General features: G+C 57.1%; 40 protein-coding genes. 14 read left to right on the plus strand and 26 right to left on the minus strand.

What is annotated here, in order from left to right; all coding sequences use genetic code 11:
• Window positions 1-408 precede the first annotated feature (408 nt).
• The gene (locus AC2TAD_RS20885; protein WP_480870223.1) at window positions 409-2,595 is read right to left on the minus strand and encodes a transglycosylase domain-containing protein; all 2,187 of its coding nucleotides are present in this window, start codon (window positions 2,593-2,595) and stop codon (window positions 409-411) included.
• Window positions 2,596-2,853: 258 nt separating this feature from the next.
• Here AC2TAD_RS20885 and AC2TAD_RS20890 point away from each other — a divergent pair, with 258 nt between their 5' ends.
• Both AC2TAD_RS20890 and AC2TAD_RS20895 read left to right on the plus strand, forming a co-directional pair.
• Entirely contained in the window at window positions 2,854-3,192 is a 339-nt protein-coding gene (locus tag AC2TAD_RS20890) for a P-II family nitrogen regulator (RefSeq protein WP_058273036.1), read from the plus strand.
• A gap of 32 nt (window positions 3,193-3,224) precedes the next feature.
• On the plus strand, window positions 3,225-4,529 hold the full coding sequence (locus AC2TAD_RS20895) for an ammonium transporter (RefSeq protein ID WP_170353832.1): 1,305 nt from the start codon (window positions 3,225-3,227) through the stop codon (window positions 4,527-4,529).
• A 119-nt stretch (window positions 4,530-4,648) separates the two neighbouring features.
• On the opposite strand, the gene AC2TAD_RS20900 is transcribed toward AC2TAD_RS20895, so the two are convergent.
• The 3 genes from AC2TAD_RS20900 to AC2TAD_RS20910 form a co-directional block, all read right to left on the minus strand.
• Entirely contained in the window at window positions 4,649-5,833 is a 1,185-nt protein-coding gene (locus tag AC2TAD_RS20900) for an amino acid aminotransferase (protein ID WP_480870227.1), read from the minus strand.
• Window positions 5,833-6,687, minus strand: coding sequence for a 3-mercaptopyruvate sulfurtransferase (sseA, locus tag AC2TAD_RS20905; protein WP_480870230.1), 855 nt, complete (start codon window positions 6,685-6,687; stop codon window positions 5,833-5,835). The genes AC2TAD_RS20900 and sseA overlap by 1 nt, the downstream gene beginning before the upstream one ends.
• 82 nt (window positions 6,688-6,769) lie before the next feature.
• Window positions 6,770-7,315: a helix-turn-helix domain-containing protein gene (locus tag AC2TAD_RS20910; RefSeq protein WP_170353838.1), complete on the minus strand. Its 546-nt coding sequence runs from the start codon at window positions 7,313-7,315 to the stop codon at window positions 6,770-6,772.
• Between the two features lie 108 nt (window positions 7,316-7,423).
• Between AC2TAD_RS20910 and ilvD the strand changes: the two genes are divergently transcribed.
• Window positions 7,424-9,256 carry a dihydroxy-acid dehydratase gene (ilvD, locus tag AC2TAD_RS20915; protein ID WP_480870234.1) on the plus strand — a complete coding sequence of 611 codons (1,833 nt, stop codon included), beginning with the start codon at window positions 7,424-7,426 and terminating at the stop codon, window positions 9,254-9,256.
• Window positions 9,257-9,467: 211 nt separating this feature from the next.
• Here ilvD and AC2TAD_RS20920 read toward each other — a convergent pair whose 3' ends face one another.
• Genes AC2TAD_RS20920 through AC2TAD_RS20930 form a run of 3 tightly spaced genes read right to left on the minus strand, consistent with a single transcriptional unit; the run spans window position 9,468 to window position 11,493 of the window.
• Window positions 9,468-9,650: a DUF6525 family protein gene (locus AC2TAD_RS20920; RefSeq protein ID WP_480870236.1), complete on the minus strand. Its 183-nt coding sequence runs from the start codon at window positions 9,648-9,650 to the stop codon at window positions 9,468-9,470.
• Window positions 9,647-10,282 (minus strand): DUF1826 domain-containing protein, encoded by a 636-nt coding sequence (locus AC2TAD_RS20925; RefSeq protein WP_480870239.1) that lies wholly within the window; start codon window positions 10,280-10,282, stop codon window positions 9,647-9,649. Before AC2TAD_RS20925 ends, AC2TAD_RS20920 begins: the two co-directional genes overlap by 4 nt.
• A complete protein-coding gene (locus tag AC2TAD_RS20930) occupies window positions 10,279-11,493 on the minus strand; it encodes a GTP-binding protein (protein ID WP_480870242.1) in 1,215 nt (404 codons plus the stop codon). The genes AC2TAD_RS20925 and AC2TAD_RS20930 overlap by 4 nt, the downstream gene beginning before the upstream one ends.
• A 104-nt stretch (window positions 11,494-11,597) precedes the next feature.
• Between AC2TAD_RS20930 and AC2TAD_RS20935 the strand changes: the two genes are divergently transcribed.
• The 4 genes from AC2TAD_RS20935 (at window position 11,598) to AC2TAD_RS20950 (ending at window position 16,952) form a co-directional block, all read left to right on the plus strand.
• The gene (locus AC2TAD_RS20935) at window positions 11,598-12,002 is read left to right on the plus strand and encodes an RrF2 family transcriptional regulator (RefSeq protein ID WP_170353847.1); all 405 of its coding nucleotides are present in this window, start codon (window positions 11,598-11,600) and stop codon (window positions 12,000-12,002) included.
• Window positions 12,003-12,509: 507 nt separating this feature from the next.
• Window positions 12,510-13,607: an efflux RND transporter periplasmic adaptor subunit gene (locus AC2TAD_RS20940; RefSeq protein ID WP_480870245.1), complete on the plus strand. Its 1,098-nt coding sequence runs from the start codon at window positions 12,510-12,512 to the stop codon at window positions 13,605-13,607.
• A complete protein-coding gene (locus AC2TAD_RS20945) occupies window positions 13,607-16,699 on the plus strand; it encodes an efflux RND transporter permease subunit (RefSeq protein WP_480870247.1) in 3,093 nt (1,030 codons plus the stop codon). Before AC2TAD_RS20940 ends, AC2TAD_RS20945 begins: the two co-directional genes overlap by 1 nt.
• An 82-nt stretch (window positions 16,700-16,781) precedes the next feature.
• Entirely contained in the window at window positions 16,782-16,952 is a 171-nt protein-coding gene (locus AC2TAD_RS20950) for a hypothetical protein (RefSeq protein WP_170353852.1), read from the plus strand.
• Between the two features lie 531 nt (window positions 16,953-17,483).
• Here AC2TAD_RS20950 and AC2TAD_RS20955 read toward each other — a convergent pair.
• The gene (locus tag AC2TAD_RS20955; protein ID WP_480870249.1) at window positions 17,484-18,302 is read right to left on the minus strand and encodes a sulfotransferase family protein; all 819 of its coding nucleotides are present in this window, start codon (window positions 18,300-18,302) and stop codon (window positions 17,484-17,486) included.
• A gap of 130 nt (window positions 18,303-18,432) precedes the next feature.
• Here AC2TAD_RS20955 and AC2TAD_RS20960 point away from each other — a divergent pair, with 130 nt between their 5' ends.
• Complete coding sequence (locus AC2TAD_RS20960) at window positions 18,433-20,010, plus strand: DUF5928 domain-containing protein (RefSeq protein WP_480870251.1); 1,578 nt, start codon at window positions 18,433-18,435, stop codon at window positions 20,008-20,010.
• 36 nt (window positions 20,011-20,046) lie between these two features.
• On the opposite strand, the gene amaB is transcribed toward AC2TAD_RS20960, so the two are convergent.
• The 10 genes from amaB to AC2TAD_RS21010 form a co-directional block, all read right to left on the minus strand.
• On the minus strand, window positions 20,047-21,543 hold the full coding sequence (gene amaB / locus AC2TAD_RS20965) for an L-piperidine-6-carboxylate dehydrogenase (protein WP_480870303.1): 1,497 nt from the start codon (window positions 21,541-21,543) through the stop codon (window positions 20,047-20,049).
• A gap of 18 nt (window positions 21,544-21,561) precedes the next feature.
• The gene (locus tag AC2TAD_RS20970; protein ID WP_480870254.1) at window positions 21,562-22,668 is read right to left on the minus strand and encodes a saccharopine dehydrogenase family protein; all 1,107 of its coding nucleotides are present in this window, start codon (window positions 22,666-22,668) and stop codon (window positions 21,562-21,564) included.
• A gap of 113 nt (window positions 22,669-22,781) precedes the next feature.
• Window positions 22,782-23,957 carry a 2-aminoethylphosphonate--pyruvate transaminase gene (locus AC2TAD_RS20975; RefSeq protein WP_480870257.1) on the minus strand — a complete coding sequence of 392 codons (1,176 nt, stop codon included), beginning with the start codon at window positions 23,955-23,957 and terminating at the stop codon, window positions 22,782-22,784.
• A 196-nt stretch (window positions 23,958-24,153) separates the two neighbouring features.
• Window positions 24,154-25,863, minus strand: a complete 1,710-nt coding sequence (locus tag AC2TAD_RS20980; RefSeq protein WP_480870260.1) for an ABC transporter ATP-binding protein — start codon at window positions 25,861-25,863, stop codon at window positions 24,154-24,156.
• Between the two features lie 4 nt (window positions 25,864-25,867).
• Complete coding sequence (locus tag AC2TAD_RS20985) at window positions 25,868-26,818, minus strand: ABC transporter permease (protein ID WP_170353864.1); 951 nt, start codon at window positions 26,816-26,818, stop codon at window positions 25,868-25,870.
• Window positions 26,815-27,792 carry an ABC transporter permease gene (locus AC2TAD_RS20990; protein ID WP_170353866.1) on the minus strand — a complete coding sequence of 326 codons (978 nt, stop codon included), beginning with the start codon at window positions 27,790-27,792 and terminating at the stop codon, window positions 26,815-26,817. Before AC2TAD_RS20990 ends, AC2TAD_RS20985 begins: the two co-directional genes overlap by 4 nt.
• A gap of 48 nt (window positions 27,793-27,840) precedes the next feature.
• Entirely contained in the window at window positions 27,841-28,788 is a 948-nt protein-coding gene (locus AC2TAD_RS20995) for a glutathione S-transferase family protein (protein ID WP_480870265.1), read from the minus strand.
• 4 nt (window positions 28,789-28,792) lie between these two features.
• A complete protein-coding gene (locus AC2TAD_RS21000; RefSeq protein WP_480870268.1) occupies window positions 28,793-30,358 on the minus strand; it encodes an ABC transporter substrate-binding protein in 1,566 nt (521 codons plus the stop codon).
• Window positions 30,359-30,485: 127 nt separating this feature from the next.
• A complete protein-coding gene (locus tag AC2TAD_RS21005) occupies window positions 30,486-32,066 on the minus strand; it encodes an ABC transporter substrate-binding protein (RefSeq protein ID WP_480870271.1) in 1,581 nt (526 codons plus the stop codon).
• Between the two features lie 173 nt (window positions 32,067-32,239).
• Window positions 32,240-33,217, minus strand: coding sequence for an alpha/beta hydrolase (locus AC2TAD_RS21010; protein ID WP_480870274.1), 978 nt, complete (start codon window positions 33,215-33,217; stop codon window positions 32,240-32,242).
• A 187-nt stretch (window positions 33,218-33,404) separates the two neighbouring features.
• Between AC2TAD_RS21010 and AC2TAD_RS21015 the strand changes: the two genes are divergently transcribed.
• The 5 genes from AC2TAD_RS21015 to AC2TAD_RS21035 are packed head-to-tail and all read left to right on the plus strand — an operon-like array spanning window position 33,405 to window position 37,563.
• Complete coding sequence (locus AC2TAD_RS21015) at window positions 33,405-34,349, plus strand: alpha/beta fold hydrolase (RefSeq protein ID WP_480870305.1); 945 nt, start codon at window positions 33,405-33,407, stop codon at window positions 34,347-34,349.
• Entirely contained in the window at window positions 34,346-35,833 is a 1,488-nt protein-coding gene (locus AC2TAD_RS21020; RefSeq protein ID WP_480870277.1) for an FAD-binding protein, read from the plus strand. The genes AC2TAD_RS21015 and AC2TAD_RS21020 overlap by 4 nt, the downstream gene beginning before the upstream one ends.
• Window positions 35,830-36,240: a DUF4383 domain-containing protein gene (locus AC2TAD_RS21025; protein WP_170755307.1), complete on the plus strand. Its 411-nt coding sequence runs from the start codon at window positions 35,830-35,832 to the stop codon at window positions 36,238-36,240. The genes AC2TAD_RS21020 and AC2TAD_RS21025 overlap by 4 nt, the downstream gene beginning before the upstream one ends.
• Complete coding sequence (locus AC2TAD_RS21030; protein ID WP_480870280.1) at window positions 36,237-37,283, plus strand: hypothetical protein; 1,047 nt, start codon at window positions 36,237-36,239, stop codon at window positions 37,281-37,283. The genes AC2TAD_RS21025 and AC2TAD_RS21030 overlap by 4 nt, the downstream gene beginning before the upstream one ends.
• Window positions 37,273-37,563 (plus strand): hypothetical protein, encoded by a 291-nt coding sequence (locus AC2TAD_RS21035; protein ID WP_480870282.1) that lies wholly within the window; start codon window positions 37,273-37,275, stop codon window positions 37,561-37,563. The genes AC2TAD_RS21030 and AC2TAD_RS21035 overlap by 11 nt, the downstream gene beginning before the upstream one ends.
• Window positions 37,564-37,566: 3 nt before the next feature.
• On the opposite strand, the gene AC2TAD_RS21040 is transcribed toward AC2TAD_RS21035, so the two are convergent.
• From AC2TAD_RS21040 to AC2TAD_RS21060, 5 genes are read right to left on the minus strand one after another with little or no spacing between them, the layout of a single operon-like run.
• The gene (locus AC2TAD_RS21040; RefSeq protein ID WP_480870285.1) at window positions 37,567-38,853 is read right to left on the minus strand and encodes an amidohydrolase family protein; all 1,287 of its coding nucleotides are present in this window, start codon (window positions 38,851-38,853) and stop codon (window positions 37,567-37,569) included.
• A 2-nt stretch (window positions 38,854-38,855) separates the two neighbouring features.
• Window positions 38,856-39,797 carry an ABC transporter permease gene (locus AC2TAD_RS21045; RefSeq protein ID WP_170755424.1) on the minus strand — a complete coding sequence of 314 codons (942 nt, stop codon included), beginning with the start codon at window positions 39,795-39,797 and terminating at the stop codon, window positions 38,856-38,858.
• Entirely contained in the window at window positions 39,797-40,867 is a 1,071-nt protein-coding gene (locus tag AC2TAD_RS21050) for an ABC transporter permease (protein WP_480870308.1), read from the minus strand. The genes AC2TAD_RS21045 and AC2TAD_RS21050 overlap by 1 nt, the downstream gene beginning before the upstream one ends.
• A complete protein-coding gene (locus AC2TAD_RS21055; RefSeq protein WP_480870288.1) occupies window positions 40,867-42,384 on the minus strand; it encodes an ABC transporter ATP-binding protein in 1,518 nt (505 codons plus the stop codon). The genes AC2TAD_RS21050 and AC2TAD_RS21055 overlap by 1 nt, the downstream gene beginning before the upstream one ends.
• 40 nt (window positions 42,385-42,424) lie before the next feature.
• Window positions 42,425-43,414, minus strand: a complete 990-nt coding sequence (locus AC2TAD_RS21060) for a BMP family protein (RefSeq protein WP_170353890.1) — start codon at window positions 43,412-43,414, stop codon at window positions 42,425-42,427.
• Between the two features lie 346 nt (window positions 43,415-43,760).
• On the opposite strand from AC2TAD_RS21060, the gene AC2TAD_RS21065 reads away from it, so the two are divergent.
• Window positions 43,761-45,194 (plus strand): mannose-1-phosphate guanylyltransferase/mannose-6-phosphate isomerase, encoded by a 1,434-nt coding sequence (locus AC2TAD_RS21065; RefSeq protein WP_480870291.1) that lies wholly within the window; start codon window positions 43,761-43,763, stop codon window positions 45,192-45,194.
• A gap of 299 nt (window positions 45,195-45,493) precedes the next feature.
• Here AC2TAD_RS21065 and AC2TAD_RS21070 read toward each other — a convergent pair whose 3' ends face one another.
• The 3 genes from AC2TAD_RS21070 to AC2TAD_RS21080 are packed head-to-tail and all read right to left on the minus strand — an operon-like array spanning window position 45,494 to window position 48,425.
• Window positions 45,494-46,132, minus strand: coding sequence for a TadE/TadG family type IV pilus assembly protein (locus tag AC2TAD_RS21070; RefSeq protein ID WP_480870294.1), 639 nt, complete (start codon window positions 46,130-46,132; stop codon window positions 45,494-45,496).
• A gap of 1 nt (window position 46,133) precedes the next feature.
• A complete protein-coding gene (locus tag AC2TAD_RS21075; RefSeq protein WP_480870297.1) occupies window positions 46,134-46,745 on the minus strand; it encodes a TadE/TadG family type IV pilus assembly protein in 612 nt (203 codons plus the stop codon).
• A 21-nt stretch (window positions 46,746-46,766) separates the two neighbouring features.
• Window positions 46,767-48,425 (minus strand): TadE/TadG family type IV pilus assembly protein, encoded by a 1,659-nt coding sequence (locus AC2TAD_RS21080; protein ID WP_480870300.1) that lies wholly within the window; start codon window positions 48,423-48,425, stop codon window positions 46,767-46,769.
• Window positions 48,426-49,451: the final 1,026 nt, after the last annotated feature.

Raw genomic sequence — 49,451 nt, forward strand, 5'->3', positions numbered from 1 at the left:
ATCTGCGGATGTTTACGAAATCAAGAGCAACAAAGTATCGAACAAAGACTAATCGTTCTCCCGCAGCACCTTTTGTTATTCATCCGATCTTCGAACACTCGAATACACTTAGCAGTTCCACCGCTTTTTGTCGGATGTCAGGAACGGCGTCGCTAGATTGGTGTTAGACGGGTCATGTGTGGCTTCGTGCATAATCCCCCTCTAAGCGAATTTCGGACACGCAGCCGTTCAGGCAAAGGACCGGATCTAAAACCAGCTAAAGAGCGGAATTAACATTGATTTTGGGTGAGCTGGATGGCGTTAAAATTTCGGATTTAACCTTGAAACAGAAATGGGAGGTCACTTTGACCTCCCATCAACATTTTACCACAAGGCCTTGCCCGGTGCGCCGCCTTTTTCTTTGGCCGGTCAATTCCCGAAAATGTTGTTCAACAGGTTATTGATGGCCCGATCCAAACCGGTTTGCTTTTTACGACGCTGTTGCTGTGGCTGAGCGGTCCTGACGGGCGGGTCCGGTGCCAACATCGGCAGCGGTGTGGGCGTCATCCCCTCGGTCACGCGGACCATTGTTTCTTTCCATATCTCGGCGGGCAGACCACCTCCGGTAACGCCGGACAGTGGCGTGTTGTCATCATACCCCATCCATACACCAGCCACGTAGTCCGCCGTGAAGCCGACAAACCACGCATCCCGAGCGGCCTGCGTTGTACCTGTTTTGCCTGCCACCTGCCAGCCCGGCAGTTTCGCGCGCCCGCCGGTCCCTTCGGACACCACACGCTCCATCATCCAGGTCAGCTGCTTGGCCGCCTTATCGTTGATCACACGTTCGCCGATACCAGTTGTCGTCACCATGACAGGCGTTTCATCGCCCAATAGCTTCAGTTCAGTCAGGCCATAAGGCTCGACCGACGAACCGCCGTTCAGGATACCCGCATAAGCGCCGGTCATCTCGATCAGCGTGCTCTCGGACGCGCCCAGCGCCAGAGCTGGCCCCTCGGCCAGGTCGTTTGCGATGCCAAAACCGCTGGCAACAGTGCGTACGTTATCAAGCCCCGATATCTCGGCCACCTTCACCGCCGGGATATTCAGCGAGTTCATCAGCGCGTCTGCCAATGTCACCCGGCCATAGAACTTGTTGGTATAGTTCTTGGGACACCATGGTCCCGAACCGGGAATATCGATGCAGTAGGGTTCGTCCATCACCGTATCCAGCGGCGAATAGCCCAGCTCAAGCGCAGTCGCATAGACGAAAGGTTTGAAAGATGATCCGGTCTGGCGCAGTGCTTGTGTGGCGCGATTGAACGCACCCGAGACTCGGGTCTTGCGCCCGCCGACCATCGCGCGCACCGCACCATCCGCCGACATCACGACAATCGCGGCCTGAGCCTTGGATCCTTCACGCACCTTTTCCTGAAAGATATATTGCAACGCTTCTTCCGCCGACTTCTGCAGCCGCTGATCCAGAGTCGTGCGGATCACCACATCCTCAGTGGTGTTTCGGGTAAAGAACTCGGGTCCGCTGGCCATGACCCAATCGGCGAAATACCCGCCTGCGCGCGCAGCCGCGGCCTCGGACAGTTGTGCCGGCCGTGCGCGCGCCTCGCTGGCCTGCGCGGTGGACAGGTATCCCTGATCCTCCATCAACCCAACGACAAGCCGCGCCCGGTCCTGCGATCGTTGCAGGTTGTTGGTCGGCGCATAGCGGGTGGGGGCGACCAGCAAGCCCGCCAGCATCGCCGCCTCGGACGGTGAAACCTCGGCCGCTGAAATACCGAAATAACGCTGGCTGGCGGCTTCGAACCCGCGGGCGCCAGCGCCAAGGAAAGCACGGTTGAGGTAGATCGTCAAAATCTCGTCCTTGGAGTATTTCACCTCCATCGCCATCGCATAGACGGCCTCATTTGCCTTGCGCCAGAGCGAACCCTGTCGGCAATCGGACTCGTATGCGGCCTCTGACTCCCACTCGGCGGGATCATACGGCACACCCAGACACAGCAACTTGGCCGTCTGCTGCGTGATGGTCGAGCCCCCATGGCCCGACAACGGCCCCCGTCCTTCGCTAAGGTTGATACGCACGGCACTTGCCACACCACGGGGGCTGACACCGAAATGACGGTAGAACCGTTTATCCTCGGTCGCGATGACCGCGTGTTTCAGATGCGGTGAAACCGTATCTGCTGTGATCACACCGCCGAATTGGTCGCCGCGCCATGCAAAGACCTTACCCTCGCGGTCCAGCATCGTCACGGAACCCCGCGCGCGTCCGTCCAACAGCGAATCGACATCAGGCAGTGAGGTGTAGACAACACCGATCGCCAACGCGAGCAACAGCGCGCACACGGCCCCCACGCGCCAGGTCACGCCCCAGACCATACGCCAGAGCCAACGGATCAGGCGGCGGAAAAATCCGCCCCCTTTGCCACCTGATTTGTTACGTGTTTTCTTACGGGTGGACTTTCGGGTGGTGGTCTTGCGTGCGACAGCCTTCTTGCCCGCAGGTTTCGCGGTGCGCTTGGTCGCCTTGGGTTTACGACCCCTGGACGGGTATCTTTTGTCCGCAACCAAAGGGGATTTGCGACGCCTGGAATCTGTCATTTCCGAACTCTGCCCGGTTATCGTTTTGAGCCACCATACCTTGCCCGACCAATGAAGTTGAGGTCTGAATTTCAGGTAAATCGCTTCCTTATTGTGCACAATTTTTAGGCGTTGTCCTCATTCTGTGCAAAAATTGTGCACCTCGCCGCAAATTTCCCCAGCGTTTGGCTGCTCTCGGCGTTCCTAAACGCGGCCAGTCAGGCTTTTTTGCTGCGAGTGCAAACAAGCCGGACAGACCGGGAAGCAGAGGGGATCAACGTGAAACTGATCATTGCGACAATCAAGCCGTTCAAGCTGGAGGAGGTGCGCGAGGCACTGACCGAGGCCGGTGTGCGCGGCATGATGGTGACCGAAATCAAGGGCTTCGGCTCGCAGTCCGGTCACACCGAGATTTACCGCGGCGCCGAATACGCCGTGAACTTCGTACCTAAGATCAAGCTGGAAATCGTGGTGCCCGCCACGATGGCCGACCAGATCGTCGAAACCATCACCAAAACCGCCAAGACCGGCAAGATCGGCGACGGCAAGATTTTCGTCCTTGATGTCGAGCAGGCCCTGCGCGTGCGGACCGGGGAAACGAACGAAGAGGCGCTGTAAGGCGCCCCCATCCGTAAAAGGACAGATATCAGATGAAACTAAACCGAATTCTCACCACAGCCGCTGTGCTGGTCGCCTTTCCTGCGGCTGCCTTCGCTAATGACCCGCCTTCGTCGATGGAGGACGTGGGCTATATCTTCACCACTCTGCTGTTCCTGATGGCCGGTTTCCTGGTCTTCTTCATGGCGGCTGGCTTTGCCATGTTGGAAGGTGGCCTTGTGCGCTCCAAGAACGTGGCGATGCAGATGACCAAGAATATCGCGCTGTTTTCGATTGCGGCGATCATGTATTGGCTGGTTGGCTTCAACACGATGTATCCCGGCGACTTTAACGGCTTCTTCTCCCTTGGTGGTCAGACCGTTCTTGATCCGGTTGGCATTGCGTCTGCGGATGCGGCGCTGGATTATGCGTCGATCGGATCGGACTTCTTCTTCCAGCTGGTCTTCGTTGCCGCAACGGCCTCGATCGTGTCAGGTGCAGTAGCCGAGCGTATCAAGCTGTGGCCCTTCCTGATCTTCGTCGTTGTTCTGACCGGCATCCTGTACCCGATCTCTGGTTCGTGGCAGTGGGGCGGCGGCTGGCTGTCTGAAGCTGGCTTCTCGGACTTCGCTGGTTCGACCGTTGTACACTCGGTCGGCGGCTGGGCCGCTCTGGCAGGCGTGATCGTTCTGGGCCCGCGTATCGGCAAGTACAAAGACGGTAAAGTCCACCCGATGCCCGGTTCGAACCTGGCACTGGCAACCCTGGGTACGTTCATCCTGTGGCTGGGTTGGTTCGGCTTCAACGGCGGCTCGCAGCTGGCAATGGGAACCGTGGGTGACGTTTCCGACGTGTCGCGCATCTTTGCCAACACCAACATGGCCGCTGCATCCGGTGCCGTAGCGGCGCTGATCCTGACGCAACTGCTGTACAAAAAGCCTGACCTGACCATGGTGCTCAACGGCGCGCTGGCCGGTCTGGTCTCGATCACGGCTGAACCTCTGGCCCCGACTCTGTTCGGTGCACTTTGGATCGGTGCCGTGGGCGGTGTCATTGTAGTCTTCGCGGTTCCGATGCTGGACAAGTTCAAGCTGGACGACGTTGTCGGTGCGATCCCGGTTCACCTGTTCGCCGGTATCTGGGGCACCATCGCCGTGATCTTCTATGGTGAAGCCTCGTTGGGCACTCAGCTGCTGGGCATCGCAGCTTACGGTGTGTTCACCTTTGTCGGCGCGCTGATCCTGTGGGTCATCCTGAAGACCACCCTTGGCATCCGTGTCAGTGAAGAAGACGAGATCAACGGTCTCGACATGGCCGAGCTGGGCATGGAAGCCTACCCGGAATTCTCGAAGGGTTAATATCCCTGAGATACCCAAACCAAAGCCGGGCGTTCGCGCCCGGCTTTTTCTTTGGATCATACAGGCATGAAAAAAAGCCGCGCCCTAAGGCGCGGCTTTGATGTATTATTCAGATAGGCTTAAACGCCGACGTCGACAATCGCCTTGGCCAGAATCGGCACCGTGTTGGCGTTCAGACCAGCGATATTCAAACGGCTGTCTCCCACCATATAGATCCCGTGATCGTTGCGCAGTTGCTCGACCAATTCAGGTGCTGCGCCCAGACGCGAGAACATGCCGCGGTGCTGGGCGATAAAACCAAAGCGGTCTGATCCGGTCAGGCGTTGCAGCTCATCGGCCAGTTGCTGACGCAGGCCCAGCATGGACAGGCGGACCTCTTCCAGCTCGGCCGCCCAGTCGGCGCGCAGGGCATCGTCATTCAGGATCGTGGTCACAACCCGCGCGCCGTGGTCGGGCGGGAAGGAATAGTTCTGACGGTTCAGGAAGGCCAGCGTCGACTGGTTCAGCGACGTTTGCGCTGCGTCATCACTGATCGCCATCAGCAAGCCAGTCCGTTCGCGATAAACGCCGAAGTTCTTCGAGCAGGACGCCGCGATCAGGCAACGCTTGACGGATGAGGCTACCAGACGGGTTGCCTGCGCGTCTTCCTCAAGCCCGTCACCAAAGCCCTGATAGGCAATGTCGACCATCGCCACGAGGCCCAGCTCGTTGATAACGTTCACAACCTCTTGCCACTGGACCATGTTCAGGTTGGCCCCGGTCGGGTTGTGGCAGCAGCCATGCAGCAGCACGACGTCGCCTGCTTTGGCGGTTTTCAGATCGGCAATCATACCGTCGAAATCAACGCCACGGGTCTCACCGTCGAAGTACCGATAGGGAACGGTCTCCATCCCCAGATAGTTCAGGATCGACAGATGGTTCGGCCATGTTGGGTTCGACACAAAGACGCGGGCCGAGGGGTTGGCCATGCGGATCATCTCGAACGCCTGACGACAGGCACCGGTGCCGCCGGGGGTCGCCACGGCGGCGATGTTGCCACGCGGCACGGCATCGCCGAGGATCAGGTTAATCATCGCATCGGCATAGGCCGGATCACCAGCCAGACCCGTGTAAGCCTTGCTCTCCTGTTCCTCCAGAATGCGCTTTTCGGCGGCCTTGACGGCGCGCATCACCGGGGTCACGCCTTCGGCATTCTTGTAGACGCCCACACCCAAGTCGATCTTTTGATCGCGCGGGTCTTCGCGGTACATCTGCATCAGCGCCAGGATTTTATCGGCGGGCTGCGGTTTGAGGTTCTCGAACATCAGTTCTCTCCGGTTGCGACGGGCAGGGTCGGGAAGGCACCCCATTCAGCCCAGGAGCCGTCATAAAGCGAATGGTCTTTCTTGCCCAAGCGTTCCAGCGCCAGGCTAAGGATCGCGGCGGTCACGCCCGACCCGCAAGTGGTGATCGCGGGTTTTGTCAGATCAACGCCTGCGGCCTCGAACACGGCGCGGCAATCCTCGGGCGATTTCATAGTGCCTTTTTTGTTCAATAATTCGCCAAAAGGTACGTTGTGCGAACCCGGGATGTGGCCCGAGCGCAGCCCCTCGCGCGGTTCGGGCGCAGTGCCTGCAAAGCGCGCAGCCGCGCGTGCGTCGATGATTTCGTGGTCATTCAGCTTGGCAGCGGCCGAGACCTGCGTCACGTCCCGCACCAGATGGTTCTGCACGCGCACAGTCATGTGGCGGTCACGGATCACGGGGGGCAGGTCTTCGATCTCGCGGCCCTCGGCCTGCCATTTGGGAAAGCCACCGTCCAGCACGGCCACGTTCTCTTGCCCCATCAGACGGAACAGCCACCAGACCCGTGCCGCCGACATCAGCCCGGCACCGTCATAGACCACGACCTGATGCCCGTCGCCGACACCCATCGCCCGCATCCGCGACATGAACTTTTCAACCGGGGGCGCCATATGCGGCAGGTCCGAGCGGCGGTCGGAGATTTCATCAATATCAAAGAACCGGGCACCGGGGATATGGGCCGCGTCATATTCGGCCTTGGCATCGCGGTTCTGCGCAGGCAGATACCATGACCCATCCAGAACCCGCAGGTCCGGGTCTTTCATATGGGCCGCAAGCCATTCGGTAGAAACGAGGGTTTTCGGATCGTCCTGCATCAAAGCCTCCCCTAAGCGAGCTTGGGTTTTCCCTATACGCGCAGGGGTGCAGGTTCAAGGCTGGATGGGAGCAGCGGACCGCTTAACCGGCCTGACCATAGTGGTGCATGTTCAGAAACGCGGCACCCTGCGGTCCAGCGCGATAGCCATGGGGCAGATCGGCGGCAAAGCGCAGCCCTTGCCCGGATTGCAAAGGCACCCATTCGCCATCGCGCAGAATCTCTAGCGATCCGTTCAGCACGAACACCTCTTCGGTAACGCCCGCGGCGTGGGCGGCGGATTCGTGGCTCTGATTTGGGGCCAGATCGACATGAAAGGTCTCGGCACCCAGAACAGGATCATAGGGAAAGACGATCTTGACCTCGATGCTGCCGGGGAAAGTCACGGTTCGAAAGAGGCTTTCATCCGTAGGGTCACGCAACACCGACGATCCTATCAGCGCGCTGAGCGGCAACTGAAACCCTTTGGCGATCTTCCAAAGGGTCGCAATGGTCGGGCTGGATTCGCCGCGCTCGATCTGGCCCAGCATGGCTTTGCTGACGCCTGTCATCTCGGCCACCTTGGACAGGCTCAGCCCAGAGGCTGCGCGCACATCCCGTAGTTTCAGCGTAATGTCGTCCTGTGCCATGTCGTTCGTCTTTCGAATCCTCTTGTGCGTTATAGCGCACATGTGGTACGTGCGCTATAACGTACGAACCCCAAGACATGCAACCCGAGGCAATAGGGACACAGCGTCATGCCACTATACCGATCCAGAACCTCTACTCATGGCCGCAACATGGCCGGCGCCCGCGGCCTGTGGCGCGCAACCGGCATGGGGGATGACGATTTCGGCAAGCCAATCATCGCCATCGTCAACTCGTTCACGCAATTTGTGCCCGGTCACGTCCACCTGAAAGACCTTGGCCAGATGGTCGCGCGCGAGGTTGAAAAGGCCGGTGGCGTCGCCAAAGAGTTCAACACGATCGCAGTGGATGATGGCATCGCCATGGGCCATGACGGGATGCTGTATTCGCTGCCCTCGCGCGAGGTAATCGCGGATTCGGTAGAATACATGGTCAATGCACATTGCGCCGACGCGATGGTCTGTATCTCGAACTGTGACAAGATCACGCCAGGTATGCTGATGGCCGCCATGCGCCTGAACATCCCTGCGATCTTTGTTTCGGGCGGGCCGATGGAGGCGGGCAAGATCGACATCGCCGATCTGGACGCCAAGAAAATCGACCTTGTGGATGCAATGGTTGCTGCCGCCGACGACCGGTTCACCGACGAGCAGGTCCAGCATATCGAGGAAAATGCCTGCCCCACCTGCGGGTCGTGCTCGGGCATGTTCACAGCGAACTCGATGAACTGTCTGGCCGAGGCGCTGGGTCTGGCACTGCCGGGCAACGGGTCCACGCTGGCCACCCACTCGGATCGCAAAGAGCTGTTCCTTGAAGCCGGTCGCCGCATCGTCGAGATCACCAAGCGCCACTATGATCTCGACGAAAAAGGCTTCCTGCCCCGCGAAATCGCCACGTTTGATGCGTTCGAAAACGCCATGTCGCTGGACATCGCCATGGGTGGCTCGACCAACACCGTGCTGCACCTGCTGGCCATCGCGCATGAGGGCGGCGTGGATTTCGACATGTCCGACATGGATCGGCTCAGCCGGAAAGTGCCGTGTCTGTGCAAAGTCGCACCCAATACCGAGAATGTGCATATGGAAGACGTTCACCGCGCCGGTGGCATCTTCTCGATCCTCGGCGAGCTCAGCCGCGCCGGTCTACTGCACGAAGGTTGCAGCACTGTACATTCCGGCACCATGGGCGAAGCGATTGCCAACTGGGACATCAAGGTGGCCAACAACCCCAAGGCGCAAGACCTGTTCAAAGCGGCCCCCGGTGGAGTGCGCACAACGCAGGCATTCAGCCAGTCCAACCGGTACAAAGAACTGGACACCGACCGCGAAGGTGGCGTGATCCGGTCCAAGGAGCACGCGTTCAGTCAGGATGGCGGTCTGGCCGTTCTGTTCGGCAATATCGCGCGCGACGGCTGTATTGTGAAAACCGCCGGTGTGGACCCGGCCAGCCTGACGTTCACCGGCTCGGCCTATGTCTGCGAAAGCCAAGATCAGGCGGTGAACGACATCCTGACCGGCAAGGTGAAAGAGGGCGACGTGGTCGTCATCCGCTACGAAGGTCCGCGCGGTGGTCCGGGGATGCAGGAAATGCTGTACCCGACCTCATACCTGAAATCCAAAGGTCTGGGCAAAGCCTGCGCGCTGCTGACCGACGGTCGGTTCTCGGGCGGCACCTCGGGTCTGTCGATTGGCCACGTCTCGCCTGAGGCGGCCGAGGGCGGTGTTATCGGTCTGGTGCGCCAGGGTGACAAGATCGAGATCGACATCCCCAAACGCTCGATCCATCTGGCAATCTCGGACGAAGAACTGGCTACCCGCCGCGCCGAGCAGGATGAAAAGGGCTGGGAGCCCGCCGCACCGCGCAAACGCAAAGTCTCCACGGCGCTGAAAGCCTATGCCAAGCTGACCACAAGCGCGGCCAAAGGGGCTGTGCGCCAGGTTTGAGTTAGACACCGCTCAAGAAAAAAGCGGCCCACCTTTAGGGTGGGCCGTTTTTTGTTCTTTCATGCGGACAAAACCGCGCTTTCGCTGCGGCTTCACCAATGGCAATTTTTCGTAAAACTTTTCAGTTTTGCGTATTGAAATCAAAGAGTGTCGAATACCGATCTCGGGCAAGCGTTTTAGCCTCGGCCACGTTCAGCGACGCCTGCGTTTCTTATTCTGTCAGGCCCTTGGCGCACGATTTCGACCACAAACGGCGTGCAGATACGTGAGACCAGGGTAAGGCAGCTTCTGACAAACACAGTCTCAGAGGCGCTGGCAGGCCATCATAGGCTGACATGGGATCACCAGTCCGACGTTTGCGGCGGAGGCTACTTTGTTCAAGATTGCCGCTCATATTTCGTCTTCCTGATCGGCCACGGGGTCGAGAACGAGGACGAGCCGGGTTTCGCCTGTTCCCTCGATGGGCGGCGATCGATGTAGCAAACCCGAAGGTGTCTCGGCAGGCCAAAGCGTTCCGCGCAAGAGGATGGGTGAGCCGGTTTGAACCGTGAACACACGTTCCGGTTCAGTACCGTCGGTCGATATTCCGTATTGCGTTCCGGTGCCTCGATAGGTGCACACAAGCCGTGCAGTGATGGCGTCGATGTGAAACCTGCGACAGGCGTTGGTTGTTACGACGTCCAACCGCAGTCGCAGGAAACTGGCGATCATCAAGTCTGAGAACATGTCGGCCAGCCCAGCGATATCCGCCTGAAGCCAGTCGCGTTCCGCCCCGGCGGGTAAATTGGCCATGTCAAAGAGGTGCTGGACCGTTTCACCGACTGCATGCGCCGGAAGGATAACCCGAGCGCGAGGCAGAGTTTCGACGTCAACGCCATCCAACCAGGATTGCACCTCTGGCGGCGTTTGCCGACGCCAGATCGCAGCGGCACAGCCGGGCTTCAGGAACGTGCTCAAGGCCGTTGGATCATCTGCGATACCGACACCAATGGCGGCATCCTTGATGTTCTTCCGGGCAAAATTCATGCTGCATCCTCAACACGACGCCACCCCGGAAACGGATCGGGCAGGTCAAGCGACAAGGCGTCTGGTCCGCTTGCCACGACTGTCGGAACAAGGCAGCCATCCAGTTTTGCCGTCAGAGCGGTCCAGTTAATACCGGCACCGATGAAAACCAGTTCCTGCCGCCGGTCTCCCCAAGGCTTTGCCCAATGTTGTTTCATGTAGCCAGATGCCGCGACATGGTCGGGCCAGCGATCTTTGGGCACGTTCGCCCACCAGGTTCCAATGGGCTTGATGCTCGACAACGATCCAGCCAACGAAAATTCCGCCACCCATTCTGGTCGGGTTGCGATCCAGAAATGACCTTTAGCCCGGATGACGCCCGGCATGTCATCGTTCAAGGCTGCAAGAATTTTTTCAGGGATAAACGGAGCCTTTGCACGGTAAACGTAGGAGGCCACACCATATTCCTCTGTCTCAGGCACATGGTCAGCAAAACCATACAGCTCCTTTGCCCACATCGGATGTTCATGTGCCTGCTCGAAATCGAAAAGACCTGTATCGAGGATCTTTTCAGCTGCAACCTGCGATTGGTTGGTTTCGGTGATTTCCGCATCGGCATTGAGGCTTCGGATTATCTTGCGCGCCCCGTCGACCTTTTCGGGGCCTGCATCATTGACCTTGTTCAAGATGACAACATCGGCAAACTCAATCTGATCTGTCAGCAGATGCACGAGGGTGCGTACGTCCTCTTCGCCCATGGTTTCGCCGCGATCGCTCAGGAAATCGTGGCTGCCGTAGTCGTTCAGAAGGTTCACGGCATCAACCACCGTGACCATGGTATCGAGCCGAGCCACATCTGACAGGCTCTCCCCGAATTCATCTCTGAAATCGAAAGTGGCGGCGACGGGCAGTGGTTCGGATATCCCGGTGGATTCGATCAGAAGATAGTCAAAGCGCCCCTCTGTGGCGAAGCGGCACACTTCGTCAAGCAGGTCATCACGCAGGGTGCAGCAAATGCAACCGTTTGAAATCTCCACCAGCGTCTCGTCCGTTCGACTAAGCTCGGTATCGGCCCGGACCAGGTCCGCATCAATGTTCACTTCCGACATATCGTTGACGATAACCGCGACTCGTCTTCCGTCCCGATTATTGAGAACCCGGTTGAGAAGGGTTGTTCTTCCTGCACCCAGAAAGCCGGAAAGCACCGTGACCGGAAGACGTTCATCTGACATAAACCGCTCCAAAGCTGATGTGATATTTCTCGCAACTTACGCAGTTACTAGACTAATGAAACTACAAAAGTTACGTGTATGATCCGTTTGGAGAAAAACCGCACATGAAACGAAACTCTCGCCTGTCGCTTGCTCTGCATACACTCAGCCATATGGCCGGAGAGCCGGACCGCGTGCGGACGTCGTCCGACATCGCAGATCACGCGGGCACCAATCCTGTTGTGGTCCGCCGCGTGCTAGGAAGGCTGCGAGAGGCGGGTCTGCTGACCTCGGAGAAGGGTCACGCAGGCGGTTGGCGCCTGGCCCGCAAACCGCAAGAAATTTCCCTGGCCGATGTCTACCTTGCCCTTGATGAGCGTTTGGTCGCTTCTGACGAGATCAGCGAAGCCCCTGCATGTTCCGTCGAGCACGCGTTGCAAAAACGCGTATCCGGTGTCCTTGAGGAAATCGAACAGAGCCTTATCCAGAAGCTTAGCGAAACATCGATTTCCGAAGTGCGGGATGCCTGATCTGGCATAGATCCGCACAGAGCAACCGTTTGGTTAGCGTGCAGCATCGTTTGGTTTAGGCTCGGAGCAGACATTTGCCGCGCCTGGGCAGAATGACGGTTCTGCAGACAAAGCTGCCATTAGCTAATAAGTAAGCAATGGCAGCGGTTCGCAAGAAAGCGGACATTTCCGCTCCACACGTTGGTCCGGACGACCGCCTCGGCTTTGCTCATTCACAGTGTAACCTCCGCGCGTTTACCTTTTAACGCAGCTACACTAACTCGAAAAACGGCCTTCTGAGCTGCCGATAAGACAAACAGCAGTACCGAGACGACGACGTATTACGAAGTTGTCTTTTCAGTTTGACAAGAAGTGCTCGGGTTTCTCTCCGCCTCACTTTAACTAATTCGTATTTTTGACTTTGTTTGGTAAGCGCGTACAATTGTAACAGCTTTAGGCGCAAAATCCGCAAGTTAGGCCACCTTCACAGCGACGAAGTAAGGAACGCGGAAGGCACGGGAGAGGGATATGAAGAGAATTTTTGGTTGGCTATTTGCCTTCGTGTTGCTTACCGGCTGCTGGGAGAAGGAAGAAGATGCGACCCAAACACTTATTCGACCTGTCAGAGCCATCGAGATTTCCGACCTCTCCAGTTTGCATGACCGATATTTTGTCGGAACAGCCAGGGCCGCGCGCGAAGTCTCATTGGCCTTTCGCGTACCGGGCAATGTTGTTGGCGTCGATGTTCAGGTTGGCGACCTTGTAACGAAGGGTGCCATTATGGCAGCCTTGGATCCAGCCCCATACCAGGCCGAAGTAGACCGGCTTACCGCCGAACTAGCAAGCGCACAGGCAACGTTTGAGAACGCCAAGTTGCAAACAGATCGGCAACGATCGTTGGTCGAAAAGGACGTTGCAGCTCAGGCGACACTTGACCGATTTATCGCTGGCGAGACATCCGCTCAGGCGGCCATCAATTCTGTTCAAGGCGCTCTGGACAGAGCCACTCTGGATTTAACCTATACGAGTTTGGCGGCACCGTTCGATGGCCGTGTTGTCGGCAAATACATTGAAGATTTCGAAGAAGTCGCCGCTCAGACTCCGGTGCTGCGCATTTTGGATGCCGAACGCATCGAAGTGGTGATCGATATCCCCGAACGATACATCGCCCTGATCCCCCACATTGAAGACATCACCGTTACTTTTGATGCTCTGGGGGATGTGGTTCTACCGGCGGAAATCAGCGAGATTGGATCCGAGGCTTCGGCGACGACCCGAACCTTCCCTGTCACGTTGATTATGGATCAACCGGAAGACGCACTTGTTCTTCCCGGTATGGCTGGGCGCGTCCGTGGCCAGCCAAAGGAGGGGCACGAACCATTCGATGCGATCATGGTTCCTGCCAGCGCGGTTTTCGTGCCTGAAGGGGAAACATATCCGCATGTCTGGGTATTCGATGCCAGCTCAGAAACCGTAACGGCAAGGAAGGTTTCGCTTGGCACGCCCCGGTCACAAGGGGTGGCCGTTAGTGAAGGTCTGGAATTTGGTGATGTGGTCGTCACTGCCGGAGCGAACTCTTTGCGAGAAGGCCAAAAAGTTTCACGACTTTCCGAGGATACAGAGTAATGGGTCTCGCGGCGTTCTCCATCCGCAACGCTAAATTCGTTTGGTTCACGGTAGTCATGCTTACGTTGGGCGGCATTTCGGCTTTCTTTAGTCTGGGGCAGCTAGAAGACCCCGAGTTCACTATCAAAACTGCGGTTGTGACCACCCTCTATCCCGGCGCCAGCCCTGAAGAAGTTGAGCAAGAGATCACAGAACGTATCGAGCTGAAACTCCAGGAAATTAAGGAGATTGATTACATCTCGAGCGAAAGCAGGGCGGGTGTGTCGACGATTAAAGTCGAAATTCGCCCGAACTATTGGTCGGACCAGCTACCGCAAATCTGGGACACACTACGTCGGAAAGTCAGAGACGTGGAAACAGACCTGCCCCCTGGCGCGGGTCGTCCTGCCATCAACGATGATTTCGGTGATGTCTTCGGTCTACTGCTGGCGATGACGTCCGATGGGTTCTCCGCTCAGGAGCTTGATGGGTATGCCGAAGATTTCAAGCGAGAGCTCTCGTTAATCGACGGTGTCGGCCGCGTCGATCTTTGGGGCGAACGCGACAGGGTCATTTATCTGGAAACACGGGAAGAAGCCTTGGCCGCATTGGGAGTCTCGGCTCAGACAATTCTCAACACGTTACAGACCCAGAATGCGATCGTGGATGCAGGGCAGGTAAACGTCGGTGACTACCGCATGCGCATTGCGCCCAGCGGAACCTTCACAAGCCCAACTGACATAGCAGATCTAGTCGTCCGACCGAGTGGTCTGGATCAGGCTCAAAGCGGTCAACGTCGTGGGCCAGAGTTGCTAAGGCTGGGCGACATCGTTGAGGTTAAAGAAGGCTACATTGACCCACCGATAACTATGATGCGCTATAATGGCCTTTCATCTATTGGGTTGGCCATATCCTTCCAGTCTGGGGTCAACGTTGTCAGTGTTGGTGAGGCGGTAGATGCGAGAGTATCAGAACTGATCGCAAGCCTGCCGATGGGCATCGAGGTTGAACGGGTTCATTGGCAATCCGATGACGTAAACCTTGCGGTCAGCAGTTTTCTGGTGAGCCTTGCCCAAGCCGTCGCAATTGTCCTGGTCGTTTTAACTTTGGCGATGGGTGTTCGGATGGGGATCATCATCGGCAGTGGGCTGATTCTAACAATCCTTGCCACCTTCATACCCTTGGCAGCACTTGGCATAGATCTTCAGCGCATGTCCTTGGGTGCATTGATCATTGCGCTCGGCATGATGGTAGATAACTCGATCGTCGTCGCGGACGGCGCGATGGTACGGATGTCGCAAGGAATGGACCGAGCAAAGGCCGCGATTGAGGCCGCAACGCGTCCCGCCATGTCGTTGCTTGGGGCCACGTTTGTCGCGGTCATGGCTTTCTACCCGATCTTTGCATCTGTCGAGAGCGCAGGGGAGTACTGCCGAACACTCTTCTCAGTTGTCGGGATCGCGCTGCTGGTCAGTTGGTTGCTGTCGATGACGGTTACGCCACTGCAATGCGTTGCCATGCTACCGGAGCCAAAAGGTGGAGCAAGCGAGACCTTTGACACCGGTTTCTATGCGATTTACCGCCGCTTTCTAGCTGCGGCGATCCGCGTGCGTTATCTGACGATCGGGGTGGCTTTGGGTGCTTTGGTCATTGCCGGGGTTGGTTTTGGCTCTGTCACGCAGCTGTTCTTCCCGACCTCGTCGATGACCAAATACATGATCGACTATTACGCGCCCGAGGGAACTCGGATTGAAGCCGTGTCAGAAGCGATCTCACGGATCGAAGAAAAGGTTGAAATGGACGATCGTGTGACCGGCATCGCCAGCTTTATCGGAGCTGGCCCGCCCCGTTTCTACCTGCCAGTCGACCCCGAGGGAACCAACCCGTCCTACGCGCAAGTCATTGTGAATGTCGAGGATTACCGCGACATTCCCGAGATGACCAAAGAGATATCGCTTTGGATATCAGCCAACATGCCTGAGGCGACCTCTTTCACACGTCAATTCGGTGTGGGACCCAGCAACACCTGGGCATTCGAGAACCGCATCATTGGCCCATCGGATGCTGATCCTGAGACTCTGCGCGAAATTGGTGACAGAGCAGTTGCGATACTGGATCAGCATCAATGGACGAAAGTGGCGCGCACCGATTGGCGCAACCGTGTCCTGAAAACTGTCCCAGACTATGACCAGGACCGAGCACGGTGGACCGGTATCACGTATGAAGATCTTGGAAACACAACAAAACGTGCATTTGACGGGCGTTCGGTCGGCCTCTACCGCGAAGGTGACGAGTTGCTGCCAATCATCGTTCGGCCTGGTGCAGAAGATGTGGCAGCCGTCGACAACTTTGAACTGTTGCAACTTCAGTCACCGTTTTCTGTTGAGCCTGTCCCATTGGCACAGGTTGTACGCGGCGTGAATATTCAGCCGGAAGATCCAACGATCAATCGTCGCGACCGGCGCCGTGTTCTGACTGTGCAAGCCAATCCAATCGATAGCGTAACTCTGCCGAGTTATCGCGCCGCAGTTCTTGCCGAATTCGAAGCTTTGGAGGCTGACTTGCCACCGGGCTACAGCATGGAATGGGGTGGAGAGCACGAGGACACAGTGTCCGCGCAAGCGTCTTTGATTCCGGGTATGATCCCCGCGTTTTCGATCATGGCACTGATTGTCGTTGGGCTATTTAACTCATACCGCAGACCGTTGGTCATTTTCCTGACTGTACCTTTTGTGCTGATAGGTATTGTTCCGAGCCTACTTCTGACAAATACACCGTTTGGGTTCGTTGCATTGCTCGGGGGCATGAGCCTGGCGGGCATGATGATCAAAAACGCAATCGTTCTGATCGATCAGATCAACGATAACTTGGCCGAAGGTCAGCCGGGCTATGACGCCGTTTTGAATGCCGGGGCCTCAAGACTTCGCCCCGTCGTACTGGCCGCCGCCACTACCGTTTTGGGTGTGATACCGCTACTCCCAGACGTGTTTTGGGTCGGTCTTGCTGTCACGATCATGGGCGGTTTGACGGTGGGTACGATGCTCACAATGATTCTGGTCCCGGTCTTGTTCGCCACGCTGAGCGGCATTCGACAGTCACCGAAAGCGGTTTGACGTCACCTTTTTTAACGGTCTTTGGATCGTTTTTTGTGGAGCATGTAGTTGTTGAGTTTAGACAACTCATTCGGGGGTAAAGATGGACAATACGGTACTCTACTTTCTAGTCGGCATCTTCGTGGTTGGCTTAGTTTCATTGGGATATTTTGCCAAAGGTAGCGGGGCACTGCTTGTGATAGTGATACTGGTTGGTGTGTTGTTGGCAATGAGCGCATATTTTGGAGGTTTCTTTGGCGAAACACCGAAGTGAGCTTGCTATGGCATTTTTGAAGACGCGTCGCTAGTTGCACGAAACGTCAGTTTATCCGAGAACGAGGCTTACTGGATTCTCTGTCTTTTTGCTGCGCCGAGAAAAAGATGGATTTCCTGTGCTAGTGGCCGATTTTCACCAGCGCCTCCTGAGAATATTGCCGCTGCGAAAGCGCCTGTCAAACTTGAGTCCAACAAACGAAACCTCGCGCATAGCAGCATAGACGCGACTAGAAGTCGGTGTGCTCTCCTCCTTGCGGTCAACAAGTCGCAATTAGAGATACCAGTTAGCAGATTTCCATAAGTTTAAGCGCAATCTGTTTGGCCTGCTGTGGTTGCTTTTCAGACCTTCACCAATGCCCGAATGGCTATCCGCACGGAGGTATTCGCCTAACTGCGAGAAGTCCGCTTTCTGCGCATTGCCTCCGCTTTTCCAATGCAAAGCGTAGATCAAAGTGGACTCAAAGCAGACGCTCATAAGCAAATCATGCCTTAGACAAATGCATCTCTGCCCGGGGGCGCCTGCGGCCCCTCAATCGCCCAGTTTGGCGTGAACCTCGTCCAGATCAATCTCGCCGATTGGCATTTTGTTCGCAGGGTTCTCGAAATCATATTTGAACAGCTCGAAATCCTGTTTGTAGATTTCATAGACCAGATGCATCGACAGATCGTCGAAGTAATCCTCGACCGGGTGGGCGCGCTTGGGGCCGTGACCTTCGGACTCGTTGAAGCGCGGGATCTGGGACAGGTCCACACTGTGCGGCGTGTCCAGATGGTTCAGAACGTCCTGCATTCCGTCATTGAACGCTTCGGTCCAGAAAATCTGGTCGTATCGCCCGCCGTTGACGATAAAGGTCGAGACATGACCTGACATAGCCGACCAGTGAATATCGGGATCCATCGGCCTGCGCCAACGGATCGTATCACGCGCAAACAGCAGAAACCGGCGGAAACTGGCGATCTGGTCGAACTCACCCTTTCCGTCATCACCGCCAACCTCGATCCCGTAATTGTAGATCAGCGTCGGTACCAGGTTCCCGCGATACCGTTTTCCGTTGCGCTGAATCCCGCATATCTTGTCAAAAAACGAACTTAGAATCCGGGTGTATGGATTGCGCACGCATGTGAACGCATAAGACGCATGCGACCTGACATTGTCCGAGATCGGCCCCTGACTGCCGTCAAAAGCCCATTTGTGCATCCCATCCTTGGCGTCATGGATGTCACCTTCAAAAAACTGACCGTGATCCGAATAGTACATGATCTGCCCGATGGTCGAGCAGGCGCATTTCGGTACCACACGGTACACCATGCTTTCACTCTCGGTCATCCATGTTCCGGGAAAACCCATCTGCAAGCCTCCTATGCGGTTTGCCGCACTCGCATTTCATTGCAAAAAACCAAAAATATTCTGTTTATTCAATCGTTCATCCTCAGTATCACGGGTGGCACCGGGCGAAAATGGGAAACAATGAACCAACATGGCGCGCATTGCCTATATCCTTCTGTGTCATAAAGATCCGGACGCAATCATAGCGCAGGCCGAACAGCTGACTGCGGCCGGTGACTGTATGTCTATACACTTTGATGCCCGCGCCGATGCGGTGGCGTTTCAACGCATACAGGATGCGCTGAAAGACAATCCGAATGTGACCTTTGCCGGCAAGCGGATCAAGTGCGGTTGGGGGGAATGGTCCCTGGTTCAAGCGACACTGTACGCCTTGCAGGCTGCGGTGCATGCGTTTCCCCGGGCCACGCATTTCTACATGCTGTCCGGCGATTGCATGGCCATCAAGACTGCGGAATACACGCACCGTTTTCTGGCCGAGCAGGACATGGATATCGTGGAATGCCACGATTTCTTCGAAAGCAATTGGATCAAAACCGGGATGAAGGAAGACCGGCTGATCTATCGCCATTTCTTCAACGAACGCACGCAAAGCTGGCCCTTCTATACCTCATACGAATTGCAGAAACGCTTTGGCCTGACCCGCGAGGTTCCGGCGGATATTCAGGTGATGATCGGCAGCCAATGGTGGTGCCTGCGCCGCCGCACGATCGAGATGATCCTGGATTTCCTGCGCAAGAGGCCGGACGTGAAACGGTTTTTCTCAACCACCTGGATTCCGGACGAGACGTTTTTTCAAACGCTTGTGCGCCATCTTGTGCCAAAAGAAGAGATCGACAACCGCACCCCCACTTTCCTGATGTTCTCGGACTACGGGATGCCCGTGACGTTTTACAACGATCACTATGACATGTTGTTGGGTCAGGATTACCTGTTCGCCCGCAAAATCAGCCCCGAGGCTCACGAGTTGAAAGAACGTTTGGGCCGACTTTATGCAACCAAGGGCGTTGATTTCCCGATCTCGAACGAAGGGCGCAACCTCTATAGCTTTCTGACAGGACGTGGCCGTGTCGGGCGTCGACATGGGCAACGCTTCTGGGAAGCCAGCAATACTCTGGGGTCCGAGCGCGAGCTGTTCGTGGTCGTTTGCAAAAAGTGGCATGTCGCCAAGCGCCTTGTCGACCAAATCGCCTCGGAAACGGATGTTCCTTGCGTCGAATACCTGTTCAACGAAGATGATACCCAATTACCCGACTTGGGCGGTATAGAAACAACATTGTTGAAACGGTCGCGCCACCGGCGTGCCGTCGTGCGGATGCTGTTTGAAAACTTTGAAAGTGATGCTCTGGTCTTGTGCGTCGATCCGGCCAACCTGGACATCATCAAGGATTTCTGCGCCGATCAAGCCAAAACCCACGTGTTAGAGATAGAATGTCAGTATTCTGACGACTACCTGATCGGTCATGCCCGACGTGTCGGATTGGCCGGGGTGGATAGTCCTGCGGACACTGTTGCGCCATTAGTTCCAACGCTGCGCAATGCCTTGGCCTATGAATCTGAATTGATCAGAAACGCCGCACTTGATGAATACACACGCTTGCGCGAGACAAATTCGCGGGCCGAGAACGAGGCTGCGGTTGCCCGGTTTCTGCGTGTATCGAAAGAAAAGGCGCAAGCGATCATGCAGCTGGATTACCTTTTCGCGGATTGATCCGGCGGCGCTGTTTTGCGCCGCCGGGCTGCTTGTTCAGATGTCGAACTTCACGCCCTGTGCCAGAGGCAATTCAGCCGAGTAATTCACCGTATTGGTCTGCCGCCGCATATAGGCTTTCCAGGCGTCCGAGCCGCTTTCGCGCCCACCGCCGGTTTCTTTTTCTCCACCAAAGGCTCCGCCGATCTCGGCCCCAGACGGACCGATATTGACGTTGGCGATACCGCAATCCGATCCGGCCGCGGTCAGAAACTGTTCCGCTTCGCGCATGTTCAGGGTGAATACGCAGGACGACAGACCTTGTGGCACGTCGTTCTGAATCTCGATGGCGTTATCGAAATCATCATAGCCCATCACATAGAGGATCGGCGCAAAGGTCTCGGTCTTTACGGTGGCCGTCTGGCCAGGCATCTCGACAATGGCGGGCTGCATATAGACGCCATCCGGCACGCCCTCGGTGACGCGCTGACCGCCGAAAACTGCGCCGCCTTCGGCCTCGGCGGCCTTCAGCGCGGCCGTCATGGCCGCGCCCGAGGCCTCATCGACCAGCGGGCCAATCAGCGTGCCCACAGTCAGCGGGTTACCGATAGGCAGACCGGCATAGGCTTTCTTCAGGCGGCCCACCAGTTCCTCGCGGATTGAGTTATGTACGATCAGGCGGCGCAGCGTGGTGCAGCGTTGACCGGCTGTTCCCACGGCTGAGAAGACAATTGCGCGCACCGCCATTTCCAGATCGGCCGAAGGGCCGACGATCATCGCATTGTTGCCTCCCAGCTCCAGAATGCACTTGCCGAACCGCTGCGCCACCACAGGCGCCACTGCGCGGCCCATGCGGGTGGAGCCGGTGGCCGAGATCACTGGAACATCCTCACTGGCCACCAGCGCCTCGCCCAGCGCAGCACCGCCGATCAGCGTTTGCAGCAGATGGTCGGGCGCATCGCCGAAACGGGCTAGCGCGCGTTCAAAGATCTTCTGGCAGGCCATCGCGGTCAGTGGTGTTTTTTCGGACGGCTTCCAGATCACCGTATCGCCGCAAACCAGCGCAATCGCCGCGTTCCAAGACCACACCGCAACCGGGAAGTTGAAGGCCGAAATCACGCCGACTGGCCCCGCCGGGTGCCATGTCTCCATCATCCGGTGGCCGGGGCGCTCGGACGCAATCGTCAGGCCGTATAGTTGCCGCGACAGACCCACGGCAAAGTCGCAGATGTCGATCATCTCCTGCACTTCGCCCAGCCCTTCGGAGGTTATCTTGCCCGCCTCCCAACTGACCAGCGCGCCCAGATCATCCTTGGCGGCGCGCAGTTCCTCGCCCAGAAGGCGGATCAACTCACCCCGGCGCGGGGCGGGTACGGTGCGCCAGGCTTTGAACGCCGTTTTGGCGTTTGCGAACACAGTCTCAATGTCGCCCGCCGGGGTTTCATGCACCTCGGCCAGCAGGCTGCCGTCGATGGGCGAGTGCACGGCCAATGAGCCGCCGGTCAGTTCTGCGGCCGTCAGGTCCAGATTGGCGAGGGTGGTTTGCGCAGTCATCACGATGTCTTTCATATCTCAGGCCGCCTTGTTTTGTTGGGTTGCATCACCAGCGCGGTACAGCTGGCCAAATTCGGTGTTTAGGAAATCGGACAGGACCACTTGTTCCTGCCGGACAAAGCCCTTGGAAGGCAGCGCACCGGTGCGCATCAGATCGACCACACCCAGAACACCGGCGGCAGTGGTGACTTGAATGGCGCTCCAAACCTGTCCGTTGATCTTGCGGGCATAGCTTTTGTTGATCAGGGATTTCTCGCGCAGTACCCCGTCGATCTGGCCTTTGGCAGTGCAATAAACCAGCACCACATCCTGATCCGTGCGCGGAAGGGCGGTCTCGAAAATATCCTTGAGCAGATCGCGCCGACGTTCCAGCCTCAGATCCTTGAGCAGCAGCTTCAGAATATCGCAATGGCCGGGATACCGGATCGAGCGATAGGACACTGCGCGCGCCTTGCCCTCCAACGTTTCGGGCAATGTGCCCAAGCCACCCGAGGTGTTGAAACACTCATACTCCACCCCATCATGGCCGATCCGCTCGTAATCCTCCAGCGGGGCGGTCTTGACCCGTGCGCCGTTCACAATCGCATCGCAAGGGTTGCAGTATTCGTTAATCAGCCCGTCGGTGGACCATGTCAGGTTGTATTTCAGCGCGTTGGTCGGGAACAGAGGCAACGCCCCTACCCGCATATGCAGGCTGTCCAGCGTATAGAACTCGGCCGCCAGCGCCGCCCCGGCGATGCCGACAAAACCCGGTGCCAGTCCACATTGCGGCATGAAGGCGGTTCTGCTGCCTTCCGCCAGATCACGCACGGCATTGGTGGCGGCCACATCCTCGGTCAGGTCAAAGTAATGCGCGCCGGCATCCTTGGCCGCCTTGGCAATCTGCGGCGTCAGAAAGAAAGGCGCGGCCGAGATCACCGCATCGAACCCATCCAACGCCTTGGTCAGGTGCACCGCATCGGTGACGTCAATCTGCCGTGTGGAAATACCTTGCCGGTTCAATCCCGACAACGCGGCCAGATCGCGGTCGGCCACGGTGACCGAGTAGTTGGATGATGATTTCAACAAGGCAGCGATCATCTGACCGATCTTGCCTGCTCCGATGACACAAATATTCCAGCTCAAAACGCGCCTCCTCTTTCGTTTTGGGAAAGTATGAAGGCACGGCTGTTCGGTCCGCAGGGGCAATCTTGACGAAATTATCGATTATTCCGTCATTTCGACGGTTTTTCCGTCATTTATCCGACTTGCGCCATCCGTGATGCGATTGCCGCTGCAGGCGGTGCGGCGCTACGCACCCCCATCTGTTTCAGCGCATGATCCGCTGCCGCCACAACAGCGCGCATGACCTCGGCATCCATGCGGCCAATGCAGCCGATGCGGAAACTGTCCACCTGGGTCAGTTTGCCGGGATAGATGATAAAGCCTTGTTCCTTCATCAGATCATAGAACCGCGTAAATTCGAAACGCGGATCGGCAGGGCAAAAGAATGTCACGATGATGGGCGACAACCACGCATCCGGCAGCAGGGTTTCAAACCCCAGCGCGCGCATCCCCGCGACCATCACATCGCGGTTCTCTGCGTAACGCGCGCCGCGCCCGGCCACGCCACCCTCGGCTGCGTGTTCGTTCAATGCTTGCAGAAAGGCGGCAACCACATGAGTCGGTGGGGTAAAGCGCCACTGGCCGGTTTTCTCCATCGCGTCCCATTGCGCGTACAGGTCGAGACTGAGCGAGGGGCAATTCCCCTTGGCCGAGGCCAGCGCCGTTTTGCGGGCCAACACAAAACCAAAACCCGGTACGCCTTCGATACATTTATTGGCCGAGGAAACCATCGCCTCGAACGTATATTCGCTGGGGGACAGCGGGATCGCACCAAAAGCCGACATACTGTCGATCAACAGCTTGCGGCCCGCCGCTTCGGCGGCCTGTGAAATCTCGTGCAGAGGGTTCAGGATACCTGAGCTGGTCTCGCAATGGATTGCAACCACATGGGTGATCGCCGGATCATCAGCCAGAATTTGTGCCACTTCGACCCCACGCGGCGGCAGATAATCGCCCTTGTCCGACACAACACAGGCCCGCCCGGCATAGTCCAGCGTCTGCGCCGCCCGTTTGCCATAAGCCCCGTTGGCCAGCACCAGCGCCTTGCCATCTTGCGGGATGAAAGAGGTCAGCATCGCCTCGACCGCGAAACTGCCCGAGCCCTGCATCGGAACACAATCATATGCCTCGTGCCCGTCGCCCAGCAGGCTCAGCAGCCGCGCGCGCAGTTCGGCTGTCATGGCGCGGAAGTCGCTATCCCAGCTACCCCAGTCGCGCAGCATCGCTTGTTTCACGGTATATGAGGTCGTCAGAGGACCTGGTGTCAGCAAGTAAGGCTCACCAAGTTGCGGGCGGGGCAAGGAAGTCATCGGGCACGGCCTTTTTGAAAAGCGGTTTGGCCCGGTCACTGTATTGAGATTTACTTCTTTAGGATATGCATCATAGCTTTTTTGTATGACATGCCCGCTGTCAGAAATCTGACATGTGATTTATTATCACGACACCTCCCCGCGGCACGACAAACCCTTCAGGGTCTGATGTACCGGGTGGGTCGGATTGTGGTGTTCATGCCTCGGGGCTCAGCCCTTCGGTGGACAGATCGTCCAGTTTGGGCATCAGCCGCAGCAGTTCGCTTGCATATTCAGTCTGCGGATTGGCAAACAGATCGTTGGTCTCTTGCAGTTCTACCACCTTGCCCTGTTTCATCACGGCAACTCGGTCGCACATCTGGCGCACGACCGGCAGGTCATGACTGATGAACAGCAGGGTCAGACCCAGATGCTCCTGCAAATCCTTCAGAATGTTCAGGATTTGGGCCTGAATAGACACGTCCAGCGCGCTGGTTGGTTCGTCACAGATCAGGAAGCGCGGCTGCGTGGCAAGCGCGCGGGCAATGGAAATCCGCTGACGCTGACCGCCCGAGAATTCATGCGGATACTTCAGCCCAGCCTCATGACCCAGCCCAACCTGATCCAGCAATTCATCCACACGGCGCTTGATGTCAGCACCGTCCATCAGCTTGTGATGGCGGATCGGCTCGGCCACGATCTCATCCACCCGCATTCGGGGGTTGAGAGAGGAATACGGGTCCTGAAAGATCATCTGGATGTTCTTGCGATAGGCATCCAGCGCGGCCTTGTTGGTCAGATCGCTGACCGTCTGCCCTTCGAAGGTGATCGTGCCGCCATCAACAGGGTAAAGCCCGGCAATCATCCGCGCGACGGTGGACTTGCCCGAACCGGATTCACCAACCACGCCAAACACCTCGCCCGCGCGGATATCAAAGCTGACATCGTCAACAGCGGTGAAATAGGTGCGGTCCCACGGCAGAAGTCCGCGCTTTTGCAGGAACTTCTTGGTCAGGTTACGGATTTCAAACACCGGCTTGCTGGTGTCATTGTCCACCTTGGGCCAGTGGCGGGCCATGTCTTCGATCGCAAAGCGGGTCTCGCGCCCGCCATAGCTGATTTGCGGAAAGCGATGCAGTTTGAGTGTTGGGCGCGGTACGGCGGCGATCAGGGACTTGGTGTATTCGTGGGTCGGCTGGCCCATGACCTGAGACGTAGGGCCGCTTTCGACCACTTTACCCGCATACATCACCGTCACTTTGTCGGTGGTGTCGGCAATCACACCCATGTCGTGGGTGATCAGGATAACGCCCACCTGACGCTCGGTCGCCAGTTCCTTGATCAGGTCCAGAATCTGCGCCTGAACGGATACATCCAGCGCCGTGGTCGGTTCATCCGCGATGATCACGTCCGGCTCGGTGCACAACGCCAAGGCGATCACCACACGCTGCCGCATCCCGCCCGAGAACTGGTGCGGGTACTGGTCCAGCCGTGTATCAGGGTCAGGGATACCTACCCGGTCAATCAGATCGCGGGCGCGTTTGTTGGCCTCACTATCCGAACCACCCAGATGCGCCTGAATGGTCTCGACCAGTTGCTCGCGCACCGTGAACAGCGGGTTCAGCGAGGTCAGCGGATCCTGAAAGATCATCGAGATCTTTTTGCCGCGCAGCCCGCGCATCGCGTCGGCGTCCAGACCGCTGATCTGATCACCGCTCAGCCGGATGGTGCCGCTGGCAATACGGCCGGGGCGATCCAGCAGGCCCATGATGGCTGCACCGATGGTGGATTTACCGGCCCCGGATTCGCCCACAAGACCGTGGATTTCGCCGGGCTCCACCGACAGGTCCACATGGTCCACGGCAGTGAACAGTTTGCGGCGGGTCGGGAATTCGACCGTAAGGTCATTGATCGTCAGAAGGCTCATAAAATCACCGCAGCTTGGGGTTCAGCGCATCGCGCAGCCAGTCGCCCAGCAGGTTCACAGACAAGGCCAACGCCAGAAGGGTGCAGGCCGGGAAGAACAGAATCCACCACTCACCCGAGAACAGGAAACCCTGCCCGATGCGGATCAGTGTGCCCAAAGACGGCTGGGTCGGCGGCGCGCCCACACCCAGAAAGCTGAGTGTCGCCTCGGCAATGATCGCCAGCGCCAGCGAGATCGTGGCAATCACCAGAACCGGGCTGAGGACATTGGGCAGGATATGGCGGAACATGATCGGGAAAGATCCGCGCCCGATCAGACGGGCGGCTTGGACGTATTCCTTGTTTTTCTCGACCAACGCCGCACCACGCACCACACGGGCGAACTGGACCCAGTCAGACAGCGCAATGGCGACGATCAGGACGTAGATCGCCATCTCATCGCGGTATTCCGGCGGGGTGACGCCTTTGGCGATACCAAAGATCAACATGGCGACCAGAATGGCCGGGAAAGTCAGCTGCACATCGGCGACCCGCATGATCAGCGTTTCAATCCAGCCGCCGAAATAAGCCGCGACCAGCCCAAGAACGATGCCGATGATCAAGGCCAACAGCACGGCAGATGCGCCCACGAACAGGGAAACGCGCATCCCGTACAGGATGGTCGAGAACACGTCGCGCCCCTGATCGTCGGTTCCCAGCAGGAAGGTCTCCTGCGTAAAGGCGTTGGGTGTTCCGGGCGGCGTAAACCCGTTCATCAGGTTCAGTGAGGACGGATCGAACGGATTATAGGGCGCGATCAGCGGCGCAAAGATCGCCGAAAGCACAAGTATGGCGACAACCAGAGTCGCGACAATAGCCACAGGTGAATGCCGAAAGGACCATGCGAAGTCGCCGTCCCAGAACTTGGCGAACCGCGACTTTTCCGGCGCTTTGGGGGTATCGAGAATATCGGTCATGTGGCCCTCGCGTCGACACGCAGGCGCGGGTCAATAGCATAATAAAGAAGATCGACAATCAGGTTGATCGTCACGAACATGACCGAAATCAGCATCAGATAGGCGGCCATGACGGGGATATCGACGAACTGGATCGCGTTGATGAACAGCAGACCGACGCCCGGCCATTGGAACACCGTCTCGGTGATGATGGCGAACGCAATGATCGAGCCTAGTTGCAAACCGGTAATGGTGATCACCGGCACCAATGTGTTCTTCAGCGCGTGACGGAAGTTGATCACCCGGTCCGACAATCCGCGGGCACGGGCAAAACGAACGTAATCGGCGCGCAACACTTCCAGCATCTCGGACCGCACAAGCCTCATGATCAGCGTCATCTGATACAAGCCCAGCGTGATCGCAGGCAGGATCAACGCCTTAAGGCCCGACGACGTCAAAAAGCCCGTAGACCAGTTCCCAATCATAACGGTTTCGCCCCTCCCGAAGCTGGGAAGAAGGTCAAGTTCGACCGAGAAGATATAGATCAGCAAAATCCCGATCAGGAAGGTCGGCAACGAAACCCCGATCAAACTGACGGTCATAATCACATTCGCCGCGATCCCTTGTCGTCGGATCGCTGTGAACACACCCAGAGCAATGCCCATCGTAATGGCCAGGAAACCTGACACAAAAGCCAGTTCCAGCGTCGCGGGTGCACGTTCTGCGATGATGGTCGAAACCGGACGACCCTGGCGGTAAGAGACGCCAAAATTGCCCTGAACGGCCCCTTGCAGGAACTTGAAATACTGGACCGGGAAGGGCTTATCCAACCCAAGCTCGCCCCTAAGCCGGTCGATATCGGCCTGGGTGCGCTCTTGCCCCAGCATGTTGTCGATCGGATCGCCGACAAATCGGAACATGGAAAAAGCGACCAGACCCACGACCAAAAGCACGATCACGGATTGGAACATCCTTCGAACGATATATGCGAACATTTAGTTTCCCCGTTGATCTGCCTCTCTACGCACGCCCTGTCCAAATGGTCAAGATGTCGCAGAGGACAAGCTGACCCGATCCTGTGGCTCAGCCCAGTTTATCTGTGGCCCCAATGGCACGATCCCCAGCGGGTTTCGCAGCTCGGAGGGTGAGAAATACCCGGCCTTGTAGTTATCGGGCTTCACTGTCCGGGCAATCTCCGGTCGAGAATACAAATCCCGCGCATAGCCCCACAGATGCGGATAGTCCACCAGACGCCGCAAATTGCAGCGGAAGGCATAGTGATAGGCCACATCGAACCGCGCCAGTGTCGCGAACAGGCGCAGGTCGGCCTCGGTCAGCTCGTCGCCGCACAGGTACCGGTTGGTAGCCAGATGGGTCTCGATCTCGTCCAGCATGGTGAAGACATCGTGGAATCCGGCCTCGTACGCCTCTTGCGTGCGGGCAAACCCGGCGCGATAGACGCCATTGTTCAGGCGCGGATAGATTTTATCGTTCCAGGCGTTGATCTGATCCAGCTTTTCTGGCGGGGCCAGATTGGGGCCATAGCCTTCTAACGTGCCCAGCATACGCACGAGATCGGCGGATTCATTCGACACCGCGCGGTTTTTGGCGCGATCCCACAACAAAGGCACGGTGATGCGCCCGGTATAAGCAGGATCAACCTTTGCATAGGCTTGATGCAACGCGGTGACACCGAACAGAGGATCGGCATAGTCACCATCGGTGTCGTACACCCAACCGTCCGGCGTGCGGCGCGGGCGGGCATAGGCGACGGTGATCAACTCCTCCAATCCCTTAACGGCGCGCGTCAGCAGGACCCGATGCGCCCAAGGGCAATTCCACGCGGCATACAGGTGGAACCGCCCCGGCCCGTACGGACCGTCGGGCAGAGCGTTGCGGATGGACGACGTCTGACGACGGTATGCGCCGTCAAGCGATGTGTCGGGGGCGGGGTCGTCCACATGGTAGACCCCGGCAATCATGACACCCATGCGGTCAGTTCACCGTAACCCAGCGCAGGATGAAGAAGTTATCCGGGCGTTGTGTCAGGTCGATATTGCTGCCGGTCCCCCAAACCAGAGGCTGCACATACATCGGCACATAGACATGATCGTCCTGATAGATGGCCGTCACCTCATCCAGCATGGCCTGACGCTTCGTCGCGTCCAGCTCGGATTGGATCATCGGCAACAGTTCATCCACCCGTTCGTTCGAGTAGCCGCCGAAATTCCAGCTGCCCAGCTTCTTTTCCTCGTTGGGCGTGGCTACCAGAAAGCGAACGGGATGTTCGGCGTCGAATGTGCCGGGGCTCCAGCCCAACATATACATGTCGTAGTTATCCTCGCGCAGCTCTGGCCAGTAGTTGCGGACGGGCATAGCATCCAGTTCCGCCGTGATCCCAATCTGCGCCAGCATGGTGACGACGGCCTGACAGACCGGTTCGTCATTCAGATAGCGGTCATTGGGGCACTTCAGCCCGAACGAGAACCCATCCCCGTAGCCCGCCTCGGCCAGAAGCGCCTTGGCACCTTCGACATCAAAGGCGGGGCGATCTGCATTGGCGGCGGAATAGCCGCTCATAGCCGGGCTTACCAGTTGCGAGGCGGCTTCGGCACTGCCGCGCATGATCGTGGCCAGAATTGCATCCACATTGATCGCCTGCGCCACCGCCTGACGGACCCGCGCATCACGGAAAGGGTTCGGTTTGCCCGCGTCATCGGTATATTTCAGCGTCTCGGCTTCATGATCGAAACCTAGCATGATTACACGCGCCTCGATCCCCTGAATGACGTCCACATCGGCGTTTTCCTTGAGGCGTGCGACGTCCTGAATGGGCACAGGATTGATCATGTCCACATCACCCGACAGCAGCGCCGCCACGGCAGTGGCTGAGTTCTGGATCGGGTTGAATTCGGCGCGGGTAATGTTGTGTTCAACCTCACCCCACCAACCGCCATGCGGCTCTAACACGGTCTTAAGCCCCGGTTCGCGGGCCGTCACCTTGAACGCGCCGGTGCCGTTGGCATTGATCGTGGCGTAGTTGCCGGTTTCCTTATCGGGCACCACGGCGTCATTCGCCTCGGTCCAGCCTTGATCCATGATCATCCAGTTGGCGATCGAAGACGGGAACAGCGGGTTCGGCGCCGAGGTCATGATATCGACCGTATAGTCATCGACTACGATCACCTCACTGACCGGCGCAAACCAGCTGCGCGTATCCGCCGACTCGCCCGAGGCCCGCTGATAGCTAAACAGCACGTCTTGCGCATCGAAGGTGCTGCCGTCGTGAAAGGTCACACCCTCACGCAGCTTGAATCGCCAGCCTTCACCCTCTCCGATCGGCTCCCAGCTTACGGCCAGCGCGGGTTCGACTGTCATGTCCTTGCCGCGGCGCACCAACCCTTCGTAGACATTGTTGAGAAAACCCAGAACCGGGGCCGAGTTGACGGCGTGCGGGTCCATGGTCTGCGGATCGGTGGTCGAGGCCCATTTGAACTCGGCCGCCTGAACGCTGGTCGCAACCAGCAGGGCCAGGCCAATGGCACTGTTTCTAAGGATCATTTTTATCTCTCCCTGTTCTCTGCGTTCAAGTTTTCTTGGTTTTTTTCGCCTGCGCAAGGAAATCTCAGGTCGAAACAAAAAACAGGGCGCGAAAACCGCGCCCTGCCTTGTTCGCAATCGAACCGATTTAGTTCATGGTGAAGTATTTGACTTTCGGCTGGTCTTCCGCATCCACTTCGATGCCCACGCCATCAGCCATACCCCAGTTCAGAACCTGGTGGTGGATCGGGATGTACAGCGCCTCGTCCTGCACCACGCGCCAGATGTCGGCGATGTCAGCGTTCCGCGCGTCCAGATCGGTGTTCGAGGCCAGCGACTTGATCTTCGCATCCAGCGCATCGTCCTGATAGCCGGTGCCGTTCCACGTGCCGATATCGTCTTCGCGACCATGGACCAGGAAGTTGAAGATGTATTCCGAGTCATATGTCGGCACACCCCAACCCAGCATGTAGAAGTCGGTCTTGCTGTCGGTGATCAGCGGGAAGTGCTGCGCCTTGGGCTTGGCGTCCAGATTCACAGTCACGCCGATCTGACCCAGCATACCAACGGCCGCCTGACAGATCGCCTCATCATTGATGTAACGGTCATTCGGGCAGTCCAGCCGCAGCGAGAATCCGTCGCCATAGCCTGCCTCGGCCATCAAGGCCTTGGCCTTTTCCAGATCGGTCGAGGATTCGCTGTCCATATCAGCGGTCCAACCGTTGACGAAGGGAGGTGCGATCATGCCCGCAGGCTGCGACTGGCCGCGCATCACGACCTGTTTGATCGCATCACGGTTGATCGCCATCGACATGGCCTGACGCACACGCACATCGGCCAGAGGGTTCTTGCCGTCCACGTTGTCCGCTTCGATGTCATCTGCGCCCTGGTTCATACCAAAGAAGATCACACGGTTCTGCGGCGCCTGCTTGACCATCAGGCCATCTGCACCGTTGACGCGCTCGATATCCTGCACGGGCATATCCTGAAGGAAGTTCACCTCTCCCGACAGCATCGCTGCCACACGCGTCGCAGCGTTTTGGATCGGAGTATAGATGATCTCGGTCACTTCCATCGGGAACTGGTCGATGCCCCAATAGTCGTCGTTGCGCACCATCACGGTTTTCACGTCAGGCTCGCGGCTTTGCAGTTTATACGGCCCCGTGCCGTTGGCATTGGTGGTGGCATAGGTAATCTCGCCACCCTCAAAATCCTGCACGTTGACGGTGTCATTGGCCTCGGCCCAGCCTTTGTCCAGAATGAACAGGTTGGTCAGGTTCGACGGCAGGATCGGGTTCGGACCATCGGTGACGATCTCGACGGTGTAATCGTCAACCGCGCGCACTTCGGTGATCGAGCCGATCAGCTCCTTCATGTCTGAGTTCGGCTGCTTGGCGCGCTCAAAGCTGAACACCACGTCTTCGGCGTTGAAATCCGCGCCGTCGTGGAATTTCACACCCTCGCGCAGCTTGAACACCCAGACATTCGGGTCATCGGCCTTGGGCCCCCATTCGGTGGCCAGTGCAGGTTCAAACGCGCCGGTTACGTCGCGGATGATCAGCGGCTCGTACATCTGGTGCCGAATGGTGTGCGACGGACCTTCGTTCTGCGAATGCGGGTCCAGCGTCAGCGCGTCACCAGCGCGCGCCCAGCGCAGGGTTTCAGCCGAAGCACCCGTGGCCATCAGCGCGGTGGCGCTGGCAGCCAACATCAAGTTTCTCAGGATCATTTTGATCTCCCCGTTTATTGTTAGCGCCGCCATTTCAGACGGCAGGCCATTTCCGTGACCTTGGTGACCCTGATCATCCAGATCATTTTCACAGTTGCAACACCAGATTGTGATCAAAACGGATAGATAGCCATGAAATTCATCCATAGACCTTATTAGGGTCTACTCATCGTCTAGGGTGAAGGCAGAATAACGGACCTGCGATATTCCTCATGGGGGAAGACACGTCCGGATTGAATACAGTCAAAGATATGCTTGAACACCTGTCCGGGCTCACCGCCCGGCGTGACCGGCCCAAAATAATTGTGACCTGTCGGGTTATCATAGCGCGTGTTGACGTCATCGCAATCGACCTGAAACACGTTGCGTGGCGTTCGGTCGATGTTTTCGGGGCCTGTGTGCCCCAACCGCCGCGAGGCCACTTTGTTCTTGAGGTTCGCCGCCTTACTGGCCCGCAGCGCCAGATCGTCTGACGCGAAATAAACCACCACATTGCGCGACGCATGACTGACCAGAACTCCCGGTTCGTCTTCGTGCACCGTTTCATTCACCACATCAGCCGCAACCATAAACGTGTTACGAAACAACAGCGGCACGCCCGAGGCCAGATCATAGCGGTCCCATTCGATCAGCGTTTGCCGCAGCACACGGTTGCCCATTGAATGCGCCAGCAGGTTGATCCGCTTTAGACACGGGGCCACGTCAGGTTCATTCTCGGCGCTGTTGCGCCATTCCAGAAACCGCTCTAACACGCGCGCAAAGGAATACCCGCTTTGGTCTGCGGATTTCTGGTCGTCCCAGTATTTCTGAACGATCCCATGCTCGTTATCGCTGGGCCAGATCAGTGGCAGCACCATCGCTTCGCCCGGATCGGCCAAATCACACAGGCGTTGCACCTCGGCTGTGGTGCGAAAGACATCGTCAGGCAGGTTGTTGAACCCATGCAGGTATAGCAGAATCTGGCGGCAATCGCTGTCACGGACCCGCCGCAACAATTCGGCACTTGTGATTTCGGTATGGTGTTCGTCTTCACCCTTTTCGCAATAGAACACCGAATTGGACGGCGCGTTGTTGTTGAGGTCAAAAGTGAACCGGCGCCCGCGTCGGGTACGAATGCTTTGGGTCGGGAATCTGTTGGTTATGAAAAGCATGCAAAAAAACTCCGATTAAAAGTAAAACTACCCTAGCAAGCTGCCGGAGATCTGTCAGCTTTTGCCAAAATCACACGCTTTGGAATAGTAAGGTTTTCCTCGGTTGCATTAAAACTTCAAGCGCCCAACTATAAATTCAATGCGTGTGTTTTTTAGATTTGTTTTTACGGGTTTGGTCCTTGTGGCGATGGTTCTGATCGGGCTGCGCCTTGTTGCAAACAACCGCGAAACCATCGCTTTTGGGCAAGAACTGCCATTGGGCGGCCAATTGATCGAGACAGCCGAAGGTGCCGTTTTTGTGCTGGAACGTGGCCCTGACACTGGCGTTCCGGTCCTGTTTGCGCACGGTACGGCTGCCTGGTCCGGCCTGTGGCTTCCTTCGCTCGATTCCGTCGGGGACGCAGGCTTTCACGCCATCGCGTTTGATATGCCCCCGTTTGGATGGTCACAACACCCTGACGACAGCGATTACAGCCGCCCCAAACAAGCCGATCGCGTGATCGCCCTGCTTGAGGCATTGGACAACCAGCCAATAGCCGTCGCACATTCCATCGGGGCAGGCCCTGTTGTCGAAGCCGTGATGAGCCGCCCTGATCTGGTGTCGGGCCTTGTTGTAGTGAACGGAGCGATAGCCCTTGGCAGGCATGATCCACCAACCGAGACCCCCATTTACCTGCAAAGCGATGCTGTGCGCCCGTTTATCGCCTCGGCCACGGTGTCGAACCCGATTTTGACCAAAGCTTTCCTGCGCAGCTTCCTGCACATCAAGTCCGCAGCGACGGATGATGTCACTGCGCTCTTGCAAGAACCCATGGCCCGCATCGGATATACTGCCGCGGTGGCAGACTGGTTACCCCAGTTGCTGGTTCCGCCCCAAAATGCGCTCAGCACCCGAGCTGAGAACTGGCAGGCGCTGCAATTGCCGGTCGGTCTGATCTGGGGCGTCGAAGATACCGTGACGCCGTTGGAACAGGCCGAAGAATTGCTGACCTTGATCCCCGATGCGCAGTACAGGGCGCTTTCGGGCGTGGGACATATCCCTCAGCTTGAAGACCCACAGGCGTTTCAGGCCGCGCTGATCGAGATATTGCAAACCTTTTCAAACGCACGACCTGACGAGGCCGATTCATGAGCACATTCACCAGAAGAGCCGCCTTGTTTGCCGCCGGAGGGGTGGCCGGTTGGGGCCTGTCGCGCTGGCTTGGTGCCGATTTGCCAAGTTATGACGGAACTCACCGCACCTTTGCGCCCCAAGACGCGAAGATCATGAACGATGCCAGCGGCCTGTCACCGACCCCGATCCACAAACATCTGGTCATGACCGAGGATGCCGGCGACGCGCTTGTGACCGCAATTCGAAATGAGTTGACGCGGGCCCAGGCAGATGGGCGACCGGTCAATGTGGGCGCGGCCCGACACTCGATGGGCGGTCAGGCCATTCCACGCAACGGCACGGCGCTGACTTTCGATAATGGCTCTGTTCAGATGGACAGTACCGCGCAGACCTATCTGGCCCATGCGGGCGCGCGGTGGTCTCAGGTGATCTCGGCGCTGGACCCTGCAGGATTTTCGCCAAAGGTCATGCAGTCAAACCATGATTTCGGCGTTGCTGCGACCTATTCAGTCAATGCACACGGATGGCCGGTGCCCTTCGGTCCTATGGGATCTACGGTGCGATCATTGCGCATGGTGTTGCCATCCGGACAGCTTGTCACCTGTTCACCCACCGAAAATGCCGATCTGTTCAACCTCGGCATGGGTGGCTACGGGCTGATCGGCATAATCGTGGACCTTGAGGTCGAGATGGTCCCGAATACCCGACTGACACCGTCTTTTGACGTGATGGAGGCGACCGCTTTTGCCGACAGCCTCAAAACGGCTGTCGAAGATCCAGCTGTCACGATGGCCTATGGTCGCCTGAATGTTGAACGCGAGACGTTCTTCGAACACGCCCTGCTGATCACCTATCGCGAAACCGGCGATCAGTCGGACCTGCCCCCTGCGGCGGGATCGGGCTGGATGTCACACGCAGCCAGCCGCCTTTATCGGGCGCAACTGGGCAGCGAGGCATTCAAGACATTCCGTTGGTGGAACGAAACCAAACTGGGCCCGGCCCTGGGCGGTGGCGAGGCGACACGGAACTCGTTGATTAACGAACCCGTCGTCACGCTGGATGACCGCAACCCGGATCGCACGGATATCCTGCACGAATACTTCGTGGGCTTCGACGCCTTTGATGATTTCCTGACTGCCTGCCGCGAAGTAATACCGGCCTCGTATCAGGAATTCCTGAATGTCACACTGCGCTATGTTGCACAGGATGATCAGGCAGTGCTGTCGTTTGCCTCGGAACCCCGGATCGCCGCTGTTATGTCTTTCAGCCAGGAAATGACGCAACGGGGCGAGGCTGACATGGCCCGCATGACTCGCGCTCTGATTGACCGGATTGTCGAGATCGGAGGGGCCTATTACCTGCCCTACCGCCCGCATGCCACGCTGAATCAACTGACAGCCGCCTATCCGCGCACAGCAGAATTCGCGCGGGTCAAACGTACGCTCGACCCGCAACTGGTGCTGCGAAACAACCTTTGGGACAGCTATCTGGGGCAAGTATGACGAACCTTCAAAAGCTATGTATCGTTTATTTCGTCGCGCTGATGATTGCGGCGTCGTTGAACTATGTGCCCGGCCTGACTGATGAAAACGGGCTGGCCTTCGGTATTTTCGCGCTGGATATCTATGACGACGCGCTACACGTGGCCTCGGCATTGTGGGCGTTGATCGCGGGGCTCATGTCGCACAAAGCGGCGCGCACGTTCCTGATCCTGTTCGGGCTGGCCTATCTGGGCGATGGCGTCTTCGGCTTTTTCACCGGTTACGGCTATCTGGACATGGGCATCTTCACCAATCCGTCGGCCGGGATGGACCTGTCGCTGGGGCGTATCTTTGCCAATCTTCCGCATCTGGCATTGGGCGGCATCGCCGCCTGGGCCGGACTGCGTGACGCAAGGAGATCATCGTGAGGTTTCTTCTGCGCTGGCTTCGGCGCCTGGTTCTGCTCATTGTTGTGGTCGTGATCGCACTGGCCGCACCCATCATCTATGTCGAAACAAGCTGCAAAGGCACCGCACAGCCGCAATCATACGCTTCGCTTCTGCCCCCGGAACATCACCGCCCGGAAACGCGGACACTGATGACCTATCCCGAATGGCATATCGTTCATGCCTATGATGACTATGCCAAGGTTATCAGCACGGGAGACCCGCATGATTACGGCTTCTGGCAGGGGATCACCGGGTTCTGGACATCGCTCTGTGCCCTGACTGAAAACGCCTCGGCCCATGGTGAGATTGATTGGCCCACCAAACAGATGGTCTACGTTATCGGCACCAGCTTTACCGCCGAATTGGCCATGAAAGCTGCCTATGAAGAAACGGTGGGCCGCCTGTTTGCCGCACTGCGCGAACCTGATCGTGCGCCACTTGACGATCTTTCTGCGCGACAAGCCTCTGCATATGCAGAATTCCTGCAGCAGGTTCCATGGTACAAATGGCCATTTGCCGAAGACGCACAAGCCCTGTTGGAACAATCCACCGGATCTTTGCGTGACAGCGAACGGGCCATTGCGCTGGGGTTGGAGTACACGGCGAAAGACGCCTATGCTGGCGTAATTGAACAAGCCGTGGCGCAGGTGGGCACCGATGAACTGACCCTGCGAATGATCCTGACAGCAGATGAGGACATCACTGGCTATACGGATGTTAAGGTCATCGCCATTCGGCCAGAAGGGACTGAAGTTGAAACCCCCCGCTACCGTACCCTGACCAATCTGCTGGCTCAGATGGCCCGCGACGGGCTGGAAGTGGTCGAGATCGCGGGCAATGACGACATAATGTTCACCGCTATTTCGGATCAACCAACCACAGCAGGTTCCGTATTCAGTACCCCTCGTCAGGGATATGGGGATTATCGACATCTGATCGTGGTAAAGGTTCCGGCTCTTCTCGAAACCCTGCGTCAGCTAGAGAGCTCGGGTCTGACGCTGGAACACATACATGACTATTAAGTCGATCCTAACCACCTTGCCCATAGTGGTGCTGGGCTGGATAGCGACGCTTGTAATCGTTGCCCTGCTGACGGACGAAGCTCCGGCCTATGTCGTGGTGCTACCGCAGGACGGGTTACTTCGGAACCTTCCTGAAGACACAGCGGTGCTGACGGCCTCGCGGTTAAGCGTCACAGTGGCCTCGGACGTTCCGGGCTTCGCCAAATCGCTCTACGCCAGCGGAGCAAGGCTGGTTCTGCCGGCGGGCCTGCCGGGATGTTTGCCGCTGCCGAAGGTTTGATAACTATCCTTCAAATGGAACACGAGCCTCGTCCAGCGTTCTTTTTCCGGACGGCAGGCTCAGATCATGCGTCACCGGGACCGACCGAGAGATCACCCGCCCCTTGCGCACCACAGCCAGCCGGTGCGCGCGTAAGCGGATCGCCTCAATCGGATCTGCCGCTTGCAACAGCACGAAATTCGCATCACAGCCTTTGGCCACACCGTATCCGTCCAACCCCATGATGCGGGCGGAATTCGTGGTTACCGCTTCGAAACACCATGTCATGTCTGCACGGCTGGATAACTGCCCCACATGCAACCCCATAAAGGCCACGTCCAGCATGTCGGCCTTGCCCAGCGAATACCAGGGATCCATCACACAGTCAGAGCCAAACCCGACCGTGATCCCCGCATCGCGCAACTCTCGTACGCGGGTCTGGCCCCGTCGCTTGGGATAGCTGTCATGGCGGCCTTGCAGCATGATGTTGATCAGAGGATTCGGGATCGCATGCACCCCGGCCTCGACCATCAGCGGGATCAGTTTCGAAACGTAGTAATTGTCCATCGAGTGCATCGACGTCAGATGCGACCCCGCCACCCGGCCATTCAGCCCCAATCGCTGGGTTTCATAAGCAAGCGTCTCGATATGGCGGCTATGGGGATCGTCACTCTCATCACAGTGCATATCGACCATCAAGCCGCGTTCAGCCGCGATTTCACACAGCAGTCGGACGGATTCCGCCCCATCCGACATGGTCCTTTCGAAATGCGGGATACCGCCCACCACATCTACGCCCATATCCAGCGCGCGGAGTGTGTTCTGCATCGCGGTCGGGTCGCGTAACACACCATCCTGCGGGAAGGCCACCAGTTGCAGGTCCAAATAGTCTTTCACCTGCTCGCGTACCTGCAACAGCGCCTGCACGCCCTTCAGTTCATCATCGCAAGTATCCACATGGCTGCGGATCGCGCCGATGCCTTTGGCTACGGCAAGTTCGCAATAGCGCAACGCGCGGGCGACGATGTCATCGACCGATTGCAACGGCTTTAACTCGCCCCACAGCGCGATCCCCTCAAGCAGCGTGCCCGAGACGTTCATGCGTGGATTGCCCAGTGATAGGGTCGCATCCATGTGGAAATGCGGATCGACAAAAGGGGGTGAGACCAGCTGACCCTGGGCGTCGATCACCTCTGCCGCGTCGGCGGTGATTCCGGCCTCGAACGCCGTGATCTTGCCGCCCTGGCAGGCGATATCCATGCCGGTCTGACCGTCCGTTAGGGTGGCGTTTTTGATAAGCAGATCGACCATAGTCAGCGTTGACCTTTAAACCATGGGGTAAGCAATGCTCGTGGATAATCGGCCGAGCGCGCGGCAATCACAAGGGCGATGATCGACAGGACATAGGGTACCATCAGGAAGACCTGACCGGGGACCAACGCACCAACCTCGGTTTGCAAGCGTACCTGTAGCGCGTCGAACGCACCGAATAGCAGCGCGCCCAGCAGCGCCTTGCCCGGCCTCCAGCTGGCGAAAATGACCAGCGCAATACAGACCCAGCCGCGTCCATTGACCATACCGAAAAAGAAAGCGTCAAAGGCGCTCATGGTCAGGAAGGCTCCGCCCAGAGCCATCAGGGCCGAACCCACGACGATGGCACCGATCCGCAGGCCGTAAACCGACAGACCCTGCGCATCGACGCTGTCGGGGTTGTCGCCCACGGCCTTGATCGCCACGCCCAGCGCGGTGCGGTTCAGCACGTACCAGACCACCACAACCAGCAGCAGCGCAAGCCATGTCAGCGCCGTCTGTTGGAACAAAACAGACCCTAAAAAAGGTAAATCTGACAGCACAGGCAGATCCAGCGGCTGAAACGGCTCGATCCTTGGCGGCGATGAAACGTTCGGCAGCGCCGTGCGATAGGTGTAATAGCTGGCCGAGGTCGCAAATAATGTAATCCCCAGCCCCGAGACGTGTTGCGACAGTCCCAAAGGCACCGTCAGGATCGCGTGAAGCAAGCCGAAGAACCCTCCGGCCAGAGCGGCAACCAAAACACCACCCCACAAGCCAGCACCCAACCAGACGGCCATCCAGCCGCACATGGCGCCGACGACAAAGATGCCCTCGATTCCAAGGTTCAAAACGCCCGCCCGTTCGCAGATCAGCGCGCCCAGCACGCCAAAGATCAGCGGTGTAGCAATACGCAGGGATGCAGCCCAAAAGCTTTCAGAGAGCAGGATGTTAAGGATATCCATCATGACGCAGCCCTCGTGGTGCTGGCCCGGACGATGTGATACCGCGCCACGAACCCGCCGACCAGAACGCAGAGCAACGACATTGAGACGACCAGATCCGCCAGGAACGACGAGACCCCCATGGCCCGGCTCATACTGTCGGCGCCCACGAAGACTGAGGCGATAAACAGCGCAGCAATCACGACCCCCACCGGCGACAGCCCCGCCAGCATGGCGACGACAATGCCCGTGTAGCCAAAGCCCGGCGACAGATCAGCGGTCAGGTATCCTTTCAAACCTGCGACTTCACTGACACCCGCAAGCCCGGCCAGACCACCCGACAGAATGGCCACGCCGAACAGCGATCGGTTCACGTTGATCCCTGCGTGACGCGCGGCGGCGGCGTTCTCTCCGACTGCGCGCAGCCGGAAGCCCCATACAGATCGCGCCAACATGAATTGTGCCAATCCGGCCAGTATTAGAGCCAAAATAAGCCCCGAATGAACGCGCATCCGGTCCAACAACGGAGGCAGCATTCCCTGATCCAAAACCGGAGCAGATTGCGGCCAACCCAACCCCATCGGATCTTTCAATGGCCCTTCCAGCATCATCTGAACGAAGATCAGGATAATGAAGTTCAGCAACAGCGTCGTGACCACCTCATCCGCACCAAAGCGGGTTTTCAAATAAGTGGGGGCGACCATCCCCGCCGCCCCCGCCGCCGCGCCCATAAGAACGATCAGCGGTAACAGAAGGATGCCAGAGATATCCAGCACCCCAGATCCAATAGCCACGGCGGCCATAGCGCCCAGATAAAGCTGTCCCTCGGCCCCGATGTTCCACAGCTTTGCGCGAAAGGCCAACGCGGCGGCGAGGCCGGTAAAGATCAACGGTGTCGCCCGCGTCAGCACCTCAGAGAAGGCAAAGACCGACCCAAAGACGCCACGAAACATCTCGGCATATGCAGTGATCGGATTTGCACCCGCAGCCAACAGGGGAATGGCAGCAAAGCCCAGCGCGATCACGGCGGACAGGATGGGCACACCCAGAGTGAAAGCCCGCGACTGGGTTTGGCGCGGTTCGATGCGGATCATGCCGGTTCTCCTGCCATCATCAGTCCGATCTGCTCGCGGTCGCGACCGGGGGCTTCATGCAATTCGCCGTCACGGATCACAACGATGCGGTCCGCTAGGCTTAGCAATTCATCAAGGTCCTCGGAAATCAGGACCACACCAGCGCCACGCGCCCGTGCGTTCAGCAGACGTTTGCCGACCTCAGCCGCCGCGCCCATGTCCAAACCACGTGTCGGTTGGTTTGCCAGAATAAGGCGCGGGGAGCGGTCGAACACACGCGCCAGAATAAGCTTTTGGATATTGCCCCCCGACAACAACCGCGCTGGCGCATCAACACCCGGTCCGCGCACGTCATAGGCTTTGGACAGCCTCTCTGCGTTGTCTTGGATATCTTCCCGCAGCAACAAACCGTAGGACTGAACCTCGGGGTCGTTTAACTGCTCTATCACCATGTTTTCGGCCACGCTCATGGCACCTACGATCCCCTCGTGATGCCGATCTTCGGGAATCCGACCAACGCCTGCACCCACCATTTTAGCAGGGGTCGGAGAGGTGATTTCGACGCCATCCACCCGAATTAGACCCTGTTCTGGCCTTGTCAGACCCGCAATGACGTTGGCCAGACCGCTTTGCCCGTTGCCCGATACACCGGCAATCCCCAGAATTTCATGCGCACGCACAGTCATGTTCACCCCGGTCAATGTGTCCCGTTTGGACCGCCCTGGAACCGAAACGTCGGACATGGTCAGCACGGGATCACCCGGTGTCAGTTCGGACCCGGCCAGCTCGGGCGTGTCGGCACCAACCATCATGCGTGCGATCGATTTCTCGTCGGCATCCGCAGTCAACATCTCGCCGACCTTCTTCCCGTGGCGCAACACAGCGATACGATCAGAGAAAGACAAAACCTCGCGCAGTTTGTGACTGATGAAAATGACTGACAGCCCCTCGTCCGTCATCTGTCGAATGTTCTGGAACAGCGTGTCGGCCTCTTGCGGGGTCAGAACGGCAGTCGGTTCGTCCAGAACCAGAATGCGCGCGTCGCGGTAGAGGGCTTTGAGAATCTCGACACGCTGACGCTCACCCACTGACAAACGCCCGACCGGTGTGTCCAGGGGCGCGGTCAGGCCGCTTTGCGCCATGATCGCCTCGATCTTGCGGCGGGCTTCGCGCCGGTTGCGGCGCAAGGCAAACAAGGGCTCGGACCCAAGTGTAATGTTGTCCAAAGCCGAAATATTCTCGGCCAGCGTGAAATGCTGATGCACCATCCCTACGCCCGAAGCCAGTGCCACCTGCGGATGGCCCAGCGGCAAGGGGTGCAGATGCCCGGCCTCATCCGCCACGTCAATAGATCCTGAATCGGGCAAATAATGCCCAAACAGCATATTCATCAGCGTGGTCTTGCCCGCGCCATTTTCGCCCAGCAATGCCAGAACCTCACCCTTGTTCAGGCTCAGGTCGACGTTGTCATTGGCGATAACTGGGCCGAAATGCTTGCTCAACCCGTTGAGTTTCAGAACTGTGGATTTGGTCATTTGGAAAATGGGCCGGTTTCAAAGACCGGCCCGAAAGGGATCACTGGTCCGAGACCGGGCGATCGTCATTCACATTCACGCGGAACAGGCCATCAAGGATTTCCGCCTGACGGGCATTGACCGCTTCGACAACATCAGCAGGCACCAGCTCCTCGTCCAGAACCATCGAACCACCGCCATAGCCCATAAAGCTGTACTGGCCGTAATCCGACGCCTCGAACGTGCCGCTGGAAACGTTGGCGATGGCTTTGTCGATTGTCGGCTCCATATGCCACAAGGCCGATGCCATGATCGTACCCGGATAGTCGCCCGACGTGTCGATGACGTTGCCGACGGCCTTGACGCCGCGCTCAACCGCTGCATCCGATACACCAAAGCGTTCGGCATACATGATGTCCGCGCCCGCATCCATCATGGCGATCGCGCTTTCCTTGGCTTTAGGCGGGTCGTACCAGCTGTCGATAAAGGTCACGAGGAATTTGACATCCGGGTTCACCTCGCGTGCGCCGTCCATGAAGGCGTTCATCAGGCGGTTCACCTCGGGGATGGCGTAACCGCCGACCATACCGATCACGTTCGATTCAGTCGCGGCACCGGCAACCATGCCTGTCAGATAGGAAGGTTCGTGAATCCAGTTGTCAAAGACCGAGAAATTCGGCCCCACAGGACCGAAGGACGATCCCATCAGGAATGCCGTGTCAGGATAATCCTTGGCCACTTTGCGCGCCGCACGTTCCAGACCAAACACCTCGCCCACGATCAGTTGCGAACCCTGTTCAGCATATTCGCGCATCACCCGCTCGTAATCCGTGTTGGCCACGTTCTCCGAGAATACGTATTCGATATCGCCGCGCTCGGCGGCAGCGTTCAGCGCTTTGTGGATGCGGCTGATCCATTGTTGTTCCACCGGCAGAGTGTAGATTGCGGCCACCTTGACCGTCTCAGCCGCCGCCAGACCGGCAGAGTACAAAGTGGACGCCGCTGCAACGGCAGCAAGCAATAACCTTCGCGATAATTTATGATCAGCCATGACACTCTCCTGTTTTTTGGGATGCGAGCATTTTTTTACTGTTCAGTCAAATTGTTCATCTGGCGTAGCGGGTTGGTTGCACGGTTTTTTGACTCTGGCGACCATTTTTTAATCATCGCCCGCAAACTCTTTTCGGCGTTTAGAAACAAACGCTTAGTACCTTCCAAACGGCAATAGGGCAGTCTTGGGCACATGAGCTTCACCTTTTGGATAAGGGGTGAGTCAAAAATGTACGAACTCAATCAAAAAAGAGAATTCTACATCGCAAACATGCCCCTTAGCTTGTCAAAGGAAAGGCCATTCTCTAGGACCAAAGACAACCTAGGTTTGATTGAGTGAAACCAACATGCAGATTACTCCCGTTCTTTTGTGCGGAGGCTCTGGAACCCGCTTGTGGCCGCTTTCCCGCAAAAGCTATCCAAAGCAATTCGTGTCCCTGATCGGGGACAACACCCTGTTTCAAAGCTCGGCGCTGCGATTGTCCGCTGACAACGATCAGCTGCAATGCACCGCACCAATGGTTCTGACCAACTCGGACTTTCGCTTTATCGTGACCGAGCAATTGCAGGCCGTTGGCATTGACCCCGGTGCCATCCTGATCGAGCCCGAGGGCCGCAACACTGCCCCAGCCGTTCTGGCTGCCGCCCTTCATGCGCATGCTGAAAACAAAGACGCAGTGCTGTTGGTTGCACCGTCCGACCACGTCGTTCCTGATGTCGCAGCATTTCACGCTGCTGTGGCACAGGGTCTGGATGCGGTGGCGCAGGGGCAACTGGTGACATTTGGCATAACGCCGACACATGCGGAAACGGCTTATGGATACCTGGAACTGGCTGAACAACCCGGCACAGACGGCGCCACTGTTCCTTTGAAGCAATTCGTGGAAAAGCCCGATGCCGAGCGGGCGGCTCAGATGTTGGCGGCTGGAAATTTCAAATGGAACGCCGGTATCTTTCTGTTCCGCGCGACCGATATCATTGCAGCTTTCGAAAAACATGCGCCAACGCTGCTGGAGCCTGTGCAAAAAGCGCTGGACGTCGCTAAACCTGACCTGGGCTTTCTGCGTCTTGCAGCTGAACCATGGTCGAAGGCCGAGGATATCTCGATCGACTATGCAGTCATGGAAAAGGCGGACAACCTAGCCGTGGTTCCGTTTGATGCAGCCTGGTCGGATCTGGGCGGCTGGGACGCGGTATGGCGCGAAAGCGGGCCAGATGCCGACGGAGTCGTGACCACCGGAGATGCCACCGCCATCGACTGTCATGACACTCTGCTACGGTCGGACAGCGACAGGCTTGAGGTCGTGGGTATCGGGTTGAACAATATTATGGCCGTTGCGATGAATGATGCGGTGCTGGTGGCAGACAAATCCCGCGCGCAGGATGTCAAGAAAGCCGTTTCCGCGCTTAAGGCCAAGGGGTCGGCGCAAGCCACCCAATTCCCCAAGGACCATCGGCCTTGGGGGTGGTTTGAGAGCCTGGTTGTGGGTGACCGCTTTCAGGTCAAGCGGATACTTGTCCATCCCGGCGCGTCATTGTCGCTGCAAAGCCATGTCCACCGGTCTGAGCATTGGATCGTGGTCGAAGGCACCGCAAAAGTGACAATCGACGACGAAGTAAAACTGGTGACCGAGAACCAGAGCGTTTACGTACCGCTCGGCTCGGTCCACCGGATGGAGAATCCGGGCAAAGTGCCCATGGTACTGATCGAAGTTCAGACCGGGGCCTATGTCGGCGAAGATGACATCATTCGATACGAAGACGTTTATGCGCGGGACTGATCGCATCAACTTGACGGCAGCGCGGTATTGAAGCGCTGTCAGTTTCACAGGTTTTTTGAATGACAGATTTTAAAGCGCTTGCAACCGAGCATTCCGAGAGGAATTCGGCCGATTTGGCGGGGCTTCAGAGCTAGTCGGCATCAGGACCGCGGAGGTGCACGGCATGTGTTGAAAGTGTGTTTTAAATCAGAGATTTATATTAACTTCACCGAAAATTTTAGGAGCCTTGGAAATTACTACAGGAAGTCGTTTATGCCGAACGGCAGAGGTACAGTCGTCGGTGGCATCCGGGCTTTGAATTAGTTGTTAAAACAATCCCGGATGATCTGGTTACCGTCCGTATCTATGGCGCCCGTATCGAACTTAATTTGCGGTGCCAAACGCGGGCGAGTGAAGGCAATCGAATCAAAGGTTTGGGCTGAGATAATCAAATCGCCAAACCAAGGGGTATAGTCCAGAAACGCCTCGGTCATGAGTAACGTGTCACCCTCAGCAAAAAGCGGGATCCGGTCCGCGTAGAAGATCATCTGCGCATTTGTAAGATCCGTCAGCCCGTCGGTCGACTCGGACCAACAGAATTCCAAAACACGCTGCGCCTGATCCGCGCAATCTGCCGTACACTCGACCGTCGACATCCTGAGTTCGGTTGGATAGCTGTTGTTTGTCAGAAACCTGTAAATGCTGTCCATACCGTCGAAATAACTTGAATCGATGAAATTGTCTTCCCGGCTGACCATGTCAGATACAGTATAGGCTGCCTTAGACTGCAGATACGTAACCCGTATCGCATCCTGCACAACGATACCTCCGGCCGTCAAAAAGATCAGAAACGGTAACACCATTCCCATCTCGACAAGCGCGGCACCGCTTGTATCTGCTTTAAGGCGGGCAACAGCGCCAGACACGGCGCGGGCGTAACTGTTCAACTGGTTAAACATGTCAGAAAGGCTCGTTCACAAAGGCTGATTTGGACACAAGGGCGAAATTCCCGAACTCGTCATACCGCGGCAGCGATCGCAGCGCGTTGATCGGGGGAAACAATGAGCCCTGAATCAGGCAGGCCCGCGCCACCATCAACTGGTTCTCGATTCCAGTACTGAAATCAATTGGCGGCATATAACCGTCTTCCGGTGTCGTATCGAGGCAATTGGTTTGACCCAGATCCAAGTTCCACACCGATCTTTCTACCTCGCGCACCTGCAGCAACAGGTTGTCCGAACAATTCCAAAGGATGAAACGCGCCAAGGGTTTGGCACACATAGCATCTTTGACCTTTTCGTGATCCGGATCGGGAATCAATCCGAGGCGTAGCTCGCGAAAAGTCTGGTCCGTCACACGATCCAGCGAGATCTGGCGCATCTTCAGAAAGCTGAACTCAAGCGTCATATAGCAGATCAACAAAAGCAGCGGTAAGCAGAACGCATATTCGACCAGCACTGCGCCAGCTTCGTTCTTTCGCCAATTTCGAAGTCTGGTCATAAAGCCGCCGTTCGCATTGGATTCTGGTTGTTGCGATACGGCCATATTTTTGTCGTTACGAATGGTAGTCATGATCAAAACCCTCCGCCCTCGCTACTGTGTCAATCGCAAGCGGTTGATCTGCCGCGCGATCGACTCAAAGGCCGAGGCAATATCGAGGCTATTCACGTCATAGAAAAAGGCGGGGGACGAGGCACAGTCCAAAAGAGTGGCATCGCCCTGCGCATAGGTATCCATGCCGATGGTAAAGATAGTGATACCACTGTCCTTGGCCGCCTGACAGATCGCGGAGGTACGAGGGTTCTTCGTCGTGTTTAGGGTTGATGTGACGATCCGATTATAATGGTTGTTGGCCGATCGCCGGGTATCCGCTGGCGCAAGTATGTCGATTACAAATCGGCGTACTGGCATAGCTGCCCAGACCTCTGGCCAAGTCAAACGGACGGCTCCTCCGCCTGGCGACGTGCTCCAGAAGTTACCCGGGACGTGATAGTAATCAAATGGCCCGCGACGGTTCCTGAAATAGGCATACCTGTTCGTTCCTGGCACGTTGAATACCGGCGAATTGCCACTGCGAAAGGGGGGTTTGATGTCGTAGCTCTGCGTATTCTCACCGTCTGACATCACGATCAGATATTTTACCGTATCGGCGCTGGTGAAGTCATCAGGAACGTTTCGTGCGGCCGGAGCGGCTAAGTATTCAAATCCGGCAGTTCCTGACAAGGATGACAAAACCGGTCTCAACGACGGATCCAACATGGCAGCGCCCCATTTCGTCGCCATTTCAATCGAAGTGAAACCGTAAGGCTGCATTGCTCGGATACGCGCCTTAAGAACTTCGGGATCCTCCGCCCATGGAACAATGTCACGTACAGTAGAGTCAGTTGGGCAAACTGCGCCAAACTGAGTGACATCGCTGCCAAGCCCTCGGGCGTCATGGTGCGCTGTTCTGGACAGGGTCGTATCTGTAGGGATGGCTGTCGTTTGGTAGTCGGAAGCGTTGCTGAAGGTCACGCAGTTCGAAGTGGAATGCTCGGAACTGACCGTGAAGTTGCTAAGCAATGCTTCACCGACGGAAACCTGGGTTGCAAATGGAACGAGTGAAATCGTTGTGTTACCTGGCTGACCCGGGCGAGGTTGGACAGCGTCTACGAATGCTTGGGCTGCTGGAATCAACAAATCCATCCGAGACGGCGTGGCAGCTGGCCCGCTGGTAGCCCCTGGCGCCCACGACATCGAACCGGAATTGTCCAGGGCGACCGCAATTTCCAGATCCTGGCGCGACTCTGTTGCAGCACCAACAACGGGTACATCCCATGACTCCCAACCCACAACTTGTGTTAGATAAGCCGGAACTTCTTCGCCCGCAGTAATTCTAACCGTCCGTTCAGTTGGCGTGTTTACTATCGAGACATTCTTCAGGTTGGCAGCAAGCCCTGCTTTTTCAAAAAAATCCTCGACCAGATCTTCAGGATCCAAAACCTGCTCAAGATCCGCCGAAGCAAGGCTGGCCGCGTCCGTCGTATTTTGCAGTTTGACCCGAACATTCTCGGTCAGCGCAAGCTCCAGCGCAAACCCAATAAAGGCAAGCATCGGGATGATCATCATGGCGACCAAAACCAGAACCGCACCCTCGGACTCGCTACGGAAACGGGCCATCAATCCACATGCGTCATCACTGGTTTGCTGGCTTCGCTTTATCGAAATGAAGACCGATTTTCCTTCGGTCAAATCTTCAAAATCTGTACCCATCTGAACAACTCATAACTGGTGGAACCGCGAACAATTTGAAAAAGCAGTTAATAACTTACACCAAAATGAACTTAAAATGAACTGGAAGTGAACGAATTTTGTCAATTTTGGGACACATTCTTTTAATCGGATAGCTTGTACCATCTTCAAACCCGAGACTCTGCGGCGTCGTCATATCCGGCGAGACGAGTACTCGCGAATGCTATCCTAGCGGTATGTGTGCCAAGTTTTCTATTGTATTTCAGAAGCTTGAAACGCTGCTGTGCTCGCATTATTTTTCCGAACCAAACAACCTACTTGTTTGGTTTAGTTGATTAGAGGCACGGAAACTTGGTGTCACACGCTCTAAGCTACATGTCTTTCATCGCTGACTATGGTCATTTTTGAACATGAATTGGTGAACCACATACCAGTTACTCACTTATTGTTTCCACCAAGCTTGAAATTCATTTTTTAGCACTCAGTGATTAATCGATTCTGAGCCCTCTAACTCTGAATCGTTACGGCGGGATCCCGGTTGCTGATCCTGACCGGCTGCCACATCGATAACCCGACTCGCGCGGTTCGGTCGCGTAGGTTGTTTCGAACAAGCAGAAAATACTTACGCAAACGTCATTGAGCTATGCAGTTTCACTTCGCTGACGGTGCTGACAGTACCGACGGAGACTGCGGGTTGGTTTTTCTTCAGGAGAGAGAGAATCGACGACTACGGTGGTTCGTTTTGACTCTGTTAGTGTGCCTATCTTTGCTGTGTTGCGTAGCACCGCCGTAGCACCACGCTCCAACACGTCAAATGCAGAAAACGCCTCTTTGGGCGTGTAGGCTATTGTTCTCTGGCACTAGAGATTGGTTTTGGGATTAGGGTTTGCGCCTCTGACCTTCAGGTTATGCGGCTGACGAGGTGAAGACGTTAAGCAATTGATCCGGGGGATCAATTGTAGTCTGAACGGGCGTTTTGAGATTTTCTGACCCTAGAGATTGGTTGCGGGAGCAGGATTTGAACCTGCGACCTTCAGGTTATGAGCC

The sequence above is a fragment of the Ruegeria sp. HKCCD7628 genome (genome assembly GCF_057221005.1).

Excerpts from the sequence above, each read along its gene's own strand:
- AC2TAD_RS20885 (WP_480870223.1), bottom strand. The coding sequence starts at position 2,595 with ATGACAGATTCCAGGCGTCGCAAATCCCCTTTGGTTGCGGACAAAAGA.
- AC2TAD_RS20895 (WP_170353832.1), top strand. The coding sequence starts at position 3,225 with ATGAAACTAAACCGAATTCTCACCACAGCCGCTGTGCTGGTCGCCTTT.
- AC2TAD_RS20900 (WP_480870227.1), bottom strand. The coding sequence starts at position 5,833 with ATGTTCGAGAACCTCAAACCGCAGCCCGCCGATAAAATCCTGGCGCTG.
- sseA (WP_480870230.1), bottom strand. The coding sequence starts at position 6,687 with ATGCAGGACGATCCGAAAACCCTCGTTTCTACCGAATGGCTTGCGGCC.
- AC2TAD_RS20910 (WP_170353838.1), bottom strand. The coding sequence starts at position 7,315 with ATGGCACAGGACGACATTACGCTGAAACTACGGGATGTGCGCGCAGCC.
- ilvD (WP_480870234.1), top strand. The coding sequence starts at position 7,424 with ATGCCACTATACCGATCCAGAACCTCTACTCATGGCCGCAACATGGCC.
- AC2TAD_RS20920 (WP_480870236.1), bottom strand. The coding sequence starts at position 9,650 with ATGAGCGGCAATCTTGAACAAAGTAGCCTCCGCCGCAAACGTCGGACT.
- AC2TAD_RS20925 (WP_480870239.1), bottom strand. The coding sequence starts at position 10,282 with ATGAATTTTGCCCGGAAGAACATCAAGGATGCCGCCATTGGTGTCGGT.
- AC2TAD_RS20930 (WP_480870242.1), bottom strand. The coding sequence starts at position 11,493 with ATGTCAGATGAACGTCTTCCGGTCACGGTGCTTTCCGGCTTTCTGGGT.
- AC2TAD_RS20935 (WP_170353847.1), top strand. The coding sequence starts at position 11,598 with ATGAAACGAAACTCTCGCCTGTCGCTTGCTCTGCATACACTCAGCCAT.
- AC2TAD_RS20940 (WP_480870245.1), top strand. The coding sequence starts at position 12,510 with ATGAAGAGAATTTTTGGTTGGCTATTTGCCTTCGTGTTGCTTACCGGC.
- AC2TAD_RS20945 (WP_480870247.1), top strand. The coding sequence starts at position 13,607 with ATGGGTCTCGCGGCGTTCTCCATCCGCAACGCTAAATTCGTTTGGTTC.
- AC2TAD_RS20950 (WP_170353852.1), top strand. The coding sequence starts at position 16,782 with ATGGACAATACGGTACTCTACTTTCTAGTCGGCATCTTCGTGGTTGGC.
- AC2TAD_RS20955 (WP_480870249.1), bottom strand. The coding sequence starts at position 18,302 with ATGGGTTTTCCCGGAACATGGATGACCGAGAGTGAAAGCATGGTGTAC.
- AC2TAD_RS20960 (WP_480870251.1), top strand. The coding sequence starts at position 18,433 with ATGGCGCGCATTGCCTATATCCTTCTGTGTCATAAAGATCCGGACGCA.
- amaB (WP_480870303.1), bottom strand. The coding sequence starts at position 21,543 with ATGACTGCGCAAACCACCCTCGCCAATCTGGACCTGACGGCCGCAGAA.
- AC2TAD_RS20975 (WP_480870257.1), bottom strand. The coding sequence starts at position 23,957 with ATGACTTCCTTGCCCCGCCCGCAACTTGGTGAGCCTTACTTGCTGACA.
- AC2TAD_RS20980 (WP_480870260.1), bottom strand. The coding sequence starts at position 25,863 with ATGAGCCTTCTGACGATCAATGACCTTACGGTCGAATTCCCGACCCGC.
- AC2TAD_RS20985 (WP_170353864.1), bottom strand. The coding sequence starts at position 26,818 with ATGACCGATATTCTCGATACCCCCAAAGCGCCGGAAAAGTCGCGGTTC.
- AC2TAD_RS20990 (WP_170353866.1), bottom strand. The coding sequence starts at position 27,792 with ATGTTCGCATATATCGTTCGAAGGATGTTCCAATCCGTGATCGTGCTT.
- AC2TAD_RS20995 (WP_480870265.1), bottom strand. The coding sequence starts at position 28,788 with ATGGGTGTCATGATTGCCGGGGTCTACCATGTGGACGACCCCGCCCCC.
- AC2TAD_RS21000 (WP_480870268.1), bottom strand. The coding sequence starts at position 30,358 with ATGATCCTTAGAAACAGTGCCATTGGCCTGGCCCTGCTGGTTGCGACC.
- AC2TAD_RS21005 (WP_480870271.1), bottom strand. The coding sequence starts at position 32,066 with ATGATCCTGAGAAACTTGATGTTGGCTGCCAGCGCCACCGCGCTGATG.
- AC2TAD_RS21010 (WP_480870274.1), bottom strand. The coding sequence starts at position 33,217 with ATGCTTTTCATAACCAACAGATTCCCGACCCAAAGCATTCGTACCCGA.
- AC2TAD_RS21015 (WP_480870305.1), top strand. The coding sequence starts at position 33,405 with ATGGTTCTGATCGGGCTGCGCCTTGTTGCAAACAACCGCGAAACCATC.
- AC2TAD_RS21020 (WP_480870277.1), top strand. The coding sequence starts at position 34,346 with ATGAGCACATTCACCAGAAGAGCCGCCTTGTTTGCCGCCGGAGGGGTG.
- AC2TAD_RS21025 (WP_170755307.1), top strand. The coding sequence starts at position 35,830 with ATGACGAACCTTCAAAAGCTATGTATCGTTTATTTCGTCGCGCTGATG.
- AC2TAD_RS21035 (WP_480870282.1), top strand. The coding sequence starts at position 37,273 with ATGACTATTAAGTCGATCCTAACCACCTTGCCCATAGTGGTGCTGGGC.
- AC2TAD_RS21040 (WP_480870285.1), bottom strand. The coding sequence starts at position 38,853 with ATGGTCGATCTGCTTATCAAAAACGCCACCCTAACGGACGGTCAGACC.
- AC2TAD_RS21045 (WP_170755424.1), bottom strand. The coding sequence starts at position 39,797 with ATGGATATCCTTAACATCCTGCTCTCTGAAAGCTTTTGGGCTGCATCC.
- AC2TAD_RS21055 (WP_480870288.1), bottom strand. The coding sequence starts at position 42,384 with ATGACCAAATCCACAGTTCTGAAACTCAACGGGTTGAGCAAGCATTTC.
- AC2TAD_RS21060 (WP_170353890.1), bottom strand. The coding sequence starts at position 43,414 with ATGGCTGATCATAAATTATCGCGAAGGTTATTGCTTGCTGCCGTTGCA.
- AC2TAD_RS21065 (WP_480870291.1), top strand. The coding sequence starts at position 43,761 with ATGCAGATTACTCCCGTTCTTTTGTGCGGAGGCTCTGGAACCCGCTTG.
- AC2TAD_RS21070 (WP_480870294.1), bottom strand. The coding sequence starts at position 46,132 with ATGTTTAACCAGTTGAACAGTTACGCCCGCGCCGTGTCTGGCGCTGTT.
- AC2TAD_RS21075 (WP_480870297.1), bottom strand. The coding sequence starts at position 46,745 with ATGACTACCATTCGTAACGACAAAAATATGGCCGTATCGCAACAACCA.
- AC2TAD_RS21080 (WP_480870300.1), bottom strand. The coding sequence starts at position 48,425 with ATGGGTACAGATTTTGAAGATTTGACCGAAGGAAAATCGGTCTTCATT.